We start from the raw sequence: 57,671 nt of genomic DNA, 5'->3' as shown, positions 1-57,671 counted from the left end.
GTCCTTTTCGTTCACAAGTGACACAGACGCACCTGAAAGGTCCTGAGTTGTCGGCACAACTGAAACTCCACGGCAGGCAGTAGGAACGACAGCTTCAAACACCGAACATTCTTCAAATATCACATCAAACACTGTATTTCTGATACTTTTTTTCTTTATACCAAAGCTTGTAGTAGTATTGCCCTGTGGGTCAAAGTCAACGATCAGGACTTTTTTGCCCTTTAGCCCAAAAACCGCTGCAAGATTTACAACAGTAGTAGATTTTCCAACGCCGCCTTTCTGATTTGAAACAGCAATTATTTTCCCCATATTCTTGACCTCTTTTCTTAGCAGAATTATATCATATTTATTATACTACAATTTTTCACTTTTGAAAAGACCCTTTTACAAATTTTCTTGAAAATGTTCCACATGGAACAAATCAGATTTTTACTTTATCCGACAAAGCCCATGACAATTTAGAAAATAATAAAAAGAATAAAGTATCAATATCAAAATCAAGGTCATAAAGAGCAGAAAAGTTTTTTGAATAAAATATAGAATTGAGTATCGTGAAGTGTTATGATTATTTTAAAATGAAACGGAGGTATAAAAAATGAGCATTTTCCCAAAAACATTAACAAAAGCTTTCAGCGAAGAAACTGACGAATCACAAAGGGCTTCACCCTATCAGACGTTAGGCAAAATAATCGACATTTCCATAGGAGAGATAAGACCGAACCCCGTTCAGCCAAGGCGATATTTCTCATCTGCCGAACTAACAAGCCTTGCAAAAAGCATTTCTCAGGACGGGATCATACAACCTCTCACAGTGAGACGTGTAAAAGGCACTTTTGAGCTTGTGTCAGGCGAACGGCGTTTGCGTGCGGCAAAGCTTGCAGGATTAAGGTCAGTGCCGTGTATACTTATCAATGCCACAGAGGAACGTTCGCAGGTCATTGCACTTATAGAAAATATCCAACGTTGTGACCTGAACTTTTTTGAAGAAGCCGAAGCGATCTCTCAGCTCATCACAAAATATGGCATGACTCAGGAATCTGCGGCTATTCGTCTGGGACTTGCTCAATCCACAGTTGCAAACAAGCTTCGTATTCTGAAACTTAACGCTGAGGAACGCAAAATAATTCTCGATAACAATATGTCAGAACGTCACGCAAGGGCTTTGCTAAAGATAACAGATAATGACCGCAGGCTTGCTGTGTTGAACAAAGCGGCTGAAAGTGGTTGGACAGTTGACACATTGGAAAAATATATTGCCAAGCTTCTGAAAGATGATGAAAAGCGTGCAAGCTATCACAAAAGAGCGGCTATGTTAAAAGATGTTAGATTGTTTTTCAACAGTGTCAATAAGGCGATAGATGTTATGAGACTGGCAGGAGTGAACGCTGACGCAAAACGTATCGACCATGAGGATTATATCGAATATATTATAAAGATACCATCGGAAAAGCAGGCAGAATAAAATGTTCCACATGGAACAAAAAAAATTGGACAGGCTCAAAAGTCTGTCCAATTTTTTTATATATCGCTGTAAAAAAGCTGTTCCCAATAGGTGTATTCCCCGTTTTCTGTCTTTGTTGCTTTTGCACACGCCATGTAACGCACATCAGGGTTGAGGATATTTTCTCTATGAGGCGGTGAATCCATCCATGCGTCAAAGGCTTCTTTTACTGTGGTCATGCTGTTCATACCATATGCGATATTTTCAGCCGCCACACGCCATTCAGGAAGGTCAGTTTCTTCTATAGCTGTGATGTATGAATTGCCGTCAGGTCTGTCATGAGAATAATTTTCCAGAAGTTCGTTCGCTCGCACATCTGCCGCAGAGTCGAGAAGTTCAAGTCCCTCAAGCTCTCTTAACCCATACTGTTTTCTGACCTCATTTACATAGCCAAGCATTTCAGATGTTTCAGCAGAAAGATTTCTATTTGACATATTCGTGCTTGAATCAGGTTCAGTAGGCTCGGCAGGCTGAGGAGCAGAGGGCTGTTCTTCCTGCATAGGCTCGGTAACAGTTTCAGTTTGCGTTTCTGTTTTCTTTTCAGTTTTCTTTGAAGTCGTTGTGGTAGTAGTAGCCATTGTCGTTGTTGTAGTAACAGTTGTAGTCACAGCTTTTATATCTGCACTGTGAGGTGGCCGCATGGTCTTGCCGTTTATGATGACCTTATCCCCTGACACGCTTATGTAGTTATTGCCTACCACTATGGATTCCATAAGCTCATTATCAGTGTTTGTTATCTCCATGCCCTTATCCATGGCTTCAAGCACATACTTTGAGCCGTTCACATCTTTTACAGTAGCTTTCTTTACTGTCTTGCCGTCTTTTACAATTTCAAACTTGTTCTCTGCGATACATCTTATAGTCACCTTGTCAGTTACGTTAAAGCTGCTGAAGCTTTCATCAACATATGTCACCTTTGTGTTTGCATAGTAGACCTCATTAGCTGATATTATTATCCTTGTGCCTTTATAACTGAACGAGTTTACCTTTTTTCCGTTCTTAGTGACAGTGACAGTATTTCCGTCACAGGTCAGTACAAGCTTATCACCGTTATCATCAGTTATCTCAAAAGAGTTCACTATCTCATTTGAACTGTTTATAAGAGTATATCCACCCTGCACATTTGCAAAAAGGGTATAGCCGCCATCAAAAATTATCTTTGTACAAGTCGCTGCTGTTTGTATAGTAGTCACTGAACCCGTGATAGTTTCGGCAGACTTTTCATTTGTGGTCACAGTTGTGGTGACTCCTGTGCTGATGCTTGAAAGCTTTTTGGGCTTTTCTTCCCCTGTGCTTCCGCAAGAGGAAAGACAACAGCCTGCCGCACAGACAACACATATTATTTTAACTAACCTATTGCTTTCCATTATATCTTAGCTCTCCTGTTTTATCAAATGTTCCACATGGAACAATACAAAAAAGGCAGCCCTGGGACTGCCTTTGTGAGTTTATTTTGTGTTTGAAAGTGTCCATCTGAAAGGTGCTATTCTCTTTGCCCTTGTGTTGTCTATGTTCCAGTTGTTGAATGTGATAGATGGGTCAAAATAGCGATAATCAGTTTTCATCTTACCTTTATTGATGCTTAGTCCCATTCCAGGTGATTTCTGGATAACTGCACCTATGCGGTGATGTTCCTTTTCATAATCAATTATCTCTTTTGCCGTTATCAGCCTTGAATCAGCAAGATTGTAGATTCCCTCATATCTTCCTGATGGTACATTGATAATACCATTTATAAAGTCGATAAGATTGAATACACAGCAGAATGAAAAACCGTATTCCCCATCATTGAATATGTAGGCTACATTTTCCTTTGCGTCAAATACTCTGTCTCTCAGATTTTGTGTATACTCAGCGTCATAAATAGGAGCTACTCTGGCAATAACAGGTATAGTTTCAGACTTTTTAAATTCCTTCTGCATTATCTTCTCAGATGTCATCTTAAGATCTGCATAGTTTGAATTTCCCTTTTCAGGAGCAGTTTCCCTTATTGGTTCTCTGCCTTTCTGTACACCATATATTGCTGTTGTGCTGAGCAGGATAAAGCTCCTTACCTCAGCCTTGTTTGCAGCCGCATATATGAACTTATCACATATCTTGCTCTTTTTCATCTCAGCGTCTGTTACATATGGATCTATATCGTTATCTACAGAATTTGCCAGATGCACGACAACGTCGATCTTGTTACTATCGATTACATTTGTAATAGCGTCCTTATCTGTAATATCACACTGGATAAAAGTATAGTTTGGATCAGTTCCAATAAACTCATTTTTGCGTGTATCTATACCGAATACACGATGCTTTTTGTGCAGTAAGCTGGATGTAAGGTACAAGCCTATCATTCCGCTTGCTCCTGTAACTAAAATTGAAGCCAACTCTGCCACTCCTTCCCCAAGTAGAATTGCACACTTATTTACTATAATTATACCACAGTTTTTATTAATTGCAAATACTTTTTGAAGAAAACTGAAAAATTTAGATTTTCTTTATAATTTTGCTTGCTATATTTAGTGAATTGTGATAAAATTATAGGTATAAATCATAAGTAAAAAAATATAAAAATATTTTAACACATAAAAATATTAAGGAGCAATTTATTTTGGTTTATTCCGATCTTATATTTATACTGGGAATGTTCCCGATAATGACCATTATTTCGCTTTTCGACAGAAGCGCAGAATATAAAAACCTCATTCTGATAGTTTGTTCCCTGCTGTTTTTCAGTTGGGGCAGACCTTTTGTGTTCTGTCTTATTTTCCTGTCAGTTATCCTCGATTGGATATTTGGTCTTATTATTTCAAAAAACCGTGAGAACAAAGCCCTTTGCGGGATATTTTTGGCGCTGGATATCATAATGAACGTATCTCTTATGCTAATATTCGGTCAGAATATCCTTTATAATAAGGTAAAAAAGCTCAGTTTTGACGCCGCCATACTTCCACTTGGTATGGGTTATTATATTCTCAGAGGAATTTCTTATGTCTATGACGTTTTCAAGGGCAACTGCAAAGCAGAAAAAAACATTTTCTGCCTTTTGACTTATATGGTGTCACTGCATTTCATGCTTGTGGGACCTCTTGTGAGATACGGTGATATTGAGCCACAGATAAGGCATCGTGAGATCACAGGAGCAAAGCTCAACCAGGGACTTAATAAGATAGTTTTTGGTTTTGGCAAGGTGGTGCTTCTTGCAGGCGTTTTTGAACAGATAAAGCTTGCAGGACTTAACGGCAAAGAGATAACTACCCTTGGCTGTTGGCTTGGTATGCTGTCATTCCTGGCTCAGTATTATTTTCTTTTCACAGGACTTTCGGATATGGCAAAGGGTCTTGGTCTTACAAACGGCTTTGTTTATCCTGACAACTACACCGATATCGAAGCTGACGGACTTTTCACTGGTATGATAAAAAGCTTCAATACAACTGTTGTTGACTTTTTCAGCGAGGTTTTCTGCTGCAAAAAAAACATGAACAAGGTCTTTACTTTTGTGTGCTATATACTTTGCGGTCTGGCTCTTTCTATATGGTATCAGGCAAAGGTGAATTTCATTATCGTCGGACTTTTTGCGGCTGTGCTTTGTATCCTTGAAAAGCTGTTTCTTGAAAGACCGCTTTCAAAGCTGCCTGACCTTGTGAAGTATATTTATCTTTTGATGACAGCTCTCGTTATTTTTGGCGGACTTTATTTTGACAGCTTCTATGGCTACAAAAAATGGCTCTTTGCACTTGCAGGAGTAAATGTGAAATACACCTTGAGCGTGTCTGTAAAAAGTGCAGTGCTGAAAAATATCACCCTTATAGTAATATCGTTCTTTATTGTCTGCCCACCTGCAAAAAGGGCTTTCTGCAAGATTTTTAAAAAGCTTTCACAGAAGTCTCAGGCGGCTTATGGCAGAGTTATGATAACAAAGACCATTATGACAGTGCTTGTTTTTGCAGTGAGCGTTATAACACTTGCGGCGGAATATGCGGCATAAAAAGAGGAAAATACTAATGGATAAGAAAATTACACGATTCAATATCGTTCACGGTGACGATGAATATGAGATACCGGAGGAATGCGAGGCTGCGGAGGAAGCGGCTGAAGAGCTTGCCAAAACTAATCTGGAGGAGCATTACAGCTTTATAAATCTTCTTTCCATAGCGGTCATAATGCTATTTGCCTGCATATTCTTTATTTCAGTTTCAGGAAGCGACATTGTGGAGGACAACAATCTGTCTTTAACATTCAAGACTTTCTTTTCAGGGGATTACACTCAGGCATTGGAGGACTCTTATAATAATAGTATACCTTTTCCTGACGCCATGAAAGCTGTTGAGGAGCGTATCTCTCTTATTTATGGTATCGGCAATAAGGTCACTGACCCTATAAAAGAAACGCCTGACAATACTGATTCTAACCACAACAGCTTCGATCATCCGACTAATAATGACAGTGATGATCCTGACGAAAATGTTATCACCACCACTGCAAAACCGCAGGACGGTGAAGTAACTACCACAAAGAAAAAAGAGGACAAGAAAAAAACAACAACTACCACTGCTATTGATAGACCAGAGGAAACTAAAAGCACCACAACGACTTCAACGGCTTCCACTACCACAAATAATGACAAGCCTTACTATACTGTCACCGAAACTGAGCCTATAGTACAGCCTGGTCCTACTACTACCACGACCACAACAAAGGCAACTGAGACCACAACTCGGCCGACTGAAACTACAGAACCTACCACAGAGCAAACTGAGGGACCGTCAGATGAATAGCAGATTTGATAACCCTTTTCCCTATTCTGATGACAATAAGAGATATCATACCTACAATTATTATCTAAGGCACAAGTTCGGCACTAAGGTTTTCAAGATACCGCTTAATATTGACCTTGGCTGTCCGAACAGAGACGGCACAAAGGGTGTGGGGGGCTGTGTGTTCTGCTCGGCAAAAATGAGCGGAGATTTTGCAGGCGACCCTCATGAGGATATCCTTACTCAGTACAGAGAGATAAGGGAGAAAATGAGCAAGAAGTGGAGCAAGGGTCTGTGCATACCGTATTTTCAGGCAGGCTCAAACACCTATGCTGACGTTGAAACGCTGAGAAAAATGTTTTATACAGCCCTGTCATTTGAAAATACGGCAGGGCTTTCTATCGCAACAAGGGCAGATTGCATCAACGAAGAAAAAGCCGATCTCCTTGGTGAGCTTGCGGAAAAGACTTTTCTTACTGTAGAGCTTGGTTTGCAGACTATACATGACGAAACGGCTTTGAAAATGAACCGCTGTCATACTTTTGCGGATTTTCTCAAAGGCTATGAAATGCTGAGAAAACGCAATGTTAATGTGTGCGCGCATATCATCGACGGGCTTCCCGGTGAGGATAGGGATATGATGCTTGAAACGGCTAAAACTCTCGGTCAGCTCGATATACAAAGCATTAAGATACATCTTCTGCACGTTTTAAAAGGCACTGTGCTTGCGCAGATGTATGAGCGTGGAGAATTTCGGGCTTTGGATATGGACGAGTATGTTAATATCGTATGCGACCAGTTGGAGCTTCTGCCTGCGGAGATAGTAATACAGCGTGTGACAGGTGACGGTGCAAAGGACGACCTTGTTGCACCTTTGTGGAGTTTGAAAAAATTCTGCGTTATGAACGAGATAGACAAGGAAATGGGAAGAAGAAATTCATGGCAGGGAAAGGCTCTGTCGGAGTAAAAAGAGGTAAAAATGAAAGATATATGTGCAGTTTCGACACCACTCGCTGAGGGCGGTATATCAGTCATAAGAATAAGCGGAGAAAACGCCATAAGCATAGGTGCAAAAGTTTTTAAACCGCTGTCATGCAAAAGTGTTGAAAACATGGCAGGCTATACCTGTGCATACGGAAAAATAGTTGACAAAAACGGCAGAGAAGTTGATGACGGCGTTCTGACGGTTTTCCGTGCGCCTAAGTCATACACCGGTGAAAACGTCTGCGAGATATCATGCCATGGCGGAATATATGTTACAAAAAAAGTTCTCAGACTTTGCATTGAACAGGGTGCAGAGCTTGCTCAGAGGGGTGAGTTCACAAAGAGGGCTTTTCTCAACGGAAAGCTTTCACTTACTCAGGCTGAGGGTGTAATGGAAACTATCTCCGCTCAGGGAGAATATGCACTTAATTCCGCAAATCTTACAAAAGAGGGCAGGCTTTTCAGGCTGATTTCTGATATGTCAAGAAAGTTTGTCACAATACTAGGTGAGCTTGCGGCATGGGTGGATTATCCAGAAGAAGACTTGCCTGAGATATCTGAGGATAATCTCAGAGAGAGCCTTAAAAACGCTTTGGCAGGGCTTGATAAAATAATAGCAGATCATGACAGCGGTATGATACTGAAAAACGGTGTTGATACTGTTATTGCAGGCAAGCCGAACGTTGGAAAATCGACACTTATGAATATGCTGTTGGGATATGACCGCTCCATAGTCACAAACGTGGCAGGCACGACACGAGATGTTATCGAAGAAAGTGCAAAGCTTGGCGAGCTTATTTTGAAGCTTTCCGACACTGCAGGTATACATGAAACTGATGATGAAGTTGAAAAAATAGGCGTTGATATTGCAAAGAAAAAGCTTAAAAACGCTATGCTTGTGATAGAAGTTTTCGACATTTCAAGAGAACTTGACGAGGAAGACTTGGAGCTTCTTGAATATGTGAAAAGGCTTGGAAAGAAAGTTATCATAGTTCTCAACAAGTCTGACCTTGAAAATGTTGTTGAAAAGTCGCAGCTTGAAAAATATTCAGACTATGTGATAGAGATTTCTGCGAAGCTTGACGAGGGCAGAGAAGAGCTGCAAAAAGCCACAGAGAAGCTTTTGGGCATTGGCGGATATGACGCTGACAGCACGATTTTTGCAAACGAGCGTCAAATAGCCTGTGCAGAACGTGCAAGGAAATATCTTGCCATGGCTCTTGAAAGCCTTGATATGGGAGAGACTTTGGACGCTGTTACTGTGATGATAGACAATGGCGCAAATGCACTTTTGGAGTTGACAGGAGAAAAAGCTACAGAAGCGGTGGTAGACGAGGTATTTTCAAAATTCTGCGTAGGAAAGTAATTTATATGGTCTTATTTTCAGACAGGTGGTTTTATTATGCAAAAGGAATATTTTGATATTATTGTGGTAGGTGCAGGTCACGCAGGCTGTGAAGCGGCTTTGGCGGCGGCACGCCTTGGATTAAAGACGGCACTTTTTACCATAACACTTGACGGTGTTGCCAATATGCCATGCAACCCCTCTATAGGAGGAACTGCAAAGGGACATCTTGTTCGTGAGATAGACGCTTTGGGCGGAGAAATGGGCAAGGCGGCGGATAAAACTTTTCTGCAAAGCAGGATACTCAACCGTGGAAAAGGTCCTGCCGTTCATAGTCTGAGGGCGCAGATAGACCGTGTTGAATATCACAAGCTTATGAAGAAGACTATCGAAGATACAGACGGACTTTATCTGAAGCAGGCTGAGATAACTGATATTTTATTTGAGGAGGACGGCAAAACTGTCCGTGGTGTGCGTACAAAACTTGGCACTGAGTATGACTGCAAGGCTGTTGTCATCTCAACGGGAACTTACCTCGGCGGCACTGTTCATGTGGGTGCAGTATCATATTCAAGCGGTCCTGACGCAACTTTGCCTGCACTTAGTCTGACAGAGTGTCTTAAAAAGGCAGGCATGACAATAAGACGTTTCAAAACAGGCACTCCTGCCCGTGTACACAAGCGTTCCATAGATTTTGACAAGCTTGAAGTTCAGTGCGGTGACGATGATATAACACCGTTTTCTTTTGATAATCATGAAAAGCTTGAAAATAAAGTCAAGTGCTATGTGGCTTATACAAATGAGGAAACACACAAGGTAATAAGAGATAACATACATCTTTCACCTATATATTCGGGTAGGATACACGCTATTGGCCCAAGATACTGTCCGTCTATCGAGGACAAAATAATGAGATTTTCGGATAAACCAAGGCATCAGCTTTTTATCGAGCCAATGGGTCTTGACACTGACGAATATTATCTGCAAGGTATGTCGTCATCACTGCCTGAGTTCGTTCAGCTTCAATTTTTGCACACTATAAAAGGACTTGAACACGTTGAGATAATGCGAAATGCCTATGCCATAGAATATGATTGCTGCGACCCTACAGAGCTTTCTGCTACGCTGGAGTTCAAGGCTTTTGACGGTCTTTACGGCGCAGGTCAGTTCAACGGCACTTCGGGATATGAAGAAGCCGCCGCACAAGGTCTTATTGCAGGCATAAATGCCGCACTGAAAATTCTCGGCAGAAAACAGCTTATTCTTGACAGAGCGTCCTCATACATAGGCACTCTTATTGACGACCTTGTTACAAAGGGTTGTTCAGACCCTTACAGAATGCTCACATCAAGAAGCGAATACAGACTTCTTCTCAGGCAGGATAACGCTGACATAAGGCTTACACCTATAGGTCATGAGATAGGGCTTATCTCAGACGAAAGATATCAGCATTTGCTTGACAAAAATGAACAGATAGCCGCTGAGATAAAGCGTGTTTCAAAAATAAATATTGCACCAGATCCTGAGATAAATGCCTATCTTGAATCTGTAGGCACTGACCCTCTCAACAACGGCATAAAGCTTGCTCAGCTTATCCGCAGACCACAGGTGTCATATGACGGGCTTGCTCCTTTCGATAAGGAAAGACCTGAGCTTTCAGCAGAGGTAAAAGAGCAGGTAGAGTTGCAGATAAAATATGACGGCTATATAAAGATACAGCTTGAACAGGTGGAGGCTATGCGAAAGCTAGAGAAAAAGGCTTTGCCTACGGATATTGACTATAATGATATAAAAAGTCTTAGACTTGAAGCAATTGAAAAGCTCAATAAAATAAAGCCTGTATCAGTTGGTCAGGCAAGCCGAATCAGCGGAGTAAACCCTGCGGACGTGGATGTGCTTTTGGTATGGCTCTCATCAAAGAATGACCATAGGGAGGAATAGTATGTCAAAGCTTATTTCTAAGGACGATTTTATAAAGCTTTTTGATAATTATGATATAACAATATCTGACAGTGATTATTCACGCTTTGAAGCTTATGCAGATCTGCTTTGTGAATGGAACGAGAAAATAAATCTTACTGCTATCACTGACCCTGAGGGAATTTCAATAAAGCATTTTTTTGACAGCGTTTATCCTTTCACACTTTTCGAGGTAAAAGAAAATGCAACGGTAATAGATGTCGGCACAGGAGCAGGATTTCCGTCCTGTCCACTGAAAATCGTCCGTGACGATATAAAGCTTACACTTCTTGACAGCCTTAACAAGAGGATAAATTTTCTTGCACAGCTTTCAGACAGTCTTGACCTTGGTGCGACCTGCATACACGGCAGAGCAGAAGAACTTGGCAGAAGCATGGAGTGCCGTGAACAATTTGACATTGCCACAGCAAGAGCAGTGGCAAACCTCAGCGACCTATGCGAGTATTGCCTGCCTTTTGTAAAAGTCGGAGGATATTTCGTTGCATTGAAAGGCTCAGGAGGAAATGACGAGCTGAAAGAGGCTAAAAATGCTATTAAGATACTGGGAGGAAAGGTCGAAGAGGTCTTTGACTATGAACTTCCAACAGGTGATGGCAGAACGCTTATCCTCATAAGAAAAGTATCTGAAACGCCTGAAAAATATCCACGCAACAAGGGTCAAATGAAAAAGAAAAAATTATAATACAAACTAAATCAAAATACAAAGCGGTGTCGGAGAACAAATCTCTGCACCGCTTTTGTAGTTTCTTATACAAAGTAAAATCCGTAAAGAGCGACAGCGATTTTGCGGCGGACAAACTGTAGACACAAATGTGTAGGGGCTGGCGCCCTCGACAGCCCGACATCGAAGCGGCTAGACTTGGATTGGTCACCAATGAAAAGAAGCAGACAATGTTATAAATTTTTGCACCGAACATTGTGTAAAAAATACAAATGATATTGAAACCGAAATATCGATAAGCGGGACGTCGGGGGCGCCGTCCCCTACAATAAAAACAAGCAAAATAGCAAAAAAACACGCTGAATTTTTGTTCAGCGTGTTTTCTTATTGTCATTTTTAATTTAGAACTCTATCTTTGAGTAAAGACCTGAATCCTTCATTGTGTCCTCTGGCTTTGGCTTCTTGTAGTCCTTTTCAAAGCTTGTTGTGATGTCAAAACCCTTTGAGCGGCGATTGTTATTGTTTCTTCTTCTGCCGCCGTTCTTCTTGTAGCCGCCTCTGTTGTCATACTTTCTAGGTGTTGTAGAGCTGATTATTACCTTTCTCCATGGCTCTTCACCCTTTGACTGAGATGTTACACCCTCGATCTCTGATACAGCAGCGTGAATGATTCTTCTCTCATATGGATTCATTGGCTCGAGAGCTGATGAACGACCGCTTCTCTTTACGTTGTTTGCTATCTTTCTTGCAAGCTCTTCAAGCTGGGTCTTTCTTCTTGCCCTGAAACCATTGCAATCTGTGGATATTCTGAAATATTCTCTGTCTATCCTGTTGCATACAAGTGATGCAAGATACTGAAGTGAATCGAGGATATCGCCCTTCTTGCCGATAAGCTTCTCGAACTCTTCGCTCTTTATCTCAAAAAGTGCGCCGTTTTCAAGCTTTGTTACCTCGATCTCTGTGTCTTCTATGCCCATTGCCTTTATAACATTGAGTATATATTCCTTTGCACAGTCAGCCTTTTTCTGCAAAGTGTCGCTCCACTCTGCCTCTGCCTTGACTTCTTCCTGAACTTCTGCCTTTTCTTCAACAGCCTCTGTTTTTTCAGTTACAGTTTCTACCTTTGTTTCAGGCTCATATTCAGCTTCTACCTTTGCCTCACCCTTGATCTTTCCGAAAAAGCCCTTTTTAGGCTCTTCAAGAACTGTGAAAGTGATCTTTTCTACTTCTGTTCCAAATTCAACTGCCGCCTTGTTCTTTGCTTCGTCTACAGTTGCGGCTGTAAAGATCTGTTTCATTTTTTTCTGCTCCTCTCGCTAAAAAAGTTTAGTCAACAACAGGTCAATCCTGTGAATCGTCATATTCGTCGCCATATTTCTCAGCCATTCTCTTTCTGGCTTCGTTAAGACGTCTTCTCTGCTCGTCTTTAAGCTCCGTCTTTGTTTTCTTCTTAGGCTCATCGTAATCCTCATCGTCAGAAAGTGACTTTCTGATCTCAGCAGGATCCTTACCAGCCTGTATCATCTGAGCCTCAGCCATTTTCTCCATAAGAGTAGGCTTGCCCTTCTTTTTCTGCTTTGCTATATCCTTCTGAACAAGCTCTGCAACGTGTTCAGGTGTGTAGATCTTATTGAGTACGATAGTCTGTCCAAGTGCAAACAGTGAAGAATAGCACCAGTAAAGACCAAGACCTGCCGGATAGCTGAAACCGATCCACAGTGAGAAGATAGGCATACCATAAAGCATTATCTTCATTCCCATTCCGCCCATATTAGCGGCGTCAGGATTGTTCTTCTTTGCAAAATGCTGTGAAACGAATGTCACTATAAGCTGCAAAAGTGCTGATACAATAGGGATAATGCAGGAAAGATCCTTCATTGTTGGTATCTTTCCAAGGAAAAGTCCGAAAATGCTGTAGTTGAAATCTTCAGCCGCAGCCTTTACGCTTGTTGGAAGCACATCTGCATACTGTCCGCCCTCTTTTTCAGTGAAAACGAAAGTCATAAGCTCAGGTCTTGACTGAATGAGGTTTGTGGAGAAATAATTCTCGTTAAGAATAAAAGTATCTATATCATTATGAGCCTTAATAGCATCCATAACGTTAGATATCTTGTTGTCATTAGAAAGTGCCTTTGCAGACTTTGGATACTTGTCCTTGTCTGTAAAAAGCTTTTCAAGCTTATCATAAGCTTCGTCCTCAGTAGCACCGTCTTTCTCAAACTTTTCAATAAGCTTTTCTATTGTAGTATCCTTGCTTTTTACCTCAGCACTGACAACATAAAGATTTGATATCATGTTGTTTGAGTCTGTAAGCTCCTCTTTATCTGCGTTTGAAACGTAGGTAAGAGGTCCGTAAATAACAGGGATAAGAGCAAACAGAATGACCATTGTGATGACCATTGGCAAACAGCTTGCCATAGGGTTTACGCCCGCCTTGGCGTAAAGGTTCATCTGCTCTTCCTGCATCTTCTGCTGGTTTTTAGCGTATTTCTTCTTTATCTTTTCAAGCTCAGGCTGAAGCATGGTCATTCTTGCCATGCTCTTCTGCTGCTTGACGTTAAGCGGAAATACTATAAGTCTTGTAAGGATAGTGAAAAGCAGCAGTGCTATTCCGTAGTTCTTGCATACAAAATAGCAGCCTTTCATTATCCAGCCCAAAGGGGTCGCAATAATACCCATTTAATATCCTCCAGATCAATTATTTGTCATATTGATAACCTATATATCTGATTAAGCTCTCAGGCTTATTTTTTTCTGATTTTAAAATACTCAGTGGTAAGCTTGTCAGGAACATAGTCAACCCCTCCCAGACTCCACGGGTTGCACCTAAGCAATCTCCATACAGTGAGCAGCGTGCCTTTAAAAAAGCCGTGCTTTCTGTAAGCCTCCAGCGCATATGCCGAACAGCTTGGATAATACTTGCACCTTGGTCCGAAAAGAGGACTTATAAATCGCTGATAAAACCTTATCAGCAGCTGAGCCAGTTTACTCATTTTACTTTCTCTTTGCCCTGCCTGACCTGTTATTCTTTGGAACAGGCTTATTCATCTCTTTTATGAGTCTTTTTTTTATAAATCTTTCAATATCCTGAGTTTTCTTTTCCCCTATATCGTTTCTTCCCACAAAAACTATATCATAGCCCAGCGGAAATTCCGCCTCGTTAAGTCTGTAGGCGGCTCTTACTATTCTCTTAATTCTGTTTCTTGTTACCGCGCAGCCCTGCTTTTTGCCTGCTGTTATGCCAAGCCTGTTATACGGGCTGCCGTTGGGATAAAAATATGCTGCTACAAAACTGTCTGCACAAAATCTTCCCTTTTTATAGCACCTTAAAAATGCCTTGTTATCCTTTAAAACCGTTGTGAACAGCATCTTCATTTCCCCATTGTGTACTGTTTTTACTCTTTTCGCCTTTTCACGGCAATTTTGCCAAAAAAAAGATAAAGACCCAATACCATGCAAATCAATGAATGGTATATAGGTCATCTGAGGCAGCGTCCAACGACGCTTAAATACAACTGCCTAGGGACATCGATTCAGGCGTAACTAACCGCCTGAATAATGCCTGTCAGACTTATCATCAGAAACTGCCTGTATCTCTTAGTAGCTGAGTCTAGCTCTGCCCTTTGCTCTTCTTCTTGCGAGTACCTTTCTGCCGTTAGCAGTAGACATTCTCTTCATGAAGCCGTGAACTTTCTTTCTCTGAAGCTTTTTAGGCTGATATGTTCTTTTCATCGAATTCTCCTCCTTCCGCTTTCAACACTCCGTCATTTTATACAAAAAACGTCCTCGGAGATGTTTAAACTTATAGGGTCACAGCAAATTACAATATCGCTATGAAAAAAGCCCTTGTAATTTAATATTATAGCTCATTCACACACCATTTGTCAAGCCTGTTCATAATATTTTTATATTTTTTTTGATATTATTTTTCTTTACTTTGAGGGGCTTACTGTCCGAAAAACCTGCCGCTTACGTCCTCATTTTTTATGAGCATACAATATATTGTGTGCCAAATATAAATTTTATCTGTATTAAGTGTTTTTTCTTATCTTTGAAAAGCATACTTTTTATTCTTATTTCTTTCCTTATATATAATATATAGGACTTGAAATTTTAAGTCAAGTGTGCTATAATAGTATAGAATTGATTAATTATGCCTGTTTATATTTTTTTTAAAACTCTGACCTGCCGTCTGTTTGACAGGGGTCACGGCGGACAGCGGAAACACCGCACAGGCAGAGCTATTTTCTAGGAGGTTATGGAGAAACAATGGATTCCTTTAATGACGTATTTCAGGAGGTCCTGAAATATTGCCGAAACTGCAAAAGTATCAGCGAGCCGGGATATAACAAATGGATAAAGATACTTGAACCGATGAAGCTTGAAAACAATGTGGCTTATTTGCTCACTGATTCTGATTTTTCAAGAGATATCACTATGAACGCCTATGAGAATCTTTTAAAAGAAGCTTTTCTCAACACTTTGGGCTTTGAGGTAGATATAAAAATACTTGTTAAAGACAAAGAAGAAGTTAATGAAACTGAGGAAAAGGATATAGAAGTCAAGGTGGCTGACTTTTCTGATGAAGAAAACAACAATCTTACCTTTGATAACTTTATCAAAGGTAAATCGAATGATCTTGCCTATGCTTTCAGCACGGCTGTCGCACATAAGTATGACGAGGATCAGAAAACACCGTCTAACACAAATACTATATTCAACCCTCTCATCATATACGGTGATTCGGGACTTGGAAAAACTCACCTTATGAAAGCTATCGAGCATGAAGTAAAGAAAAATCACCCTGAGCTAAAAATTATTTACACCACAGGTGAATCCTTTATAAACCAGCTCGTTAAAGCTATCGAGTCAAAGGAAACTAATAAATTTCATGATAAATACAGAAATGCCGACTATCTTATGGTAGACGATATACAGACCATTGCAGGCAAGGAGCGTATGCAGGAGGAATTTTTCCATACCTTCAATGATCTTTACAATGCGGGCAAGCAGATAGTTCTCACATCGGATATTGCACCGTCAAAGATATCGAAGCTTCAAAACAGGATACTTACCAGATTTTCACTTGGCGTTCAGGTAGACGTTACACCGCCTGATTTTGAAACAAGAATGGCTATCGTAAAGAAAAAGGCTGATATGCTGGACTTACAGCTTTCTGACAATGTCGTAAGGATAATAGCAGAGAAGATAAAGACGAACATACGTCAGCTTGAGGGAACTGTAAACAAAATAAAGGCTCTTACCATTTATACGAATGAAAGCCCGTCCATATCTATGGCTCAGAGGATAATTAAGGAAATAATCATTGAAAATCACCCTGCTGAGATAACGGTTGACAGGATACTTCAGGAGGTAGCAGCGGCATTTGACGTTACTGCTGACGACATAAAGTCAACAAACAGACGTGCAAACGTATCCCTTGCAAGAAAAATAGCGATCTATCTCTTCAAGGACGTAAAGGGCATGACCTTTATACAGATAGGAAATGAGCTTAACAAAAATCATTCAACTATGACCATACACTATCAGGACGTTGTTAAAAATCTTAAAGAGAATAAACAGCTAAAAGATACCGTTGACGACATAATCAAAAACCTCAAGGACAATTAAACGGACTATTTCAACATTTTCAACATAGTTTTCAACAATTTTGTTGAATATCCGGACTTGGATATATAAAGCTTTGCGGAATGTTTTTCAAAACTTTGCACAATGAAGTTTAAACCATGGTGTTATAAAATAAAACACCGATTTTCAGGTTTCAACATTTTTTGCGATAATAATAAACATTCAACAAACATTTTTTCAACTTTTCAAACACAAAAAAAGTTTTTGAAAACACAGTTGAAGTGATGTTAAAATAAACTTGAAAAGCAAAACAAGTCTGCAAAAGGCTTTGAATGACTTTTCAACCATTTCAACACACTCTACTACTAATACTAATTTAATATTGATTTATTTATATATTATCAGAGCAAAAAATATAAATTTGAGAAATTCATATGTTGAAAAAACAAAAGTCAGATAAATGTAATTTTTTAGAAAGGAAATTGCTATGAAAATTCTGTGTAATAATGCTTCACTTTGCGGAGCAGTAACAAATGTTTCAAAAGCAGTGTCAGAACGTACTGCACTTAAATCTCTTGAGGGAATAAAATTCAAGCTTGAAAACTCAATGCTGGAGCTTACCGGCTATGACCTTGAGATAGGTATAAAAACTGTTATACCAGTAAAGAGCGACGATTCGGGAGAATTTATACTTAATGCAAGACTTTTTGCTGAAATGATAAGGAAAATGCCTTCTGAAGAGATCCTGATAGAGGTTTCTGAAAATTTTCAGGTAACGATCTCAGGAGGAGTTACCACATTCAATATCCCTGCAACATCAGCAGAGGAATATCCTGCACTACCTAAGAAAGAGGAAGAAAACAAGATAACTATCTCTCAGCCTGTTCTTAAGGATATGATAAATCAGACAAAGTTTGCCGTGGCTGTTACAGACCTTAAGCCTGTTCTTAAGGGCGAGCTTTTTGAGATCGAAAACGGTACTCTTACTCTTGTTGCCCTTGACGGATATAGACTTGCTGTGAGATATGAGCCTATAAAGTATGACGGAAGTCTTAAATTCGTCGTGCCTGCAAAAACTCTCTCTGAGATAGCAGCACTTCTGGGAGATAATGACGAAGAAACAGCCTCCGTTTATCTCTCAAAAAATCATGTTGTGTTTGAATTAAACGGCTATCTTGTTTATTCAAGACTTATCGAGGGCGAGTTCCACCCTTATAAGTCAGCTATACCAACTACTTGCACAACTGAGGTCATTGTTGACAGGAAAGAGCTTATTGCCGCTCTTGAAAGAAGTTTGATACTTATAAGTGACAGAACACCGTCACCTGCAAGATGCTATTTTGAAAATAATTCTATAAAAATAAACTGCTCAACAAGCGTTGGAAAGATAACAGACGAGATAAAGGCTGATATAGCAGGTCCTGTTATCGAGATAGGCTTCAAGTGCAAATATCTTCTTGACCCTCTGAAGGTCATAAAGGAAGATAAGGTCAAATTGCAGATGAGCGGAAGTCTGCTGCCTATGAAGATAGTTCCGTGTGAGGGCGACGCTTATACTTACCTCGTTCTCCCTGTAAGACTAGCAAAGGAATAAGAATATGAAATATCAACAGATAGATGTAAATATAAAATCAGAGTTTATAAAGCTCGATTCTCTGCTTAAATATGCAGGCGTTGTGGAAACAGGCGGCATTGGCAAGGAGATAATCCTCGAGGAGAGAATCAAAGTAAATGGTGAGGTCTGCACAATGAGGGGAAAGAAGATCCGCCCCGGGGATAAGGTGCAGATAGACGAGATAGCTACAGAGATAGTGGTAAAATAAAATGGTGATAACCAAAATTTCCGCAGACGGATTTAAAAATCTCAAAAAAGTCAAGATATATCCTCATGAGAAAATGAATATTTTCTGCGGAAAGAATGCTCAGGGCAAAACAAATCTTATAGAAGCTATATGGCTTTGCAGCGGAGTGAGGTCTTTTCGCAACACAAAAGACAGAGAAATGATAGATATAAACGGACAGTTCATGAATATCGACATTTCATTTAAAAACAGCTTCCGCAGTCAGGATATACATTTTGCAATGGCAAGACCTAATGTGAGAGAAAAAAACGTCACCTTGAATGGCGTAAAGCTGAAAACTCCCTCAAAGCTTTTCGGAAGCCTTGATTGTGTTATCTTCACTCCTGAGGATCTGGAGCTTTCAAAAGGCTCTCCCGAAAACAGACGGCAGTTTCTTGACCTTTCAGTGTCACAGATAAAAAATTCCTACAGCTCTGTTATCTCAAAATATGATGATCTTATAGAGCAGAGAAATATATTGTTAAAAAATATCTGTTACGGCAGATCAAAAAGAGAAGAGCTTGAAGTGTGGGATATCCAACTTGCTCAGCTTGGGGCTTATATCTCGCTTTTAAGATATAATTATACCAAAAAGCTCGATATGTTCGCAAAAAAGCTTTATGAGGATATATCAGAGGGCAGAGAAAGGTTGGAGCTTGAATATTATTCCACTGTGTATTCAAATCTGGAGGGCAGAAAAGATTATGCAGGAGAAATGGCTGAAGAGTATCTAAGCTGTCTGCAAAATAATCTTGATGACGATATAAGAGCAGGATTTACACAGAAAGGCGTTCACAGAGACGATCTTGCGGGAAAAATAAACGGACTGGCAGTTAGACAGTTCGCTTCTCAGGGACAGCACCGCTCTCTTGCTCTTATTTTGAAGCTTTCGCAGGCTTATATACTTGCCGAGGAGATAGACGACAGCCCGTGTATACTTCTCGATGATGTTTTGAGCGAGCTTGACCTCTCAAGGCAGAAGTTCGTTATCTCGAAAATACACGATATGCAGGTCTTTATAACCTGCTGTGACAGGAATATCCCCTTTGACGAGAAAAGCCATGGAAAGATATTCAATATAGAAAACGGAATGATAGTTCAGGAGAATAAGTGATGTTTCTGCATTTAGGAAATAACTATTTAGTCAATACTAAAGATATCATAGGGATCTTCGATATAGAGAATACCTCTGTTTCTGCCAACACAAAGGAATTTCTTAATTTTGCGGCAAAAAACAGACGTGTTGTGAACTGCACATATGAAATGCCTAAAAGCTTTGTGGTGTGCCTTGATAAAGACTTTACGGAAACTGTGTATATAAGTCAGATGAGCTGTGCCACACTTTTGAAAAGAAGCAAAAGAATGCCTGAATGATGAATCAAAGATATAAGATTATAAGATAAAAAACAAGTGATGAGGGGGTTATTTTTTGGAAAATAACAACGAGATCGAGATCCAGAACACCGAGGAAATATCCATGGTGGATAAGCAAAATGATTATAATGAAAATCAGATACAGGTGCTGGAGGGTCTTGAGGCGGTAAGAAAAAGACCTGGTATGTATATCGGATCAACAGGTCCAAAGGGACTTCACCACCTTGTCTACGAGATAGTTGACAACGCTATCGATGAGGCATTGGCAGGATATTGCACTGAGATAGAAGTAGAGATACTTCCCGGGGACATTATCAGAGTTACCGATAACGGACGTGGTATCCCTACAGGTATACACCCAAAGGAGAAAATATCTGCTGCAACGGTAGTTTATACCATTCTCCACGCAGGCGGAAAGTTCGGCGGCGGCGGATATAAGGTAGCAGGCGGACTTCACGGCGTTGGTGCGTCTGTAGTAAACGCCCTCTCGGAATATCTTGAGCTTACAGTTTATGACGGAAAACATATTCATTTTCAGAGGTTTGACAGAGGTAATTATTCAGAGCCGCTGAAAATAATCGGCAATACTGATAAAACAGGTACTTCCGTTCTCTTTAAGCCTGACCCTGAGATATTTCAGGAAACAACAGTGTTTGACTATGAAACACTGCTGAAAAGACTTAGAGAACAGGCATTCCTTAATGCCGGCATAAAGATAATATTCACTGATAAGAGAAATGAATCAGAGCCTGTGGGCGAAACTCTCCATTATGAGGGCGGTATAAGACAGTTTGTGGAGCATATCCACAAAACAAGAGGCGTTACACCTCTTTCTGAGGAAGTTATCTATGTCAACGGCATGGAGGGCGATACTTTTGCCGAGATAGCTTTGCAGTATAACGATACTTATAATGACCTTATACTTTCATTTGCTAATAATATCCATACTCCTGACGGCGGTACTCATGAAACAGGCTTCAAAAATGCTCTTACAAAGGTAATAAATAACTACGGTAAGAAGTTCGGCTATCTTAAAGACGACGATAAGCTTCTTGGCGACGATGTAAGAGAGGGTCTGACGGCTATAGTATCCGTTAAGCTCACAAACTGTGAGTTTGAGGGACAGACAAAGGGCAGACTTGGAAATCCTGAGGTAAGACCTTTCGTTGACAAGATAGTTACCGAAAAGCTTATGAACTACTTTGAGGAAAATCCTACTGTAGCAAAGGCTATTTTTGATAAGTCCGTTCAGGCTCAGAAGGCAAGAGAGGCGGCAAAGAAAGCAAGAGAGCTTACAAGAAGAAAATCTGCTCTTGAATCATCTTCACTGCCTGGCAAGCTTGCAGATTGCTCAGAGAGAGATGCTTCACTCACCGAGATCTATATCGTCGAGGGAGATTCTGCGGGCGGTTCTGCAAAGGAAGGCAGAGATAGAAAATATCAGGCTATACTTCCTTTGTGGGGAAAAATGCTCAACGTAGAAAAAGCTAGGATAGATAAGGTATACGGCAATGAAAAGCTTATGCCTGTTGTTACCGCATTGGGAACATCAATAGGCGAAGACTTTGATATATCAAAGCTCCGTTACGGCAAAGTTATAATCATGGCCGATGCCGATGTGGACGGTTCTCATATCAGAACGCTTCTGCTTACATTCTTCTTTAGATTTATGCGTCCTCTTATCGAGGAGGGTCATATCTATCTTGCTCAGCCACCGCTTTTCAAGGTTGCAAGGGGCAAGCAGGTCAGATATGCTTTCTCAGACGCAGAGAGAGATCAGTATATTTCTGAGCTTTCGGGTGAAAACAATCTGAAAGTAAACGTTCAGAGATACAAAGGTCTTGGTGAGATGGACCCTGAACAGCTTTGGGAAACAACCATGGATCCTGAAAGAAGAACTATGATAAAGGTGACAATGGAGGACGCTGTTAAGGCGGACGAGATATTCACTATTCTTATGGGCGATAAGGTCGCACCGAGAAAAGAATTTATAGAGAAAAATGCAGAGTATGTAAAGGATCTTGACGTTTAAAGAAAGGATACTGCTTTGGATAACAACGAAAATAAAAATCAGGAAACAGAGCTTGAAGAGGTAAAGACAGAGGAAGCTGTTGATAATGCTGATGATGTGGAAGAAGCACAGATAGAAAAAGGGCCTGTTTTGAGCTTTGAGTATGATGTGAAAAACGAGGAAGAGGAAAGAGCTTTTTTAGCCTTTCAGAAGAAATTCGTTTATGCGCATAACTGGAAGATAACAGCGGCTTTCGGCGTTGTTGCGGTGCTTTTTATAGTGTCCATAGTGAGAAACCCTTCGGGATATCTTAACTGGGTGCTGGCGTTCATATGCCTTGCAATAATCGTTCTCACATGGTATAACACCAGAAGAATAAGAAAATATCTTATGCAGGCACTTAAACCTCTTGAGGACGATAAATATGTTTTCACCCTCTATGACGACAGTTTCAAAATAGAAACGCTGCCGACAGAGGAGGAAAAGCAGGAGGAGGACTTTACTCCTGTTCCACCGAGGATAGTTGGTTTTGAGGATATCTCACTGAACGTTTTGGAAAATGACGAGATGTTTATTATAATACTCAAAAAAGAAACTATTTATGTGCTTGCAAAAAGAGTTATGAACGAGCAGCAGCAGAAAACACTGAGAAAAACTTTTTCAGAGCTGCTTGATAGCGATTATGAAATGATAGATAATAAATAAGAACAGGATATGTTCTTTTCAAAGTAAACCGAAAGGTTAAAAAGGAGTGGATAAAGTGAGCGATTATAACGTTATTGACACTGATGTTGAAGCGATAATGAAAGAATCTTTCATTCAATATTCAATGGCGGTAATTGTATCCAGAGCCTTACCTGATGTAAGGGACGGACTTAAACCTGTTCACAGAAGAATTTTATATACCATGTATGAAAATGGTCTTACACCTGATCAAGCTTACAGAAAATGTGCAGACACAGTAGGTTCTGTGCTTGGTAAATATCACCCACACGGTGACGCATCAGTTTATGACGCACTTGTAAGACTTGCTCAGAAGTTCTCAATGAGATATCCTCTTGTTGACGGCCACGGAAACTTCGGTTCCGTTGACGGCGACCCTCCGGCTGCCTACCGTTATACTGAGGCTAAAATGGCTAAAATGTCAGTAAATATGCTGACAGATATAAACAAAACAACTGTTGATTTTCAGTCAAACTATGACGACAGACTGAAAGAGCCTGTTGTGCTGCCGTCAAGATTTCCAAATCTTCTCTGTAACGGCTCAGTAGGTATCGCTGTGGGCATGGCAACGAATATCCCTCCTCATAACCTCCATGAAGTTATCGAGGGCATGAAAACTGTCATGAAAAACCCTGACTGCACACTTGACGAGCTTATGCAGAGCATAAAGGGTCCTGACTTCCCTACAGGCGGTATCATCATGGGCAGGTCCGGTATCAGAGCGGCTTACGGCACAGGTCGAGGAAAGATAACACTGCGTTCAAAGACCTCTATCGAGGAGATAAAGGGCAGAAACTGCATTATCGTCACTGAGATACCTTACATGGTAAACAAGGCAAGACTTGTTGAGTCTATCGCTGACCTTGTTAAGGAAAAGCGTATCGACGGAATACATTATATAAACGATGAATCCGGCAAGGACGGAATGAGGATCGTTATTGAGCTTAAAAAGGACGCTAATCCGCAGGTAGTTCTCAACAAGCTGTTCAGCTATACACAGCTTCAGGATACTGTGGGCGTTATAATGCTTGCTCTTGTGAACGGTATCCCTAAGGTGCTGACCCTCAAGGAAATGCTTGAGCAGTATATAGACTTTCAGGTGGATGTTATCACAAGAAGAACTAAGTTTGATCTTAACAAGGCTAAGGAAAGAGAGCATATCTTAAATGGTCTTGTTATCGCACTTGACAATATCGACGAAGTTATCGAGATAATGAAAACTTCAAAGAATATCCCTGAGGCTAAGCAAAGACTTAATCAGCGTTTTGGTCTTACAGATATTCAGGCTGACCATATCGCAAATATGACCCTCGGACGTCTGACCGGTATGGAAAGACAGAAGATAATAGACGAGTTGGCTGAGATCGAAGTCAAGATAGCTGACCTTGAAGATATTCTTGCAAATCATCAGAGAATACTTGATATAATCATTGAAGAGGTCGAGGCTATTCAGGATAAGTTCGGTGACGAGAGAAGAACTCAGATAGAAAATGTCAGCGGTGAAGTTGATATTGAAGATCTTATCCCTGTTGAGGAAAGCGTTGTTACCTATACAAATGCAGGATATATAAAGAGAATGCCTGTTTCAGAGTATAAGGCTCAGAAGCGTGGCGGACGTGGCGTAACGGGTATGAAACAGCGTGAGGACGATTATATCGACGAGCTTCAGACCTGTTCTTCACATGATAATATACTCTTTATCTCCAATAAGGGCATAATGTATAAGCTAAAATGCTATGAGCTTCCGGAAGGTTCAAAGGCTTCAAGAGGCACAAATATAGTAAATCTTCTTGAACTGGGAGAGGGCGAGAAGATAGCCGCAATGATAAAAACTGCCGATTTTGACGAGGGCAAGTATATCGTCATGGTAACAAAGAACGGCAAGATAAAGAGAACTCCGCTGACTTCCTACAGAAATGTAAGAAAGAACGGTCTTATTGCAATAGGTCTTGATGAGGGCGATGAGATAGCAGGAGTAAGAATGACCTTTGGCGACAATGAAGTCATCGTTGCAACGCATAATGGTTATGCTATCAGGATAAGAGAAACTGACATAAGAGAGATGTCAAGAGTTGCTCACGGCGTAAAGGCTATAAAACTCAGGGGCAGCGACTATGTTGTATCAATGGCAAGAGTAAGAGAGGGTGCAAGCGTTCTCACTGTTGCAGAAAATGGTCTTGGCAGACGTGTTCCGCTGGAGTCTTATAAGGTACAGAACAGAGGCGGCTACGGTCTTATGAACTATAAGAGTGGCGGAGTATGCGGAATAAAGGTCGTTGATGATGAAGATGATATCATTATGATATCCACAGACGGCATTGTTATCAGAATAAGAGCCTGCGATATCAGCATGATGAGCAGATACTCCCGTGGCGTAAGACTTATGAGAGTCGGTGAAGACGGCAGAGTGGTTTCATTCACAAGAACTGAGCATGACGATGATGTTGAAACGGCAGAGGTAGAAAAGGCTACTGCCGAGGAGATAGCAGAGGCTCAGGCTGAGGAAAATGCTGAGGTCATTGTTGAGGATAATGGTGAGAGTGCTGATAATGGCGGAGAAGAATAGTTTATTATTCGGAACGTTATAGTATTATAATTATTATAATAAGGAAAAGCCCTGCACGGGGAATGAAATGTGCGGGGCTTTTTTTTTGCGTTATGTATTATTTTCATCTTCGGCGATATCATCGGGTGTGATAAATTTAAGAAGATCGCCAATATCGCAATCAAGATAGCTGCATATTCTTGCCAAAACGGGGAGGTCAACTCTCGATATTTTGTTATTGCAATAGCTGTTGAACTGGGTCGCACTTACGTCGCAATTTTTTATTATCTTATATTTGCTTATGTTATGAGCTTTTCTATACTCTTCAAGGGTTATCACGATCTTGCCGCTGTTCATTTATTATACCGCCCTTTCTATCTGATTTTTTTTAAGGTTTTAAGGCGACCGCATACGCATATTGTATGCAGGTCGCTTTTATTATTTTGTAATTTTGTAAAATAAAAGGCGGCACTTTTACACATCTTCAAAATAAACAGAACAGAAAAGTGTTGCCTTAAAATACTAATACTCTAATAACAGTATAATATATGATTAAAAAAATATAAAGCTGATAAATTATTCACTGAAACTAATTGTAGCTGAAACTATTGACAGTTATAAATATATGTGCTATAATGCAAATATATAGAAATATCAAGAAAAATGTAATAAATATTGTTTTCGGCGTTATTTACATTGTATTATTATTTTGTTGGTACTTACAATGTTCTCAAAGCAAAAGGAAAAAACAAAATGTGCGTTGGTCGCTGCAATTATGTCGTATATCATAATACCTGTATTTTTGATGATAGTCGAAAATATCATACCTCTGGTTTTAATACTTATTGTAACTGTCATTATGGTAATTTTGACGAGGTACGGCTGCAAATTAATGGATAAATATTCAAAAGTATCGAATGAAAGAAGTAAGGAAAGACTTAAAGAACGCAGAGAACGAAGAGAGCGTGCAAAAGAGAGAGAAGAAAATGCCGATAAGGCTGGTAAAACAGGTTCAAATCAGTATCAGAAGAAAGTGAATCTTGAACTGAATACAATTTTTTGGAGAAGCAAGGGCGGACAGGCAACAAATGCGCCTGCGGCGGATTGTGTATATTTCTATGACAATCAGCATACGATAATGTTTGTTTGTACTGTTCAGCAATTTGAACAGGGTAAGGTGGCGGTTTATAATAAGAAAAAAAGAATAACGACCGTAGCAGGTTGTAAACCGCCGCAGAGATAAAAAAAGCCGCCCGAAGGCAGCTTTTAAATATCAATTATTTTTCAGCTCATTGAAAAATGTGGGCTTTAGGCTCTTGCTTATTTGGATAATGTGATCGTGTATCATATGTATGTTTTTTAGGATAAAGTCGAGAAATGTGAAGCTGTCTGCATAGCTGTCAATCTTTATCGCAAAGGGTAGCTCAGATGAGATCATTTTCAGCATTTCGGAAAGATCATTAATAATACTGTCATCAACAATGACAATGTTCATTATGTGTTTGCCTCTCTATTTTTTATACTTATTATTCTATAATAGTTAATATAATAGATTAAATATGAACAAATTACTACTATTAGAGCCTTATATTTCAGAAAACATCCTGATTTTTACCTTATCATTGCACTATATTATTAATATAGTATATAATTAAAAAATAATGAAGATACAAATATATGATGACTTAAAATAAATATTAAGTTAACTGGTATTAAATATAATAAAATTATTAAGTTATAAAATTATAAGGAGTTTGGAAAATGAAAATAAGAATAGCTTTGATCGATTCAGATGATCTTTATCTGCAAAGGTTCGTTTCGACCTTTAACAGCAAGTATTTCGATAAAATAACTATTTTCTCTTTCAGCGACCCTGCTATCGCAGAGAGCAATATGCAGATGAGCAAGTACGATATTGTTATCGCTGCGGAGAATTTTGACCTCACTCCCTTTAAGGACAGATGTGCGGTGGCATATTTCTCAAACTCTAACGAGATAAACGAACTCAACGGCGAAAAGGCTATCGGAAAATATCAGAGGGTGGAAAATATCTATAAGCAGATTCTCGACCTTTACTCTGAGATACATAAAGGCATTATATACAACGACAATGGTGGTGACAACGGCACAAAGATCATTGGCGTTTTTTCTGCCTGTGGCGGAGCAGGTGCGACATCTGTCGCTTCGGCTTATGCGAGAGCTTTGGCAGCAAGAGGCGAAAGCGTGCTTTATTTTGACCTTGAGAAAAACAACTGCAACCACGTTTTCAAGGGCGAGGGTCAGCAGGTCACATTCGGCGATGTTGTTTACGCTATCAAGAGCCAGAACGCAAATCTTGGACTAAAGCTTGAAAGCTGCGTAAAGCACGACCCTTCGGGAGTTTATTTCTATGAACCTTGCGAAAGCGTGCTGGATTTTCTCGAGCTTAACGATGAGGAGATACTTGACGTTATTAGAACTCTCAAGGCGGCAGGAAAATACACTTATATGATAGTTGATTTCAACTTTGATTTTGCTCCGCTGCATTTTGAGCTTATGAAGCTTATGTACAAGACTTTTGTAGTGTCTCTCGGTACTGACAATGCTATCGCAAAGCTGAGAAGCCTTGCAAGGGCGTTTGAGCTAAAGGAGGAGCAGGAGAATTTCCCTTATATCGAGCGAATGAATCTTGTTTACAACAGGTTTACTAACGAGACTTCGCTGACTGCGGACGAGCTTAGGATAAAGATCGCAGGTGGCGTGCCTGATTTCGGCAATGCACCGTTTGAACAGACTGTTTTCAAACTCACTACCCTTGGAATGTTCTCGGGGGAAAGCTTTAAGTAAAATAGAAACTTGACAGAACAAAGACGGGTAAACAACGGGCGAACGTAAATTGTTGTGAGCCTTGTCGAACAACAATTTTCGCCCTTACACAAACGCTTTGTATCTTATAATAAAATTGGCAAAAAGTTAAGTATAGAAAAAACACAGGTGAAAAATATGAATGAAGATTTCAGCGAGATAATTGCCGCCGTCAAGAAATTTGCGGTGGATAATCTCTCTCTTTCGACACTTTCGGACGAGGAGCTTGAAGAGCAGATAAAGACCATAACCGACAATATGATCGGCAACAGGTATGTGTCTATCAAAAACAGGGTGGATATCGCTCAGCAGGTGTTCAGCTCTATCAGAGGTTTTGGTCTCCTTGACACCATTATGAACGACGACACTATCACGGAGGTTATGATAAACGGCGCTGATAATATTTTTATCGAGCAGGCCGGACGTGTAAAAAGGCTCGATGAGAGCTTTGAAAGTCAGCGAAAGCTTGAGGATATCATTCAGCGTATCGTTGGTAAGGCAGGACGTGAGGTCAATCAGTCTAACCCTATCGTTGATACAAGACTTCCAGACGGCTCTCGTGTAAACGTGGTTTTGCCGCCTATCGCTCTTTGCGGTCCGACTGTTACAATAAGAAAGTTCTCTAAGACACCTATGACTATCGAGAAGCTTATTTCGTACGGCTCTATCACAAGGGAGATAGCGGACAAGCTAAAGCTGTTAGTTGAGGCAAAGTACAATATTTTCATCTGCGGCGGTACTGGTTCGGGTAAGACAACATTTCTTAACGCTCTTTCAAATTACATTCCAAAGGACGAGCGTGTTATCACTATCGAGGACTCTGCGGAGCTGCAGATAAAGGGCGTTGACAACCTTGTAAGCCTTGAAACGAGAAATGCAAACGCTTCGGGCGCAGGTGCGGTCACGATAAGAGACCTTATCAAATCATCACTTCGTATGAGACCGGAACGAATCGTTGTCGGAGAGGTCAGAGGCGGTGAAGCCCTTGATATGCTCCAGGCGATGAACACGGGTCACGACGGCTCGCTTTCAACAGGCCACGCAAACTCAACGCAGGATATGCTCAGCAGACTTGAAACAATGGTCTTGCAGGGTGCGGACGGTTTGCCGCTGGAAGCTATCAGACAGCAGATATCTTCTGCTATCGACATAATAATACACCTTTCGAGGCTTAGAGACCATTCAAGAAAGACTATGGAGATAACAGAAGTGCTTGGCTTTGAGAACGGGCAGATAAAGCTCAATCCGCTTTACGTTTTTGAAGAGGACGAGAACACCACACTTGAAAAGGTATCGGGTTCATTGAAGCGAACTTCAAATCCAATGCAGAATGTTTTCAAGCTCCAGCTTTCGGGAATAACTGAGGTTATTTGATAACGGAGGTTATCTAACTACGACAGTTATTTTATAAGATCATAATTATTAAGGACAGAAATATATGAGGAAAAAGAATAAGAACAATAACGAAAATGCGCAAATGCAGGATATGAATACCGTTCAAATGGACGGGGCGAACGTTGCTTTTGCGGCGAATGCGAATTTCTCTGGGGCGATATTGCAGGACGCTGAGGCAATGGAAACCTTGACTGCGGAAAGCGGTAAGAAGTCTAAGAAAGCTAAAAAGGCTTTGGCTAAGAAAGAGAAAGCAAAAAAGAAAAAAGAAGAGTATATCGAAAAAAAGGGTCTGCTTGGAAATGCGGACGATTACCACGTTTATCATATGAAGCCTGTGGACACTCTCACGGGATATCTTATGGGTGTGGCGGCTGTGGCTGCGGGTTCGTATATATTCTTTTACTCTATCCCATTCAGCATTATCGCAGGTGCGATAGCAGGATTTTTCAGCATTAAACTTTATCGAAAGAGCCTTTTGAAAAAGAGACAGCGCAGGCTGCTTTTGCAGTTCAAGGACTTGCTTGAATCAATAAACAATTCATATGCGGCAGGAAAAAACACTCCCGACGCTTTTCTCGGAGCTTATAACGATCTGCAAATGCAGTACGGCGAGACTTCCGACATTGTAAAGGAAGTTGCCATTATAAATGCAGGTATTCAGAACAACTACAATATCGAGGAGCTGCTCCTTGACCTTGGGGACAGGAGCGGACTTGAGGATATAACGAACTTCTCAGACGTATTTGAGGTATCCAACCGTTTGGGAGGTAATCTGAAACAGGTGGTATCTGAAAGCTATGATGTGATAAGAGACAAGATCGACATTGAGCTTGAGATAAACACCATTGTGGCAAGCGGACGAAACGATCTCAATATTATGGCGGCGCTGCCGTTTCTTGTGGTGCTGATGATGAAGGCGACATCTGATTCGACAGGCACGAATATTCTTGATATCGGTGCAAAGATAATCGGTATCGTGCTTATCGGAATCGCTTATCTTATCGGACTGAAGATGACTAAGATAAAGATTTAGAGATTTTCTTGTAGGGGCGACCTGTGGTAGTCCGCTGGTACAAGTTTTTAAAAAGTTTAGAAAATTATTGAGGTGAATAATTTGAGTTTTACAAGCTCATATGTAATGGCAGGGATAGGAACATTTTTTATATTGTTCTGGCTGTTCCTGTACATAAAATACAGAAACGCTTACGATCAGGTCATTGACGCTATCGACAAGAAAAAGTTTATGTTCGGCGAGATATATTTTATCGGCTTTGGGTTCATAACGCTTTTTCACATCAACATCAAGACCGAGAGAGGAAGCAAGAAGATAAAAGAGATAAGCGAGATATACGGCAGAAAATACGCTGAATTTTATCATTACGTTATCACGGGTGGAAGCATTTCATACTTTCTAACTCTCTTGCCAATGGGCTTTTGCCTTGGAGCCATAGCAAATAATGTTATGCTTGGTGTGCTTGGCGTTGTGGCTTCTGCGCTTCTTTTGGAATATATGAGCGGTGAGATAAAGAAAAACGTCAACGAGCGAAGAGAGGATATCCTCGAGGACTTGCCGCAAATGCTTTCAAAATTCACATTGCTTATAAATGCGGGACTTATCGTTCGTGACGCCTGGTTCAAGGTGGCATACGCAAACGACAAGCCCATTTATAAAGAAATGCAGGAGGCCTGCGTTGAAATGAACAACGGCGTGCCTGTCAGAGAAGCTGTTTTCCATTTTGCCGACAGGTGTTCGGTGGCGGAGGTAAGAAAGTTTGCAAACTCCGTTAATCAGAATATGGAAAAGGGCGGAAGCGAACTCACGAGAGTTCTTAAAGAGTTAACAACTGTCAGCTGGGAAGAAAAGCGAAGCAGAGTAAAAGTAAAAGCCGCAAGCGTTGGAACTAAGCTTATGTTCCCGTCTATGATAATGTTCATAGCGATAATAATGATGGTTGTTGTTCCGGCGATAGGCAACTCATTAATGTAATAGGGGGGTGAAAAAAAATGAAGAAAATTAATGAAATGATGATCTCAGCATATTTGAAGGGTATGTCAAAGCTTAATGCTTTTAAGGACAATGAGAGCGGTGAAGTAAATATGGTGGCTATCGTACTTATCATCATCGTTGTAATTGCACTTGTTGCTGTATTTAAGGATGGTATTTCTGATGTACTTTCAGCAGCTTTTAAAAAGATCAAGGAAGCTATCGAAACTCTGTAAACATAAGCTTAAAGGCTATTGTTTATATGGAAACAGCTCACAGCTTTTTGCTGCGGGCTGATTCGAGATAAACAAAATATACAAACGCATAAACATAAATTCTTATAGGGGTGATCGGTATTAAACTGAACAGGATATTCGGGAAGAAAGGCGAAAACATCAAGGACGAAAAGGGCGCTGTGCCTATCGTTGAGGCAACGTTTATTTTTCCTATCGTGTTTTTCTGTATGTTCTTTCTTATTTATATCGGAATGTATATTCTGCAAAGTGTGCTTATCTACACGCAGACCCAGAAAGTTGCTTCTATCGTCAGCAAGAGTATGGCTGTGACGGGTTATGAAAAAGTCGGCAAGCACACAGCGGACAATGTGAATTTTGATTTCAAGGACAATAAGTATTTCACTCAGGATTCTGTAAACACGATATATAACGAGAAGGCGAAGCTTTACAGATATTTTTATCCCGACCCGATCGCAGGCAATTCGGATATCGAGTCGATAAATTCGTCTCTCACAAGTCTTATCGACAATCTGAGCATTATAAGCGGCGGAGGCGTTACCTGCGATATAAACGCAAAGAATTATTTTATAAATCAGACCGTCAGCGTGACCATAAAACGTGAGGGAGCTATCCCGGAGGTTTTCAGCTACATAGGAATGGACGGCGTTTCAAGCGATATTACTGTTACTGCCACGGCGGCAAGCTGCGACGGAGCGGAATTTGTGCGAAATACCGATATGGTCTATGACTTTGTGACGTTTTTGAGCGACAGGCTGCACATTTCGGACAAGATATCTTATCTGAAAGAAAAGGTGCAGGGCGCCTTCAAAAAAGATGCCAAGGAAGCTGCTAATGCGGCCGGATAACTGGATAAAAATATAGCAATATAGAAATGCAGATAAATTTTTCTTAGGGGGAAGTATTGATGATATTTAGAAAATTCAGAAAAGCTAAAAACTCAGATATAAATTTAGCTGAAATAAATGAAAATACAGAGCTTGCGGTCTTTTCAGAGGTTGATAATGACGTCAAGCCAAAGAAAAAACGCTCAAGAGAAAGAATAAGAAAGAATATCAATGGCGCAATATCAATTTTTCTTGTGCTTATAATGGTACCAATGTTCACATTTGCAGGAACGATCGTTGACCTTTCAAGGGTCAATTCCGCAAACGTAGTGCTTTCGGGCGCAAGCGACCTTACGATGAATGCGGCGCTTTCTGATTACAATGAAATTCTCAAAGACGTTTACGGAATTTTCGCAATGAGCGCAACTGAGGACGACCTTACGAACAATCTCGAGAGATATTTCAACAATTCTCTCAGCAATATCAGCGACCTCGACACAACGGATTCATACACAAGAGATTACATAAACAGCCTTACCTCTTGGCTTTCAACAGCAGGCAGCGAAGGTTCGGCGGATTTTGACACGCTTATAAAGCTCACAAATGCCACCTGCGATGTATCGTATGTCGGCGGCTCTGAGGTATATCATTCAAACATACTCAAGAGACAGATACTAGAATATATGAAGTATCGTGGCGTTGTTGCGGTATCACAGGAACTTATAAACAAGTTCTCAGGCTTTAGCGGCTTTGACAAGCAGAGCAAGGCTATCAAGGCAAAGATGAATTATGAAAAAGAGCTTGAGAAGGTAGGTGATTCCTGTCAGACGGCTTATAACGAACTTTATGAAGCAAGAAAACAAAAACATACAAGTGTAACGCAGGATATACTTGGATATGAGATCGAAGCAGACTGTGAGAATAAAATAGAGTTATTCAAGGACGCATATTTAAAGACAGTTTCGCTTGCAAAGGAAAATTATGATAACATAAGTAAATATCTTGTTTATATAAAGGTCCTTGAGGACACAAGTGCAGATAAGCTAAATGTTAATTCTAATGTGATCCTTTACAATGAAATAAGTAATAAATCATCAGAAGCAACAGAAAATATGGGTGAAGGTCTTAAAGAGGGCCATACAGTAACTAATGAAGACTATACTCATAAAGGTCTTGAGGGCGTACTGTCTAATGTGGAATATTTTAAAAGTAATAATATAGGTCTCACATCTGGTTGCGAGATGAATGATGAAAAGACTGATTTTAAAGTAAGTTCCGATTATAAAGGTGGCTTTTATGGAACAATGAAGTCATTTGTAGATGATATAAAGTCTCAAAAGTCTAATATAAATGGAGAGTTAAGTGAAGATAATGTCATTAAGGTTTATCAGCTCAAGCAGACTATAAATAATTGGATAAATAATGATGACAATAAAACATATCTTGCGAATATATGGGCACTTAAGGATTATTTTTATTCTTGTGAAGGTAACAATTGTAAAATAAATGAATATTTTGAAAATATAGAGGGCTTTATTCGTGATATCAACAATATAGCAGATTATACGAATAATTATGCAAATAGTTATAAAGATAAAGTAAAGTCCCTTGCGGTTGAGGCAAATAAGCAGATAAGACTTGTCTTTGATGATTGTACTATAATGATATCGAAATATGAGGCTATCGAAAAAGATCTGAATGCAGTCATAAGCGATATTGAAAGTGCTGAAGAAAAGGGCGAAAAATGGAAGGATAAAATAGATAAGGTAACTGACAAAAGTTCAAAGCAGACTATGACCTCAGACTATGAGAGCGAAGCACAGCCGCTGAAAAAAGCTGATGTTGAGGCTCTTCGTGACAAGGTCATAATAGTCAATAAGGAATTCTATCAAGATATTTTAGATAGGATAAAATCTTTAAAGTATTGTGGAAATAAGCTTGCAGAAAAATATGACTCTAGTAAGGTAGAAAAGGCGGATTACGAAAAAGATTTCAAAAAGTCAAAAATAATGCCGGATACCGTTGACAGCAATGGTATGGCAGCGGCTATAAATAGTGCAAAGGCAAATTTTGAGTCAGATACAGGTAATAGCTTTAAAGCTTTCTGCAGACTGCTTGAAAATGACGAGTTTTCTACAAAAAGTGGTTTTACCACAAAGGCTCAAGAGGAAAATCAGCAGTTCTTTGAATATCTTGCTTCAAACTTTGAATATAAAAGCGGTACTGAAGAGGAAGAAAAAAGCGAAGCCAGCGATGGAGGAAAGGAAGCTCTTATCGACAAGGGCAAGGTCACTTCGGCGAAGGAAAAAGCCAAGAACGACAAGACACTTTCGGGAGATGTTTCATCGGACTTTCTTGACGCAATGGTGACGAACAATTCAAAATCGCAACAAGATATCGGTGTTGACCCGACAGACCCGGAAGGTTCCAGCGATGACAATGTCACAGACACCGCCGATTCGATGAGCGGTGAAGAGACGACTTCGTTCCTTGAAGCCGTAGGCAATATCGCAGCGACAGGCCGTGACAAGCTTTACCTTGTTGAATATATGCGGAATATGTTCAGCTGCTATACAACTAATCTTGATCCATCAACGGGAAAAACTTACGAAGATACGGCTAATTTTGAAAGAACGCTCAGCAACATCGTAATATCAGAGGACAATAATTTATATTACGGCGGAGAGTGCGAATATATCCTTTGGGGCGGAACTCCTAGCAGTGCAGTCAATAAGACAAAGGCTTCTATTTTCGGAATAAGGTTCATACTTAATCTTATATACGCAATGTCCGCTCCCGATATCAATGCTCTGACATTTGAGTGGGCGACAGTTATCGCAGGCTGGACGGTTTTCGGCGTGCCGATAGTTCAGACTGTTTTGAAAATAGCCCTTGCATTGGCGGAATCAGCGTATGACTTGAATCAATTATGCTTAGGCAAATCTGTGCCATTGTATAAGAGTTCCTATACTTGGGCGATGTCGCCGCAGGGAATGATCAACATTGCAAAGGAAACAGCGGCTACATTGATAGATGAAGCAACGGAAAAGGCTTCAGAATATTTAAATGATACGATAACAAATATTTTTGATAAAATAGAGAATACAGCAAATGATAAGATATCAGAAATTGGTGTTGAAGTTACCAATTATATAAGTCAAACTATCAGAGATGTATCAGATAAAGTCATAAATGCGACTGTTACACCATTTATGAATGGTATAAAGGGCGTTTTAGGCAAAATGGATTCCAGCTGGGGAAAAGATAAGATAGAATCAGAACTTCAAAATTGTCTTGATAAGCTTAAAGAAGACTCAACAGATGATATTTACGGACAGGCAAAGACTGTTGCTATCGAGTATCTTGAAGGAAAAATAAGTGAAGTTGCAGATACGATTTACGATAGTTTAAAGGAAGCGGCAGGTAATAAATCAGAAGTTATAATAGGAAAAATTAATGATTTGTTCAAAAAAGTCGATGCTGCCACTAACACGGAAACAGGTTATATTTATGAACTTAGAGGTAAGATAGCAAAAAAAATAACTGATCTGAGCGGAGAATTACAGGGAAAGGTATCAGAAGCTCTTAATAGTACAGAAGATAACGTTAAGGAAGAACTCAATGAGGCTTTGAATAATTTTTCTGACGGAATATCGGAAAAGGTATCGAGCGGACTTGACAAGGTCGGCGAGTCGGCTCCAGACAGCAAAACTGTTGGAGATGTTTCAAACGCAAAGGCTGCTACCATAAGTCTTAATTATAAAGAATATCTTTACGCTTTTATGCTCATTGGCATATTGGCAAATGAAGATAATATGGTGGCAAGAACCGGTTACCTTATGCAGATGAACATAAGTCAGAAAATGACTGACGCAGGCTTTAATGATTCTGACAGAGAGAATTTTGATATGACGAAGATGTATACAATGGTGCAGATCCATTCAGAAGCTGACGTTGATTCCGTATTTATGGGAATGTTTGAAAAGAAAACTGTCAATGGCGAGGAGTCTTATTCACTCAATTTTGATGGGGATGGAAGCAGTACAGACAGACTGGTTTACAATGGATTCATTGGTTACTAATTTTTAGTTTTTAATTTTATTTCAATATTTTTTAATTTATAAGGAGTGTAAATCTAATGAAAACAACAAAAATTATTGCAGCAGTAATGGCAATGACGATGACAATGGGACTTTGCGCTTGCGGAGACAGCGCTGACAGCGGCACAACTGACAGCAAGTCAACAAAATCAACGGTCGCACAGGATAAATCGCAGGCAGAAACAACAGTTTCTAATGACGAAGAAACATCGTCCGCTGTTGAAGAGGTCGATTATCAGTACGGTGTAGTTTCTATTGATGTTCACTTTAGATTTTCAAAGCATTTTGATTACGATTGGAAGATTGGTAGCACTATTGATCCAATGACAAGCACAGAAGATGATTCCTGTTTTCTTACAGTGAATAAACTTTGTGACGAATACAATAATCTCACTATCGACGCAGATAAGCCGGAGGAGTGGCTGGATACCGTTCACGACCAAATGGCAAAGGATCTGAGTAATGGATATACTTATACAATGGTAAATCCAGCATTGGATATAAGTGAAAATGAGATTCAAGAGATCAATGGCAGAACTTTTGTTAGATTTGTAGGTTCATTCTATGATGATAAGCATAAAAATGATGTTGACTGCGTTGGTTATCTGACGGTAGTTAAGGGAGACCCGAACCTTTCTGAGTATAAAGAAGATAACACAGCTGGTTTCATTGTTGCCCAGACACACGACAAAGCAAATATTGACGAGCTTGACGCATATGCAAGAGAGGCCGCTGAAACTATGGCTGTTGGCAAGGACGAATGGGATAAGATGGAGTAATCATTATTTTTTAATTTATAATGGGAGTAAATCTAATGAAAACAACAAAAATTATTGCAGCAGTAATGGCAATGACGATGACAATGGGACTTTGTGCTTGCGGAGACAGCGCTGACAGCGACACAACAGATAGCAAGTCAACAAAAACAACAGTCGCACAGGACAAGACAAATGAAGATGACAAGGATTCTAAGTCGGAAGAAACATCATCTGCTGTTGAAGAAGTCGATTATCAGTACGGAGTTATTGCTATTGATGTGCATTATAGATTTTCAAAACATTTTGATATGGACTGGAAAGTGTATAGCACTATTGATCCTATTTCAAGTTATGATGATGACTCTTGCTTCCTTTCAGTAGGTCAACTTTGCGATGAATACAATAATCTTACTATCGACGCAGATAAGCCGGAGGAGTGGCTGGATATCGTTCACGACCAAATGGCAAAGGATCTTAGCAATGGTTACAATTATGTAATGGTAAATCCTGCGTTGGATATAAGTGAAAGTGAGATTCAAGAGATCAATGGCAGAACTTTTGTTAGATTTGTAGGTTCATTCTTTGATGATAATGAAGATAAGGATGTTGATCTTGTAGGTTATCTGACAGTAGTCAAGGGTGATCCTAATTTGTCTGAGTATAAAGAAGATAATACCGCAGGATTTATTGTTGCTCAGTATCACGACAAAGCAAATATCGACGAGCTTGACGCATATGCAAGAGAGGCCGCTGAAACTATGGCTGTCGGCAAGGACGAGTGGGATAAGATGGAGTAATCATTATACATTTGTGATTTATGACCGCATTTAGGGAAGACGGCGGCGGAAATATTATGGGAATGAGAAGTATAAAGCTATGAAGATAAAAAAATATATAAAAAATATGATAAGTTCTGTCGAGCGCAAAAGCAGGCTTATAAGCGGTTCGTTGACTATCGAGGCGGCGTTCGTTCTGCCCTTCTTTATGTTTGGGTTTATGGCCCTTGCTATGCTTGCCACCACAACAAGGGCACAGAGCACTATCCAATACGCTGTTGACCAGACTGCAAAGGAGGTCTCGCAGTATTATTACGTCATAAACCGCCTTGGATTTAATCACGGCGGCGACGCTAATGACGAAAATATCGACAAAGTGGACGACTTTCTTGAGAATTTTAATACTTTTCAGTCGACCGTTGCTGACGCTTCCGAATATTCGCCAAGTCAGATAAACACTATCGACGATATATCTAAAACTTATAAAGATATGCAGGACAATTTCAAGAATGTGAAAAATGCCAGTCAGGAGCTTTACGGCTCGTTCAAAAGTATTGCTGACAACCCTATGGCGATAATGTCTTCAATGGCGACAATGCTCAAAAATGGCGCAGGAAACGTCGCAGTCTGCCGTATCATCGCCCAGCCGCTTAGCAAAGCACTTGTGCAGAAATATATTTCCAACAACGGCAATATCGACGATACCCTTGAAGCAATGGGCGTTGTTGACGGAATGGATGGCATTGACTTCGGACTTTCCACCTTTGCGATAGACGGAAAAACCGTCAACGTTGTGGCGGTCTATAAGATAAAGCCAATGGGATTTAGTCTTATAGATTATACATATACTGTAAAAACAACAGGCAGCACGGGAATATGGGGCACGAACGTCACAAACTCAGAAGCTAAACAAAAAGAGGATGAAAAGAAGAGCGAGAGCAATGACAGCTCACAGGCAGAGGAAGAAAAACAGGAGCCTGTTTCACCTTGGGACGATACAATAGGCATAGGCGATCAGTTTGAGACTTATGCAAGCGGTATAGAGCAATCTCTTGGCAGCGGTACAAGAACTCAGTCGAGACAGGGCTTCCATTTCTATCTTGATTCAAAGACATCATATCCCGACGGCGTTGAGCCGGGCGGCAATTTCCCTGCGGACAGTTATATAAAGGTTATGACAAGAAATATGTTCTCTGCGTCATATTATAAAGACGGAAAGATAGATATAAATTTTGTCAAGTCAGATATAGAGAGAGCAGCAAACAAGCTTGATCAGAAAGTCAACGCTGTTGATTCAACTATCAAGGTCGGTCAAAAGGACAGCACGCAAAAGACTGTTCAGTCTGACAAGACAAAGAGAAACAAGTATATCATCGTTGTCGTGCCGGAAAACACAACTGAAGAAATGCGAAAGGACCTTGAGGATATAGCCTCGAATGTAAGATATGATACCGGCGTTACTGTTATCTATCAGTATAAGGATAAGACCACAAAGGCCGGATAGATATTAAAATTAATAAAATTCAAAACAAGTGGGACGTCAATTTATCTACGAGTAACGTCGAGCAGATAAATTTCGCCGTCCCCTACAATTTGCATAAATACGCTGTTTGTAGGGGTGACCTGAGGTCGCCCGTTGAATTACTATTCATAATATGAAGAAAACTGAAAGGGTTGTTTTTGATTGATAGGAAAGTTGATAATTAATGTGCTGATAACGCTTGTGGGTATGGCCTTTTTAGTAAGATATTTCTGCTATTTTGATAAAAAGTATGAAAAATATGATAAAAACGATAATAGCGATAAAAATGAAAAAGGCGCTGGAAAAATTTCCGAAAAGTCAAAAAAGCCCGAAATGCTTGAATTTTCGGAGCTGAAAGAATACATAAAGGCGAAAAAGAAGTTTTTTATCATAAGCGGCGTGTTCTTTATGGTTCTATGTTGCGCAGGAACGTTTTTTGCAAAGTCAAATTCGCTGGCGAATTACCGATTTATGAAGTATTTCGTTTATACTTTCCTGCTTTATATGGCGGCTTATACGGATATAAGAAAGAAGCTTATCCCGAACGATCTTATAATCGCAATGATCGTTGCAAGAGTGCCTTTCCTCTTTGCCGAGGTCTTTTATAATATGGCAAAGTGGCAGGTGGTGCTGAAAGTTTGCGGTCTGGGATTTGTGATGTCCGCAGTTGTGGCGCTTGTTATGATGCTCATTTCAAGGGGACAAATGGGCGGCGGAGACGTTAAGCTTCTTGCGGTGATAGGTCTTTACGTCGGCAGCACCAATGTGCTCACCGTAATGCTTTTCTCTTTCATACTCTCGGCTGTTGGCGGTCTGGGCTGTATGATAATAAAAAAATACAAGGCAAAGGACACTATCCCCTTTGCACCGTTCGTTTTTCTTGGAATGCTTATCTATTTTGTGCTTATCTGCTTTGTGGGCAAGGCGGCTTGACGAAAATTTTATAGCATACAAAATACAAAAGTGTGTAATCAACGGGCGAACACAAATTATAGAATACTAAGGAGCTGACATAGGACTTGAGCAGTCAGAACACTCAAACTAAAGACAGTCAAAACAAAAAAAGCGAGCAGAACAAAAAGCTTCTGCTCCTCATAATGATAATACTTCCATTTTTGACTTGGTATGCGGTCTTTAACAACAAGACCACCACCTTGCAGGAATACGACAAGTATATGAAAAAAGCGGAGAATTTCGCAAAGAAGGAAATTTATATCGATGCTGTTTATAATTATCAGCAGGCTTTGAAGCTTGATACGAGTAATTATGATCTTATGCTGAAAATTTTCGACTCTTATGTTCAGCTTGCAGACGATGACGGCATTGAGAAAACCTATGAGCAGGCGCAGGCTTTAGACCCTTCAAGGTCTGATATCTATGTGAGATACATAAACCACCTTATCGACACGAACGCTTATGATGACGCAGTTGAGGTGATCACGACTGCAAGGGAAAAATCAAGCGGCAAGGAGATCGACGAGCTTTATGAGAAAATTTACAGGCTCTATAAAGAGACTTTCCTCGACTATGATTATGCTTATCTTTACTGCAAGGGTTATATGAAAGTCACAAACGGTGAAAACGGCGACAGAGTTGGACTTATCAAAACGAATGGTTCGGGCGTGCTCAGAGCAAAGTATCACGATGTTGGTCTTTACAGCGAGGAAAAGGAAGTTATCCCTGTCTGCGATGAAAACGACACTTGGTATTATGTTAACTCCAGCGGACAGAAGAAGCTTGTGCCAGACCACGAATACAGCTATCTCGGTTCTTTCACAGCCGATTATGCTCCTGCGCTTTACAAGGGCAAGTACGGCTATGTGAACGAGGATTTCGAGGAAAAGAACTTTGAATACGACTTTGCAGGCTCTTTCGAGGACGGCATTGCCGCTGTAAGAAAGCATGATAAGTGGGGCATTATAAACGACAAGCTCGAAATGGTCACGGATTTTGAATTTGACGATATAATAATAAATGATTTCGGCATTTGCTCAGAGGGCGGATATTTCTTCGCCTCAAAGGGCGGAAAGTATGCGCTTTACAACAGCAAGGGCAGACAGGTGGGCAGCGAGTCATTTGAAAACGCAAAGATGTTTGTCTGCGACGAGCCTGCGGCAGTAAAGCAAAACGGCAAATGGGGCTTTGTGGATACCGACGGCAAGATCGTAATAAAGCCGCAGTATGAGGACGCAAATTCATTCTGCCTTGACTTTGCACCGATACAGCAGGGCGAATTTTGGGGCTATATAGACGGCAGCGGAAAGATCATAACCGATATCGAAAATGACAAGTTCTCAGCCGCATACAGCCTTGATACAAACGGATACAGCGTAATATACAACGATTTTGATATGCCGAAGCTGCTGAGATTTTACGGCGCTGATCTTAAAGACAAATAAATTTATATAATTTATATAGTTTATACCCACAACCAATATCACGGAGGAAAGCAAAAATGGATAACTTTGTTCAATGGAATTACGAAAACGCCAACACAGCGAACTTTCTTGTTTACACCCTTGGCGAGAATGAGAATTTTGATACAGTAGCTCTTGGAATGCTGCTCAATAACAATATCGAAGGCTTTCTGCCGATGATATATCTTCAGAACGATGAGGAAAGGTATTTCAAATACAATATCACTTCAAAGGTGTCGCTGAAAATGTTCTTTGAGGAAACTGTCAATAAGACACGCTTTCTCAATGTTATCTCAAGCATTTGCAAGGCATTTGAAATGTGCGGAGAGTATATGATCGAGGACAAGTCTATCGTACTTGACGCTGAGCATATTTTTGTGGACGTAAGCTCCGCAAAGGCTGAGCTCGTCTGCCTGCCTGTACTCAAAGAGGGCGGCGCAAACGTCAATGTTGTGAACTTTTTCAAGCTGCTTCTTATGTCAACACAGTTTGACCCAACTGAGAATTGCGACTATATCGCAAAGCTTCTCAACAGTCTCAATAAGTCCGACAAGATGTCATTTGCTGATATAAGAAACATTGCGGAAGAGCTTCTCGGCAATGTTCAAGAAGAAGAGGACAAGCCTGTTATGAACGCAATGAGCGCTCCGCAGACAGTTTCCGCAGCAGCGCTGATCACGCCAATTGCTCCAATGCAGAATGTTCAAAATGTTCAGTCAGCTCCAAATATCCAGAATATCCAGAATATCCAGCGTACCCAAGTTCAGAATATGCAGAGACCTAATACACCGAATATTCCAAACATACCAAATGTTCCAAATCAGCCTAACCAGCCGCAGAACGTTCCGCCTGTTATAAATGATAATTCAAAGAGCTCGCATAAGGGCGGACTTTTCGGCGGACTTATGAAGTCGGGCAAGAAGAGCAAGGAAAAGAAGCCTAAAAAGGGCAAGGAGGCCGTTCAGGCCGCACCGCAGATGGCTATCCCGGGAGTAAAGGCTTCCGCAGGTCCGCTTATGCCGAATAATCCACAGCCTGCACAGAATGTTGCACCAATGGCAAATAATCAGCCTATGCATTCTATCCCAGCCCAGCAGATGAACGTCCAGCCGGGGATAACATTCCAGCAGAGCGCACCGAAAGCCGCTCCACAGCAGGCAATGACAACTGTCCTCAACAAGGATATGCTTTCAGCTAACTGCACGCCAAAGCTTTACCGCTATAAGACAAACGAACTTATCGAGATAAACAAAGTGCCTTTCAGAGTTGGAAAAGAAGCAAGCTTTGTTGATTATTGCATTTCTGATAACACCGCAGTCAGCAGGAGCCACGCAAATATCGTTAAGCGTGGAAACGACTATTTCATCGTTGACACAAATTCCACAAATCATACATACGTCAACGGCGCAATGATTCAAAGCAATGTTGAGATAAAGCTTGAAGAGAATACAAGAATAAAGTTCGCAAACGAGGAATTTGAATTTAGATTTTTCTGATAAATAAATTCAAAAGTATGTGGGACGTTGTCAACCATAAAATACGTAAATGTGTGTTTGTGTGTGTAGGGGTGAACAGCGTTCGCCCGTTATGGAGCGTATGCGAATAAAAAAAGGAGTTACTATTTTGGCATATCTAGTTTCTGCTCGGAGTAATAGAGGTAATGTAAAAGAGAATAATCAAGATGCCTGTACAGTCAAAACAGCTTCCACAGCCTTGGGCGAGGTGGCTTTCGGGCTTATCTGCGACGGAATGGGCGGACTTTCTGAGGGGGAGACCGCCAGCGCAACGGTGATATCAGCCTTTTCGGATTGGTTTTATAACGCCCTGCCTTTCCAGCTCGGGGCGGATAATTTTTCGGGACAGCTTTTCAGCTCTTGGAACAATATTATTGATATCTGCAACAAAAAGCTACATACCTATGGCGAAAGCAGAGGGATTAAGCTTGGTACCACCTGCTGCGGAGTTCTTGTGGCGCAGGGGAGATATTACGTCATCAACATCGGCGACTCGAGACTTTACGCCGTGACGAATAAAAGCTTGTCCCAGCTCACCGAAGATCAGACCTTTGTTGCACGAGAGGTGAGAGAGGGCAGAATGACCCCAGAGCAGGCGGAACAAGACCCGAGAAAAAGCGTTTTGCTCCAATGTATAGGCGCTTCAAATTCCGTTACGCCCCAGTTCATTGAGGGCGCTGTCACACAGGATACAGCCTTCCTGCTTTGCAGCGACGGCTTTCGCCACCTTGTTAGCGATAAAGAGCTTCTACGCTCCTATGCGCCGAAAGTCCTCAAAGACAAGGACACAGCCGACCGCAATTCAGATGAGCTTATAAGGCTCAATATGGAGCGTGGTGAAAGCGATAATATCACCGCCGCTGTTATAAGGGTAACTATATAAAAAATGACAGGAGTATAATTGTAGGGGCGAACATTGTTCGCCCGTTACCTGTCGATGTATTAGATCATATAGCTTTGTTATAAAATTGAAAATCATATAAATTGGAAAGTTTAGGAGTTTGCAGATATGTTGACGATCGGTTCCGTTATTGACGGCAAATATAAAATACTCAATAAAATAGGTCAGGGCGGAATGAGCGTCGTTTATCTTGCGATGAACGAAAAGGCCAACAAGCAATGGGCTATAAAGGAGATCAGAAAGGACGGCGTAAAGGACTTTCAAGTCGTAAAGCAAAGCCTTATCGTTGAGACTGATCTGCTTAAAAAGCTCGACCATCCAAATCTGCCAAGCATAGTGGATATAATCGAGGACGATAACACTTTTCTTATTGTAATGGATTATGTCGAAGGCAGATCGCTGGAAAAGGAACTTGAAGAATACGGCGCACAGCGGCAGGATAAGGTCATAGAATGGGCAAAACAGCTCTGTGATGTGCTTATCTATCTCCATTCGAGAAAGCCGCCGATAATATACCGTGACCTCAAGCCCGAAAATATTATGCTCAGACCTGACGGCAAGGTTATGCTTATCGACTTTGGTACGGCAAGAGAATTTAAAGAGCGCAACGTTTCAGATACAGTTTGCCTTGGAACAGTCGGCTATGCAGCCCCCGAACAGTTCGGCGGACAGGGTCAGACCGACGCAAGAACTGATATCTATGGACTTGGTGCAACGCTTTTTCATCTGCTGACAGGACAAAGCCCCTGCGAGCCGCCATATGAAATGCGCCCCATAAGAGAGATACGCCCCGAGCTTTCATCGGGACTTGAAAAGATAATACTCAAATGTGTCGAAAAAGACCCTGCCCAGCGTTATCAGTCCTGCGAGGAGCTTTTGTATGATATCGAAAATTACGACAAGTTCGACGATATGTACAGAAAAAAGCAAAAGCGCAGATTGTTCGCTTTTTCGCTGACTTTAGTCTTGTCAGCGGCGTTTTTGACATCGGGTCTTGTCCTTGACCATATGGCAAATTCAAAGCGCAATAACAACTATGCACATCTTATCGAAGAAGAAAAGCAGACTGCGGATATAACACAGAAAATGGATATCTGTCAGACTGCGATAGAGATAAAGCCAGCGGACAAAACTGCCTACCTTGAACTTATATTGGCAATGAAGTCAGATTCGGAATATTCCGTTGACGAGGAGCAGCTTCTTGTGAATATCATAAACAAGAACGAGGAGGAGCTTAAAAAAGCCCCAGCCACATATGGCGAGATATGCTTTGAGACGGGCAAGCTTTATTGGTATTATTATTCCTACGGCAAAAACAGTTCCGGCGACGAGGACTCGAACAAGATAATCCGAATGAGATCGGCAAGAAGCTGGTTCGATAACGCCGCAAAGTATTCTGACAAGACTTTCAGTAAGTACAATATGGCGCTTATCTATCGTGATATCGGCAATTTCTATGCGCAGATAGACCAGCTTAGAACGGAAGCAAACGATTCTGGCGAGTATAAAACGCTGTTCAAGAATTATCAGTCCCTTTTGAAACTTATAAAGTCGGGTGACGAGGCTGAGATAGTCCAGCTGGAGCTTTACAATGCGATACTAAATTCCGTTGAGCAGTATGGCGACAAGTTCGCCTCTGACGGCGTGAAAAAAGACGATATCCTTTCAGCCGTTGAGCAGATAGAGCAAAGCCTTGATGATATCTCTGAAAGCTCGGAAAAGCTCACTTCATTGAAGCTTGAAACAAAAAAAGCTGTTGAGGTCGCAAAAACAAAGATAACAACGGCTTATGCTGATAATAATTCAGACAATTCAGATGATACAAATAAAACAGACGAAACTGAAAAGGCGGTGGATAAAGAATGAGCGTTGAAAATCTTAGTCTGCTGTCTGTGATAAGCTTTGTGCTGGCTGGTGCGCTGTTTGTGACGGCGGTGCTGCTGTTTTTCCTGCTGAGGATAAGCAAAGTCATATCAGAGCTTTCGGGTCTCGCCCAGAAAAATGCAGTCAAAAAGCTGAAAAACAAGCAGAATATCACCACCACCAAAGAGCTTCCAAAAGTCAGCGGCGGGCTCAAAGCTGTCAGCATTGACAACAAAAATATGACAGACAAGCTTATGGCGTATGATATGTCCCAAAGTCAGACCACCGTGCTCCAGCCCGTCGGCGAGACAACGGTGCTCGGCGCTGGTTATGGCGAAACTACTGTCATAGGCGTAAGCGCAAACGCTGCTCAGCCGCAAGCGCAGGATATGCAGCAAGATCAAAATATGCAAAATACACAGATAGCCTTTGTGGTCTGCGAGGATATAACCCTTTGTGAGGGAAATGCGATTTAAAATTGCGATTTTTTGCAATTTAGGATAGGAAATTTGAAAAAGGAGAGGAAAAATAAGTATATGAAGTGCAAAGAACAAAAAATTGCTTACAAAGAGCAATTTAAGCTCGGCAAAAGAGTGACTTCCTTTATGACAGCCTCTGTGCTTGTGCTTTCAATGTGCACAACAGACGTTTTCGCTGGTGCTGACCAGTCGGACGGGAACGTAAAGGATAACGACAGTATAAAGGAACGCCTTTGTCAAGTGACCGTTACTGACGACTCGGTAATGCTTGATTTCGGCTCGGCCATATTCAAGGACAATGGGCATAGCGAGGCTTTAACAGTGGAAGAACTTTCCGACTATGTGGGCTTTGAAAGCGACGACGTCAAGTTCGATATCGAGGCTGACGAGGAGAACAGCTCAAAATTTTATCTCAAACTCAGTCAAGAAAACGAATGGGACAAGCTTATCGATAAGAGCACAAAAGTTGACGACGTTTATTTTTACAAGCTGAAATTCAAGCAGAAAGAAAGCTTCTATGGTGAAACAGGCGAAGAGATAAAGCTTTCGGGGGCTGTTGCCATAAAAATGACAAAGGCCGATGAGAACTATTCAGTGCAGCTTATAACGGCGAAATCTTTTGACGAAAAAACCAAGAGCTTTGAGATCAAACTCGAGGGCGAAAACGGCGAATTTAACGGCGGCAATAATACTATCAAGGTCTTTAGCGGCAAATCTGCGGAGGTGAATTTCAAGCCTGCGCAGTATTATAGTTTCAAAGGCTTTAAGATAGACAACGACGAGATAAAAGAGATAAAGGCCGAAGATACGGACTTTGACAAAGGCGTTTACAGCTATACGATCAAAAACGTAACGAAAGATATGACTGTCACAGCAATAACTAAAAAGATCGTCATAGGCAGCGTTTTTATCAACGACCCTGCAAGCATATGGTATCCAAAGGACAAGGTCGTTGACTTTGATATTTCATATTATCCTGCCGAAGCCGAGAACACCCTCAATGTGTGGACTGATAACAAAATCGTTGAGCTTAGATATAACAAGGCAAGCGGCAAATGTACACTCGACCCTAAGGGCTATGTTGGAACTGTAACAGTCAAGGCATACGACAATAATGGCAGCGCAGGAGCTGAGAAAACTTTCAAATTTACCGATACATATTACAATATCACAGGCAAGAAAGTTTCCTCTGACTGGTATCACAGCGCCGTGACATTTTCACCTGTTGACGGCACAGATCTTGAGATCAACGGCGAAAATTGTGATAGTTATTACGGCAAGACATTCGATCAGGAAGATAAATATAGTCTTGACCTGAAAGTCAAGAAGGGTGATAAAGTCCTCACAACGGACAGGATAGATTTTAATATCGACTTAAACGCCCCAGAAATGACCGCAGGAACAGACCTCGAAAAGCTTGACAGCAAGAATGGTGAAAAGCTTTATAGGAATTCCAAATGCAAATATTTTTATTTCACAGTCAAGGATATATGGAATGGAAAAGACGCTTTCAGTTCTGATAATAATTTGGACGTGAGCGTTAAAAATACTGGAGCAGTTCAGTCTGTTCAAGTTAAGGATATAAGCGGTGAGATCAGCGGTGAAAGCAATGTACATACTTTCAGAATACCGCTGGAGAGCGATGGTTATAAAAACACCGAGATAGAAGTATCCTATACAGACCAGTCAGGCAGAAAGTGCAGCCTTAAAAAGTCTATCGAGTGGGATAACATTGCCCCAGAGCTTGGACTTTTTATCGACCAAAACGGCGACCGCCAGTCAATTGAAGATAAGGCTTCCGTTGCAATAAGAGATAACTGCCTCTATTTCAAGGCCTCCGATGACAACCTTGCAGAGGTGAAAGCTTTTTATACTATTAATGGCAAAACAACGGATATCGACCTTACGGGATATAAGTCAGGTTTAGATAAAAAGATAATTTTCAATGAAGTGGGCGTTTATAAGCTCACTATCTCCGCAAAGGATCGCTCAAACGCTCCTGTTGAAAAGACTTTCACAGTTGAGTATAACGATCGCAACGTTGAAATAAAGCTTTATGCCGACGGCAAAGAAGTAAAGGGCGGAGAGTTTTTCAACCCGAAGTCTAAAACACAGGACTTTACTTTCAAGATCAATACCGAAAATTCTTTCCCGATCGCAGACGAGTGCGAAGTTCTTCTTGTAAAGGACAGCTCTGTCGAGCGAAAGACTGTTAAAAACGGCGAGGTAAGCTTCACAGCCGATCAGGGCAATTACAATTATATCCTCATTTCGGGCACATATAAAGTAGATAAGGGCGACAGGTTCACTTATCGAGTCAACAATATCTGTGTTGACGGCACAGCTCCGCAATTTGAAAGAATGGCAATTGACGACTGTTATTTCTCAAGCTTTTATGACACAGTTTTCGTTAAGGGCGAGAGAATGTTAAGACTTTATATCTCCGATAATGTCAGTGGTATAACAAAAGCGCAGGTCAATTGCGAAAAGGCTGAGGGCTATGACGATAAGTATTCCTCACAGTCCTTTGAATTTGACCAGCAGAATATCAAGATCGATGAACAGACGGGCAGCAAGTATGTTGACATTAGAATTGAGGCGGACTTTGCAGGCAAGATAGACCTTGTTTTGTATGATAAGGCAGGAAATGTTTCTGACACGATCACCACAAATTTCAAAGGCAATGAGTTTTTTGCCGTAGATGCCACAAACCCTGTTATCTCCGATATGACTATTTCGGGCGACAATGTAAAGGACAATTATTATAATTCGGAAAGCAAAGCCGAATTTAACGTAACGGAAGATTTTCTTAACTATGAAAATTCCGTGCTCTATATCACAAAGCAGACCGCTGAGAAAGCAGAGTATGAGCAGTTCACAGTCAAGGAGCTTTTGGACAATACAGACGGCGTTTACAGCTGTAAAAAGAACGGTTCGGTTTACGATTTCACAGTAAACGCAAATGAAGAAGTCAAGTACACTATCAAGATGATAGCGGCGGACGAAGTTGGCCACAGCGACGAAAAGACGATCGAATTTTATGTGGATAAAACAAAGCCAGAGGTCGAATATCTTCGCAATTCACACAATATCCCTGCAGACGATAACGGCAAGATAAAGTCCTCACAGGATATAAGCTTTGATATCGCTCTCACGGATAATGTCAGCGGACTTAAAGAATATTACTATGAGTTCACCCCTGTCAAGGGCAAGGAAGGCACAACTCAAAGCTATAAGAGCCAAGTAATATCTCTTGACGGACAGATAGGCAGCAGCACTGTTAAAGTCACATTGCCTTTCAAGGACGATACAGTTTTCTATGGCACTTTGACCCTTTATGTAACAGACAACTGCGGCAATACGAACACCTATGTGCTTTCGGAAAACATCGCAGGGGAGGACAAAAACTGCACTATAATCATAGGCAGAGCAAATCCTGAGATCGCCGTAAAATATGACAACAATAACGGCGCTTCAAACGGCTCCGCAACATATTACAGCAAGGCGAGAAAGGCAGAGATAACAGTTTCCACAGCCGATTTCTCAGAGGATAACACTTTCGTTATCGTATCAAAGGACGGCAAGACCACACGCAAGACTTTCAAGGATCTTGGCTATACTTATAAAGAGCAGGGCGGACAGTCTTATTACACCGCAAAATATGACTTCACAGCCGACGGTGTTTACACCATTTCCGTAACGGCAGAGGACGAGATCGGCAACACAGCAGAAAATTTCTCTGAAAGTTTTGTTATCGACAAAACAGCGCCGACGATCAAGGTGCAGTTTGATAACAACAACGCAAGAAATTCAAAGTATTTTGGCCGTGACCGTACCGCAACTATCACCATCACAGAGCGCAATTTTGAAGCCGATAAGGTAACATTCACAGGCGAGGGCTATTCAAAGTCCGTCAAGTGGAAAAACAGCGGCGATACCCATACTGCCGAGATAAAATTCTCAGACGAAAAGAATTACACCTTCGGCGTTTCCTGCAAGGATCTTGCGGAAAATTCATCAAGAGATATCACAAGCGGACAGAAAGCCGTAAGCGATTTTGTAATCGACAAGACCGCACCAACAGGCACTATCTCAATAAACGGCGTTTCAGATTGGTCGGGCTTCTTTGGTGGAATAACATTTTCACGCTTCAGCGATAAGGCTCTCGATGGCAGCCTTTCGTCAGCAGACAACCTCAGCGGCGTTGAGTCCGCTCAGTATATCATCGCATATGATGAAAAGACTATTGGCGAACTTTCAAGTGAAACAGGCTGGAAAAACAGCTCAGATATCACACTTGACAACAATACTCAGTCTGTCGTGTATGCAAAGATAACAGACTTGACAGGCAACGTAAGCTACATAAACACAAACGGCATTATAGTTGATACAAAGTCCCCTTCTATCGCAATTTCGGGCACGAACAGCTCTAAAATTTACAACGGCTCTGTACCTGTAAACATCAGCGTAAAGGAAGCTATCGCTGAAAATAACGTTTATTCGGGACTTAAAACAGTTTCCTATCGTGTAAGAAACGGCGGCAGAGTCACGCAGAGCGGCACCCTTTACAGCTTCACAGCAAAGGACGACACAAGAAAGAGCGACCTTTCAACAGGCTGGACAGGCAGCATAACAGTTGACTCTGCACAGAACAATTCAAATGATATCACAGTCGAGGTCACAGCTTATGACAACAGCGGAAATTATTCCACACAGAACATAAGCCTTAAAATCGACACCACAGCGCCGACTATCACAGTCGCATATGACAACAATAACCCCGACGCTTCCTATACGGATATCTATAAGGGCGACAGAACAGCGCACATCACTATCAGTGAGCGCAATTTCGATCCCGATAAGGTGAAGATAAGCATACAGTCTTCTTCCACAGCCCCTAAGATAAGCGGCTGGACGACAAATGAAAACAGCGCAGACCCAGATCAAACTACTCACACAGCACAAGTCACATTCTCTGCTGACGGCGATTATACATTTGATATATCCTGCACGGATAATGCTTCAAACGTCGCAAAGGACGCAGATTTCGGCAACTCAAAGTCGCCAAAGTCTTTCACGATCGACAAGATAAGACCCGCCATTGATGTGACATTTGACAAAAAGATCGCCGAAAAGGGCTTTTACAGCGGTTCAAGACTTTGCACAGTCACAGTAAACGAGCACAACTTTGATGAAAAGCGTATGAAGATAGCCCTCACTTCCACAAAGGACGGCAAGGTTGTTGAGACACCGACAATAGGCAAGTGGAAGTCAAAGGGCGATACTCATACCGCCGAGATAAGCTTCACAAAGGACGCAGATTACACAGTTGCAGTTACAGGTCGTGACAAGGCAGGCAACGAGTGCGCTCAGCAGGCTTCATACAGCTTCACTATCGATAACACAGAGCCGACCCTCGCAATAAGCGGCATTGAGCCAAATTCAGCAAACAACGGCGACAAGCTCAGCCTTAGCGTTACGGCGGCTGACATCAATCTCAGCTCTGCGGACGTTTACCTCAAGTACATCGCCGCAGACCAAAAGGGCTATAAGGAAAACACCCTCAAGCCGACCGAGAAAAAGAAGGACGGCGGAGAGACTTTCACCTTTGACGACCTCAAGGACGACGGAATTTACACACTTTACTGCACAGTAAAGGACAAATCTGAAAACATCTGCAAGGCCGCTGATATCAACGGCAAGGACGTAAAATTCGACGGCGAAGAGGTTATGACGTTCTCTGTAAACCGAAACGGCTCAGTATTCACATTCGACGAAAACACCGCCGATAACAACGGCAAGTATCTTGTAGCTCCCTCGAGAGTTGTGATCTATGAGACCAACGTTGACGAAGTTCTTCCGCAGGATACCACAATAAACGTGTTCAGAGACAACAAGAACCTTGACCTTGACAAGAGCGGATATAAGCGTGAAAAGGTCAGCAAGGATGGCGAATGGTATCAGTACAAGTACACTATCGAGCGTGATGTCTTTGCGGACGACGGCGTATACAACATTGCAGTCGTTTCCACAGATAAGGCTGAGAACATTTCCGACAGCGCAAGCAAGGGCGCAGAGCTTAGCTTTGCGGTAGACACCACGGCTCCTGTCTGCGTAGTATCAGACTTTGAGAGCGGCAAGGTATACAACACCGCAAAGAAAGACGTAAAAATGAGCGTTACAGACAACGTTGCACTTTCCGAGGTATCAGTAAAGATAAACGGCGAGGACGCATACAGCTGGGATACAGACCAAGTAACGCAAATGCAAAAGAGCGCAGAGCCATTCACATTCTCGATAAACGCAAACAACGGTGAAGAGCTCAGCGTTGAGGTATCCTACAAGGATATGGCAGGCAACTCAAGCAAGCAGACCTTTGACAACGTTCGTGTAACAACGAGCCGTTGGGTACTGTTCTACACAAACAGACCGCTTCTTATCGGTTCTGCGGCAGGACTGCTTGTTGTGATAATTCTCATTATCGTTCTTATCGTGAGAAAGAAACGACGCTTCTAATTTGAATGAGGAATGAGGAATTAAGGTATCGCCTTTGGCGATGAATTATTGATTTTTTTGAGGCGACCATTGGTCGCCTCTTTTTTTGTTTGCCTATGTTGTGGGAATATCAAAAAAACGGACAAACGATTTTTCGTCTGTCCGTTTTCTTATATTTCGTACTTTATTACTTTGTTATCTTGTCCTTGCCACCCATGTACATTCTCAGTGGCTCAGGAATATTAACTGTTCCGTCAGCATTGAGATTGTTCTCGAGGAATGCGATAAGCATTCTTGGAGGTGCAACAACTGTGTTGTTAAGAGTGTGAGCAAAATACTTTGTGCCGTCCTCTGCCTTTATTCTTATGCCAAGACGTCTTGCCTGTGCGTCGCCAAGATTTGAGCAAGAACCAACTTCAAAATATTTCTTCTGTCTTGGACTCCATGCCTCAACGTCACAGCTCTTTACCTTGAGGTCTGCAAGATCGCCTGAGCAGCACTCAAGTGTTCTTACAGGGATATCGAGTGAACGGAAGAAATCAACAGAATTCTGCCACAGCTTGTCATACCATGCCATGCTATCTTCAGGCTTGCAGACAACTATCATTTCCTGCTTTTCAAACTGGTGTATTCTGTAAACGCCTCTCTCTTCGATGCCGTGTGCGCCAACTTCTTTTCTAAAGCATGGTGAATAGCTTGTGAGAGTTTTTGGAAGCTCACCTTCTGGAATGATAGTGTCGATAAATCTGCCTATCATTGAGTGCTCAGAAGTACCGATGAGATAAAGATCCTCTCCCTCTATCTTGTACATCATGCCTTCCATTTCAGAAAAGCTCATAACGCCTGTAACAACGTCTGAACGTATCATGTAAGGAGGAATGAAATATGTGAAACCTCTGTCTATCATGAAATCTCTGGCATATGAAAGAATTGCAGAATGAAGTCTTGCAATGTCGCCCATAAGATAATAGAAGCCGTTTCCTGATGTTCTTCTTGCGCTGTCAAGATCGATGCCGTTAAAGCTTTCCATAATGTCAACGTGATATGGGATCTCATAATCAGGAACGAATGGATCGCCGAACTTTTCGATCTCTACGTTCTCGCTGTCGTCCTTGCCTATAGGAACGCTTGGGTCGATTATGTTAGGGATAACGAGCATTCTCTCACGGATCTTAGCTTCAAGGTCTTTTTCCTTTTCAGCCATAGCGTCAAGCTCAGCACCGATAGCGGATACCTCAGCCTTTACTTTCTCGGCTTCGTCCTTCTGACCCTTAGCAATAAGACCGCCTATCTGCTTGCTCATTACCTTTCTTTTATTTCTCAGCTCGTCAGCCTTTGTTTTGGCTGCTCTGTATTCCTCGTCAAACTGAGCTACCTCGTCAACAAGAACGAGCTTTTCGTCCTGAAACTTCTTCTTGATGTTTTCCTTGACAAGCTCAGGATTTGTACGGATAAGCTTAATATCTATCATTTTACATACTCCTTTTAGCTGACGCAAAAAAATTTCCTTACGTCGCAATATTTATCCTTTTAATAATATCACTAAAAGGAGATTTTGTCAAGACAAAGCCCCTTTAAAACAGGCTTTTGAAACAGGTTTTGAGAGAACTTTTTTCATAGATAAAATACTATCATGATATAAGTAACAGTGCGAATTTCATAAAAACTATTGACATTTTGTATCAAACGTTTTATAATTATAAGGTGAATGTGTTCGTTATGGGTGTATTGTGCCCTGACGGCAAAAAAGCCTCTGGGCTTAATAAATTTATCAGGAGGATTAAAGGTGCGAAAAGTTAAAAAACCCGTGTTTTTTATCGTGCTTTTGTGTATAATTGCATTTGGTTATCTCACTTATGCAGGAATACATACTCAGTACGGAGATATAAAAACAAGCTATATCAAGGGCGTTGAAGATATCCGCTGGGGTATCGATATTCAGGGTGGCGTAAATGCTACGTTTGAACCTGCCGATAATTACGACGCCACAAAGGAAGAAATGGACGCTGCAAAGGCTGTTATCGAGCAAAGACTTGTAAGCCTTAATATCACAGACAGCGAGGTCTATGTAGACTATAAGAAAAATAAGGTAATGGTTTCATTTCCATGGCAGGCTAACGAAGAAAGCTTTGACCCTGAGGCTGCCGTTTCTGAGCTTGGCGAAACTGCAAAGCTTGTATTCAGAAAGGGTAAAGAAGAAAAAGGCGAGCAGGTGCTTACAGGAAATGACGTTAAAAAGGCTGAGGTAAGACAAACACAGGACGAAACTACAGGAAATATCAAGTATGTTGTAAGCCTGACACTCAATAACAGCGGTAAAAAAGCTTTTGCTGACGCTACAACTGAGCTTGCCGGAAAAGGCTTTATCTCTATCTGGATGGACGATAAGTGCATTTCTGCCCCAAGCGTAAATTCAGCTATCACTGACGGTGAGTGCGTTATCGAGGGCAAATTCACATATGATTCCGCAAAAGCTCTTTCAGATAAGATAAATGCAGGTTCTATCCCATTCGACCTTAAAACAACAAGCACGAACATCATTTCACCTACATTGGGTGAGGGTGCAAAAAATGCAATGGTCATCGCAGGACTTATCGCATTTATCGTTATCGCTGCATATATCATCGTTATCTATAAGCTGCCGGGCTTTGTTGCGTCTATCGCACTTATAGGTCAGGTAATAGGTTCTATCGCCTGCATCACAGGTTTCTTTGGAAACATCGACAGCTTTACGCTGACTATCCCTGGTATCGCAGGTATTATCCTTTCTATCGGTATGGGCGTTGACGCTAACGTTATCACAGCCGAGAGAATAAAGGAAGAGCTTAATAACGGCAAGACCCTTAACGGAGCCATCGAGCTTGGCTATAAGAGAGCATGGAGCGCAGTATTCGACGGAAACATCACAGTAGTATTCGTTGCAATAATCCTTATGGGTGCCTTCGGACCTACAGACAGCGTTTTTGGAACACTTCTCAGCCCTGTATTCTCAGTATTCGGCGCAAGCACAGCAGGTACTATCTATTCACTTGGATATACTCTCCTTGTAGGTATCCTCCTGAACTTTGTATTCGGTATCTTCTGTTCAAGACTTATGCTTTCGTCCCTCTCAAAGTTCAAGTGCTTTAAGAAACGCAAGCTTTACGGAGGTGCTGAAATAAATGAGTAAAGAAAGAAAGACCCTGAATGTTGTGGGTCACAGCAAGTTATTTTATTCCATATCATGCGCACTTATCGCAATTTTTATCATTCTTACATTCGTTATAGGTCTTAACGTGGCTATCGAGTTCAAAGGCGGTACAGTTTTGACTTATACATATGAGGGCGATATAAAGACTTCTGACGTTTCAAATACCGTTTCTGACAGTATCGGAGATAAATGTACAGTAACTCTTGGCGAAAACACAGGAAACGCAGGAAAGACAGTAGAGATAAAATTCTCATCAACAAAGGGTATAAGCGATGATAAGCAGAACACCCTGAAAACAGCCCTTGAAAAGGACTTTCCTGATAATAACATAGAAGTTTATGAGTCAAACGACGTTGCAGCTTCAAGCGGTATGAACTTCTTCTTCAAGTGCCTTGCTGCTTGCGCACTGGCAATGGTCATCACTATCATTTATATCGGATTCAGATTTAAAAAGATAGGCGGTATCTCAGCAGGTGTGTTCTCAGTAGTTGCCCTTGCACACGATATGTGCATGGTATACGGTTGCTTTGTAATATGCAGATTTGACATCAACGCAAACTTTATGGCAGTTCTGCTGACTATCCTTGGATATTCTATCAACGCAACTATCATCATTTACGACAGAATCAGAGAGAATGAAAATCTTCTTGGCAACAAAATGGAGCTTGAGGATCTTGTAAACCTCTCCATTACACAGACAATGGGACGTTCTATCCATACAACTGTTACAACAGTTCTTGCTATGGCTACAGTTTGTATCGTCTGCATAATCTGCGGAGTAACATCTATCCTGAGCTTTGCTTTCCCACTTATCATCGGTATGATATCAGGTGTTTATTCTTCTAACTGTATCGCACCTACACTGTGGGTACATTGGAAAAAACATCAGGCAAAGAAGTCACATTCAGGTTCAAAGACAGGCAGCACAAAGAAAAAGACTTCAAGAAGATAAAATTTTATGGACGGTATGTTATGACCCGCCCCCTGTCAAGTAGACAGCGCAAAAAACAAAAATATTCTATGTTGTGACTAAAAGCAGTCTGTGCAATT

Annotated in this window: 46 protein-coding genes (1 of these 46 running past the window's edge); 35 read left to right on the top strand and 11 right to left on the bottom strand. The window is 41.1% G+C overall.

Annotated features, from left to right (window positions below):
* On the bottom strand, positions 1-309 hold the 5' end (the start) of the coding sequence (locus AB5Z01_RS04865; protein ID WP_287214265.1) for a ParA family protein. The gene continues 483 nt to the left of window position 1, outside the view; the window shows 309 of its 792 coding nt (coding positions 1-309); the start codon lies at positions 307-309; the stop codon falls past the left edge of the window.
* A gap of 286 nt (positions 310-595) precedes the next feature.
* Between AB5Z01_RS04865 and AB5Z01_RS04860 the strand changes: the two genes are divergently transcribed.
* Complete coding sequence (locus AB5Z01_RS04860) at positions 596-1,462, top strand: ParB/RepB/Spo0J family partition protein (protein WP_287214263.1); 867 nt, start codon at positions 596-598, stop codon at positions 1,460-1,462.
* A 56-nt stretch (positions 1,463-1,518) separates the two neighbouring features.
* Here the strand turns inward: AB5Z01_RS04860 and AB5Z01_RS04855 are convergent, their stop codons facing one another.
* Positions 1,519-2,868 carry a CAP domain-containing protein gene (locus tag AB5Z01_RS04855; RefSeq protein WP_287214262.1) on the bottom strand — a complete coding sequence of 450 codons (1,350 nt, stop codon included), beginning with the start codon at positions 2,866-2,868 and terminating at the stop codon, positions 1,519-1,521.
* 81 nt (positions 2,869-2,949) lie between these two features.
* Complete coding sequence (locus AB5Z01_RS04850; RefSeq protein ID WP_038672779.1) at positions 2,950-3,879, bottom strand: NAD(P)-dependent oxidoreductase; 930 nt, start codon at positions 3,877-3,879, stop codon at positions 2,950-2,952.
* A 224-nt stretch (positions 3,880-4,103) separates the two neighbouring features.
* On the opposite strand from AB5Z01_RS04850, the gene AB5Z01_RS04845 reads away from it, so the two are divergent.
* Genes AB5Z01_RS04845 through rsmG form a run of 6 tightly spaced genes read left to right on the top strand, consistent with a single transcriptional unit; the run spans position 4,104 to position 11,240 of the window.
* Entirely contained in the window at positions 4,104-5,480 is a 1,377-nt protein-coding gene (locus AB5Z01_RS04845; RefSeq protein WP_368365354.1) for an acyltransferase, read from the top strand.
* Positions 5,481-5,496: 16 nt separating this feature from the next.
* The gene (locus AB5Z01_RS04840; protein ID WP_038672784.1) at positions 5,497-6,270 is read left to right on the top strand and encodes a hypothetical protein; all 774 of its coding nucleotides are present in this window, start codon (positions 5,497-5,499) and stop codon (positions 6,268-6,270) included.
* Positions 6,263-7,216 (top strand): TIGR01212 family radical SAM protein, encoded by a 954-nt coding sequence (locus tag AB5Z01_RS04835; RefSeq protein WP_117892107.1) that lies wholly within the window; start codon positions 6,263-6,265, stop codon positions 7,214-7,216. Before AB5Z01_RS04840 ends, AB5Z01_RS04835 begins: the two co-directional genes overlap by 8 nt.
* 12 nt (positions 7,217-7,228) lie before the next feature.
* Positions 7,229-8,599 carry a tRNA uridine-5-carboxymethylaminomethyl(34) synthesis GTPase MnmE gene (gene mnmE, locus AB5Z01_RS04830; protein ID WP_118163742.1) on the top strand — a complete coding sequence of 457 codons (1,371 nt, stop codon included), beginning with the start codon at positions 7,229-7,231 and terminating at the stop codon, positions 8,597-8,599.
* Positions 8,600-8,635: 36 nt separating this feature from the next.
* Complete coding sequence (mnmG, locus tag AB5Z01_RS04825; protein WP_181983812.1) at positions 8,636-10,519, top strand: tRNA uridine-5-carboxymethylaminomethyl(34) synthesis enzyme MnmG; 1,884 nt, start codon at positions 8,636-8,638, stop codon at positions 10,517-10,519.
* 1 nt (position 10,520) lies between these two features.
* On the top strand, positions 10,521-11,240 hold the full coding sequence (gene rsmG / locus AB5Z01_RS04820; protein WP_117857002.1) for a 16S rRNA (guanine(527)-N(7))-methyltransferase RsmG: 720 nt from the start codon (positions 10,521-10,523) through the stop codon (positions 11,238-11,240).
* Positions 11,241-11,620: 380 nt separating this feature from the next.
* Here the strand turns inward: rsmG and jag are convergent, their stop codons facing one another.
* The 5 genes from jag to rpmH all read right to left on the bottom strand — a co-directional run bounded on the left by jag (position 11,621) and on the right by rpmH (position 14,951).
* Positions 11,621-12,517, bottom strand: coding sequence for an RNA-binding cell elongation regulator Jag/EloR (gene jag, locus AB5Z01_RS04815; protein ID WP_117863649.1), 897 nt, complete (start codon positions 12,515-12,517; stop codon positions 11,621-11,623).
* Between the two features lie 43 nt (positions 12,518-12,560).
* On the bottom strand, positions 12,561-13,898 hold the full coding sequence (locus AB5Z01_RS04810; protein ID WP_022287184.1) for a YidC/Oxa1 family membrane protein insertase: 1,338 nt from the start codon (positions 13,896-13,898) through the stop codon (positions 12,561-12,563).
* A gap of 65 nt (positions 13,899-13,963) precedes the next feature.
* Positions 13,964-14,212 (bottom strand): membrane protein insertion efficiency factor YidD, encoded by a 249-nt coding sequence (yidD, locus tag AB5Z01_RS04805; protein ID WP_022287185.1) that lies wholly within the window; start codon positions 14,210-14,212, stop codon positions 13,964-13,966.
* Between the two features lies 1 nt (position 14,213).
* Positions 14,214-14,588, bottom strand: a complete 375-nt coding sequence (rnpA, locus tag AB5Z01_RS04800; protein WP_038672794.1) for a ribonuclease P protein component — start codon at positions 14,586-14,588, stop codon at positions 14,214-14,216.
* Between the two features lie 228 nt (positions 14,589-14,816).
* The gene (gene rpmH / locus AB5Z01_RS04795; RefSeq protein ID WP_022287187.1) at positions 14,817-14,951 is read right to left on the bottom strand and encodes a 50S ribosomal protein L34; all 135 of its coding nucleotides are present in this window, start codon (positions 14,949-14,951) and stop codon (positions 14,817-14,819) included.
* Positions 14,952-15,488: 537 nt separating this feature from the next.
* On the opposite strand from rpmH, the gene dnaA reads away from it, so the two are divergent.
* From dnaA to gyrA, 8 genes are all read left to right on the top strand, one after another.
* The gene (gene dnaA, locus AB5Z01_RS04790) at positions 15,489-16,850 is read left to right on the top strand and encodes a chromosomal replication initiator protein DnaA (RefSeq protein WP_022287188.1); all 1,362 of its coding nucleotides are present in this window, start codon (positions 15,489-15,491) and stop codon (positions 16,848-16,850) included.
* A gap of 445 nt (positions 16,851-17,295) precedes the next feature.
* Complete coding sequence (dnaN, locus tag AB5Z01_RS04785; RefSeq protein WP_256319766.1) at positions 17,296-18,402, top strand: DNA polymerase III subunit beta; 1,107 nt, start codon at positions 17,296-17,298, stop codon at positions 18,400-18,402.
* A 4-nt stretch (positions 18,403-18,406) separates the two neighbouring features.
* On the top strand, positions 18,407-18,631 hold the full coding sequence (locus tag AB5Z01_RS04780; protein WP_022287190.1) for an RNA-binding S4 domain-containing protein: 225 nt from the start codon (positions 18,407-18,409) through the stop codon (positions 18,629-18,631).
* A gap of 1 nt (position 18,632) precedes the next feature.
* Positions 18,633-19,763 carry a DNA replication/repair protein RecF gene (recF, locus tag AB5Z01_RS04775; protein ID WP_287214250.1) on the top strand — a complete coding sequence of 377 codons (1,131 nt, stop codon included), beginning with the start codon at positions 18,633-18,635 and terminating at the stop codon, positions 19,761-19,763.
* The gene (gene remB / locus AB5Z01_RS04770; protein ID WP_022287192.1) at positions 19,763-20,023 is read left to right on the top strand and encodes an extracellular matrix regulator RemB; all 261 of its coding nucleotides are present in this window, start codon (positions 19,763-19,765) and stop codon (positions 20,021-20,023) included. Before recF ends, remB begins: the two co-directional genes overlap by 1 nt.
* Before the next feature lie 103 nt (positions 20,024-20,126).
* Positions 20,127-22,055 (top strand): DNA topoisomerase (ATP-hydrolyzing) subunit B, encoded by a 1,929-nt coding sequence (gene gyrB, locus AB5Z01_RS04765; RefSeq protein WP_287214341.1) that lies wholly within the window; start codon positions 20,127-20,129, stop codon positions 22,053-22,055.
* 15 nt (positions 22,056-22,070) lie between these two features.
* A complete protein-coding gene (locus tag AB5Z01_RS04760) occupies positions 22,071-22,739 on the top strand; it encodes a hypothetical protein (protein ID WP_287214248.1) in 669 nt (222 codons plus the stop codon).
* A 46-nt stretch (positions 22,740-22,785) separates the two neighbouring features.
* Positions 22,786-25,323 carry a DNA gyrase subunit A gene (gene gyrA, locus AB5Z01_RS04755; protein WP_287214246.1) on the top strand — a complete coding sequence of 846 codons (2,538 nt, stop codon included), beginning with the start codon at positions 22,786-22,788 and terminating at the stop codon, positions 25,321-25,323.
* A 90-nt stretch (positions 25,324-25,413) separates the two neighbouring features.
* Here the strand turns inward: gyrA and AB5Z01_RS04750 are convergent, their stop codons facing one another.
* Positions 25,414-25,659, bottom strand: coding sequence for a helix-turn-helix transcriptional regulator (locus tag AB5Z01_RS04750; protein ID WP_117897110.1), 246 nt, complete (start codon positions 25,657-25,659; stop codon positions 25,414-25,416).
* Positions 25,660-26,194: 535 nt separating this feature from the next.
* On the opposite strand from AB5Z01_RS04750, the gene AB5Z01_RS04745 reads away from it, so the two are divergent.
* Positions 26,195-26,545, top strand: a complete 351-nt coding sequence (locus tag AB5Z01_RS04745; RefSeq protein WP_195220562.1) for a hypothetical protein — start codon at positions 26,195-26,197, stop codon at positions 26,543-26,545.
* A 30-nt stretch (positions 26,546-26,575) separates the two neighbouring features.
* On the opposite strand, the gene AB5Z01_RS04740 is transcribed toward AB5Z01_RS04745, so the two are convergent.
* Positions 26,576-26,797, bottom strand: coding sequence for a hypothetical protein (locus AB5Z01_RS04740; RefSeq protein ID WP_195221697.1), 222 nt, complete (start codon positions 26,795-26,797; stop codon positions 26,576-26,578).
* 266 nt (positions 26,798-27,063) lie between these two features.
* On the opposite strand from AB5Z01_RS04740, the gene AB5Z01_RS04735 reads away from it, so the two are divergent.
* The 17 genes from AB5Z01_RS04735 (at position 27,064) to AB5Z01_RS04655 (ending at position 53,452) form a co-directional block, all read left to right on the top strand.
* The gene (locus AB5Z01_RS04735) at positions 27,064-28,128 is read left to right on the top strand and encodes a hypothetical protein (RefSeq protein WP_195221698.1); all 1,065 of its coding nucleotides are present in this window, start codon (positions 27,064-27,066) and stop codon (positions 28,126-28,128) included.
* 156 nt (positions 28,129-28,284) lie between these two features.
* Positions 28,285-29,520, top strand: a complete 1,236-nt coding sequence (locus AB5Z01_RS04730; protein WP_195221699.1) for a CpaF family protein — start codon at positions 28,285-28,287, stop codon at positions 29,518-29,520.
* A gap of 64 nt (positions 29,521-29,584) precedes the next feature.
* Entirely contained in the window at positions 29,585-30,574 is a 990-nt protein-coding gene (locus AB5Z01_RS04725; protein WP_287215779.1) for a type II secretion system F family protein, read from the top strand.
* An 81-nt stretch (positions 30,575-30,655) separates the two neighbouring features.
* Entirely contained in the window at positions 30,656-31,528 is an 873-nt protein-coding gene (locus AB5Z01_RS04720) for a type II secretion system F family protein (RefSeq protein ID WP_287215781.1), read from the top strand.
* Between the two features lie 17 nt (positions 31,529-31,545).
* Positions 31,546-31,761 (top strand): Flp1 family type IVb pilin, encoded by a 216-nt coding sequence (locus AB5Z01_RS04715; RefSeq protein ID WP_117897104.1) that lies wholly within the window; start codon positions 31,546-31,548, stop codon positions 31,759-31,761.
* A 110-nt stretch (positions 31,762-31,871) separates the two neighbouring features.
* Complete coding sequence (locus AB5Z01_RS04710; RefSeq protein WP_287215784.1) at positions 31,872-32,627, top strand: TadE/TadG family type IV pilus assembly protein; 756 nt, start codon at positions 31,872-31,874, stop codon at positions 32,625-32,627.
* Positions 32,628-32,686: 59 nt separating this feature from the next.
* Positions 32,687-36,688 carry a DUF5702 domain-containing protein gene (locus AB5Z01_RS04705; protein ID WP_287215785.1) on the top strand — a complete coding sequence of 1,334 codons (4,002 nt, stop codon included), beginning with the start codon at positions 32,687-32,689 and terminating at the stop codon, positions 36,686-36,688.
* A gap of 56 nt (positions 36,689-36,744) precedes the next feature.
* Positions 36,745-37,485, top strand: coding sequence for a hypothetical protein (locus AB5Z01_RS04700; RefSeq protein WP_118164092.1), 741 nt, complete (start codon positions 36,745-36,747; stop codon positions 37,483-37,485).
* 35 nt (positions 37,486-37,520) lie between these two features.
* Positions 37,521-38,261, top strand: a complete 741-nt coding sequence (locus tag AB5Z01_RS04695; protein ID WP_287215788.1) for a hypothetical protein — start codon at positions 37,521-37,523, stop codon at positions 38,259-38,261.
* A gap of 79 nt (positions 38,262-38,340) precedes the next feature.
* On the top strand, positions 38,341-39,744 hold the full coding sequence (locus tag AB5Z01_RS04690; RefSeq protein WP_195221704.1) for a TadE/TadG family type IV pilus assembly protein: 1,404 nt from the start codon (positions 38,341-38,343) through the stop codon (positions 39,742-39,744).
* A gap of 180 nt (positions 39,745-39,924) precedes the next feature.
* Positions 39,925-40,695, top strand: coding sequence for an A24 family peptidase (locus tag AB5Z01_RS04685; protein ID WP_195221705.1), 771 nt, complete (start codon positions 39,925-39,927; stop codon positions 40,693-40,695).
* Positions 40,696-40,781: 86 nt separating this feature from the next.
* Positions 40,782-42,161 (top strand): WG repeat-containing protein, encoded by a 1,380-nt coding sequence (locus AB5Z01_RS04680; RefSeq protein ID WP_195221706.1) that lies wholly within the window; start codon positions 40,782-40,784, stop codon positions 42,159-42,161.
* A gap of 56 nt (positions 42,162-42,217) precedes the next feature.
* On the top strand, positions 42,218-43,675 hold the full coding sequence (locus tag AB5Z01_RS04675) for a DUF6382 domain-containing protein (protein ID WP_287215793.1): 1,458 nt from the start codon (positions 42,218-42,220) through the stop codon (positions 43,673-43,675).
* 127 nt (positions 43,676-43,802) lie between these two features.
* Positions 43,803-44,576 carry a PP2C family serine/threonine-protein phosphatase gene (locus AB5Z01_RS04670; RefSeq protein WP_195221708.1) on the top strand — a complete coding sequence of 258 codons (774 nt, stop codon included), beginning with the start codon at positions 43,803-43,805 and terminating at the stop codon, positions 44,574-44,576.
* A gap of 126 nt (positions 44,577-44,702) precedes the next feature.
* Positions 44,703-46,460: a serine/threonine-protein kinase gene (locus AB5Z01_RS04665; RefSeq protein WP_118164076.1), complete on the top strand. Its 1,758-nt coding sequence runs from the start codon at positions 44,703-44,705 to the stop codon at positions 46,458-46,460.
* The gene (locus AB5Z01_RS04660; RefSeq protein ID WP_118164074.1) at positions 46,457-46,933 is read left to right on the top strand and encodes a hypothetical protein; all 477 of its coding nucleotides are present in this window, start codon (positions 46,457-46,459) and stop codon (positions 46,931-46,933) included. Before AB5Z01_RS04665 ends, AB5Z01_RS04660 begins: the two co-directional genes overlap by 4 nt.
* Positions 46,934-46,993: 60 nt before the next feature.
* Positions 46,994-53,452 carry an Ig-like domain-containing protein gene (locus AB5Z01_RS04655; RefSeq protein WP_332008706.1) on the top strand — a complete coding sequence of 2,153 codons (6,459 nt, stop codon included), beginning with the start codon at positions 46,994-46,996 and terminating at the stop codon, positions 53,450-53,452.
* 166 nt (positions 53,453-53,618) lie between these two features.
* Here the strand turns inward: AB5Z01_RS04655 and serS are convergent, their stop codons facing one another.
* Positions 53,619-54,902 carry a serine--tRNA ligase gene (gene serS / locus AB5Z01_RS04650; RefSeq protein WP_287215799.1) on the bottom strand — a complete coding sequence of 428 codons (1,284 nt, stop codon included), beginning with the start codon at positions 54,900-54,902 and terminating at the stop codon, positions 53,619-53,621.
* 315 nt (positions 54,903-55,217) lie between these two features.
* On the opposite strand from serS, the gene secD reads away from it, so the two are divergent.
* The gene (secD, locus tag AB5Z01_RS04645) at positions 55,218-56,600 is read left to right on the top strand and encodes a preprotein translocase subunit SecD (RefSeq protein WP_117863641.1); all 1,383 of its coding nucleotides are present in this window, start codon (positions 55,218-55,220) and stop codon (positions 56,598-56,600) included.
* A complete protein-coding gene (gene secF / locus AB5Z01_RS04640; protein WP_118123798.1) occupies positions 56,593-57,573 on the top strand; it encodes a protein translocase subunit SecF in 981 nt (326 codons plus the stop codon). Before secD ends, secF begins: the two co-directional genes overlap by 8 nt.
* The last annotated feature ends 98 nt before the right edge of the window (positions 57,574-57,671 follow it).

This window comes from Ruminococcus sp. RTP21359st1_H3_RTP21359_211015 (genome assembly GCF_040909065.1).
Lineage (GTDB): Bacteria > Bacillota > Clostridia > Oscillospirales > Ruminococcaceae > Hominimerdicola > Hominimerdicola aceti.
Note: the sequence above shows the minus strand (reverse complement) of the source record. Positions and strands in the feature narration are given on the sequence as shown.

Coding starts and splice junctions, on each gene's coding strand:
- gyrB (WP_287214341.1), top strand. CDS start 20,127: ATGGTGGATAAGCAAAATGATTATAATGAAAATCAGATACAGGTGCTG.
- recF (WP_287214250.1), top strand. CDS start 18,633: ATGGTGATAACCAAAATTTCCGCAGACGGATTTAAAAATCTCAAAAAA.
- mnmE (WP_118163742.1), top strand. CDS start 7,229: ATGAAAGATATATGTGCAGTTTCGACACCACTCGCTGAGGGCGGTATA.
- AB5Z01_RS04715 (WP_117897104.1), top strand. CDS start 31,546: ATGAAGAAAATTAATGAAATGATGATCTCAGCATATTTGAAGGGTATG.
- remB (WP_022287192.1), top strand. CDS start 19,763: ATGTTTCTGCATTTAGGAAATAACTATTTAGTCAATACTAAAGATATC.
- AB5Z01_RS04665 (WP_118164076.1), top strand. CDS start 44,703: ATGTTGACGATCGGTTCCGTTATTGACGGCAAATATAAAATACTCAAT.
- serS (WP_287215799.1), bottom strand. CDS start 54,902: ATGATAGATATTAAGCTTATCCGTACAAATCCTGAGCTTGTCAAGGAA.
- AB5Z01_RS04730 (WP_195221699.1), top strand. CDS start 28,285: ATGAATGAAGATTTCAGCGAGATAATTGCCGCCGTCAAGAAATTTGCG.
- AB5Z01_RS04700 (WP_118164092.1), top strand. CDS start 36,745: ATGAAAACAACAAAAATTATTGCAGCAGTAATGGCAATGACGATGACA.
- AB5Z01_RS04705 (WP_287215785.1), top strand. CDS start 32,687: ATGATATTTAGAAAATTCAGAAAAGCTAAAAACTCAGATATAAATTTA.
- AB5Z01_RS04810 (WP_022287184.1), bottom strand. CDS start 13,898: ATGGGTATTATTGCGACCCCTTTGGGCTGGATAATGAAAGGCTGCTAT.
- AB5Z01_RS04655 (WP_332008706.1), top strand. CDS start 46,994: ATGAAGTGCAAAGAACAAAAAATTGCTTACAAAGAGCAATTTAAGCTC.
- AB5Z01_RS04835 (WP_117892107.1), top strand. CDS start 6,263: ATGAATAGCAGATTTGATAACCCTTTTCCCTATTCTGATGACAATAAG.
- AB5Z01_RS04855 (WP_287214262.1), bottom strand. CDS start 2,868: ATGGAAAGCAATAGGTTAGTTAAAATAATATGTGTTGTCTGTGCGGCA.
- rpmH (WP_022287187.1), bottom strand. CDS start 14,951: ATGAAAAGAACATATCAGCCTAAAAAGCTTCAGAGAAAGAAAGTTCAC.
- rnpA (WP_038672794.1), bottom strand. CDS start 14,588: ATGCTGTTCACAACGGTTTTAAAGGATAACAAGGCATTTTTAAGGTGC.
- dnaN (WP_256319766.1), top strand. CDS start 17,296: ATGAAAATTCTGTGTAATAATGCTTCACTTTGCGGAGCAGTAACAAAT.
- AB5Z01_RS04750 (WP_117897110.1), bottom strand. CDS start 25,659: ATGAACAGCGGCAAGATCGTGATAACCCTTGAAGAGTATAGAAAAGCT.
- AB5Z01_RS04725 (WP_287215779.1), top strand. CDS start 29,585: ATGAGGAAAAAGAATAAGAACAATAACGAAAATGCGCAAATGCAGGAT.
- AB5Z01_RS04660 (WP_118164074.1), top strand. CDS start 46,457: ATGAGCGTTGAAAATCTTAGTCTGCTGTCTGTGATAAGCTTTGTGCTG.
- AB5Z01_RS04860 (WP_287214263.1), top strand. CDS start 596: ATGAGCATTTTCCCAAAAACATTAACAAAAGCTTTCAGCGAAGAAACT.
- AB5Z01_RS04745 (WP_195220562.1), top strand. CDS start 26,195: ATGGATAAATATTCAAAAGTATCGAATGAAAGAAGTAAGGAAAGACTT.
- rsmG (WP_117857002.1), top strand. CDS start 10,521: ATGTCAAAGCTTATTTCTAAGGACGATTTTATAAAGCTTTTTGATAAT.
- AB5Z01_RS04735 (WP_195221698.1), top strand. CDS start 27,064: ATGAAAATAAGAATAGCTTTGATCGATTCAGATGATCTTTATCTGCAA.
- AB5Z01_RS04695 (WP_287215788.1), top strand. CDS start 37,521: ATGAAAACAACAAAAATTATTGCAGCAGTAATGGCAATGACGATGACA.
- AB5Z01_RS04690 (WP_195221704.1), top strand. CDS start 38,341: ATGAAGATAAAAAAATATATAAAAAATATGATAAGTTCTGTCGAGCGC.
- mnmG (WP_181983812.1), top strand. CDS start 8,636: ATGCAAAAGGAATATTTTGATATTATTGTGGTAGGTGCAGGTCACGCA.
- yidD (WP_022287185.1), bottom strand. CDS start 14,212: ATGAGTAAACTGGCTCAGCTGCTGATAAGGTTTTATCAGCGATTTATA.
- AB5Z01_RS04780 (WP_022287190.1), top strand. CDS start 18,407: ATGAAATATCAACAGATAGATGTAAATATAAAATCAGAGTTTATAAAG.
- dnaA (WP_022287188.1), top strand. CDS start 15,489: ATGGATTCCTTTAATGACGTATTTCAGGAGGTCCTGAAATATTGCCGA.
- AB5Z01_RS04840 (WP_038672784.1), top strand. CDS start 5,497: ATGGATAAGAAAATTACACGATTCAATATCGTTCACGGTGACGATGAA.
- jag (WP_117863649.1), bottom strand. CDS start 12,517: ATGAAACAGATCTTTACAGCCGCAACTGTAGACGAAGCAAAGAACAAG.
- AB5Z01_RS04740 (WP_195221697.1), bottom strand. CDS start 26,797: ATGAACATTGTCATTGTTGATGACAGTATTATTAATGATCTTTCCGAA.
- AB5Z01_RS04675 (WP_287215793.1), top strand. CDS start 42,218: ATGGATAACTTTGTTCAATGGAATTACGAAAACGCCAACACAGCGAAC.
- secF (WP_118123798.1), top strand. CDS start 56,593: ATGAGTAAAGAAAGAAAGACCCTGAATGTTGTGGGTCACAGCAAGTTA.